At 47.5% G+C, this 57,671-nt stretch carries 50 protein-coding genes and 3 riboswitches (2 of these 53 only partly in view); of the genes, 37 read left to right on the top strand and 13 right to left on the bottom strand.

The annotated features are described in order from the left end of the window. Positions 1 to 121: the beginning of a tetratricopeptide repeat protein gene (locus MHB78_RS23530; protein ID WP_046130515.1), read on the bottom strand. Its footprint begins 983 nt before the window's first position; only the first 121 of its 1,104 coding nucleotides appear in the window; its start codon is at positions 119 to 121; the stop codon falls past the left edge of the window. A gap of 237 nt (positions 122 to 358) precedes the next feature. On the opposite strand from MHB78_RS23530, the gene MHB78_RS23525 reads away from it, so the two are divergent. The 11 genes from MHB78_RS23525 (at position 359) to MHB78_RS23475 (ending at position 13,970) form a co-directional block, all read left to right on the top strand. After that, a complete protein-coding gene (locus MHB78_RS23525) occupies positions 359 to 1,306 on the top strand; it encodes a sugar-binding transcriptional regulator (protein WP_046130514.1) in 948 nt (315 codons plus the stop codon). 108 nt (positions 1,307 to 1,414) lie between these two features. Beyond that, the gene (gene deoC / locus MHB78_RS23520) at positions 1,415 to 2,086 is read left to right on the top strand and encodes a deoxyribose-phosphate aldolase (RefSeq protein ID WP_046130513.1); all 672 of its coding nucleotides are present in this window, start codon (positions 1,415 to 1,417) and stop codon (positions 2,084 to 2,086) included. A 97-nt stretch (positions 2,087 to 2,183) separates the two neighbouring features. Then, complete coding sequence (locus MHB78_RS23515) at positions 2,184 to 3,365, top strand: NupC/NupG family nucleoside CNT transporter (RefSeq protein WP_046130512.1); 1,182 nt, start codon at positions 2,184 to 2,186, stop codon at positions 3,363 to 3,365. Positions 3,366 to 3,393: 28 nt separating this feature from the next. Beyond that, positions 3,394 to 4,695: a pyrimidine-nucleoside phosphorylase gene (locus MHB78_RS23510; protein WP_046130593.1), complete on the top strand. Its 1,302-nt coding sequence runs from the start codon at positions 3,394 to 3,396 to the stop codon at positions 4,693 to 4,695. A 167-nt stretch (positions 4,696 to 4,862) separates the two neighbouring features. Continuing rightward, the gene (locus tag MHB78_RS23505; RefSeq protein WP_128748378.1) at positions 4,863 to 5,129 is read left to right on the top strand and encodes a hypothetical protein; all 267 of its coding nucleotides are present in this window, start codon (positions 4,863 to 4,865) and stop codon (positions 5,127 to 5,129) included. Positions 5,130 to 5,594: 465 nt separating this feature from the next. Next, on the top strand, positions 5,595 to 7,037 hold the full coding sequence (locus MHB78_RS23500) for a DEAD/DEAH box helicase (RefSeq protein ID WP_046130510.1): 1,443 nt from the start codon (positions 5,595 to 5,597) through the stop codon (positions 7,035 to 7,037). 113 nt (positions 7,038 to 7,150) lie between these two features. Beyond that, entirely contained in the window at positions 7,151 to 8,569 is a 1,419-nt protein-coding gene (locus tag MHB78_RS23495; protein ID WP_046130592.1) for a glycoside hydrolase family 43 protein, read from the top strand. Positions 8,570 to 8,749: 180 nt separating this feature from the next. Further along, positions 8,750 to 9,739, top strand: a complete 990-nt coding sequence (locus tag MHB78_RS23490) for a choloylglycine hydrolase family protein (RefSeq protein ID WP_046130509.1) — start codon at positions 8,750 to 8,752, stop codon at positions 9,737 to 9,739. A gap of 18 nt (positions 9,740 to 9,757) precedes the next feature. Then, entirely contained in the window at positions 9,758 to 10,306 is a 549-nt protein-coding gene (locus MHB78_RS23485; RefSeq protein ID WP_046130508.1) for a DUF4064 domain-containing protein, read from the top strand. Between the two features lie 366 nt (positions 10,307 to 10,672). Next, a complete protein-coding gene (locus MHB78_RS23480) occupies positions 10,673 to 12,520 on the top strand; it encodes a beta-glucoside-specific PTS transporter subunit IIABC (RefSeq protein ID WP_046130507.1) in 1,848 nt (615 codons plus the stop codon). 40 nt (positions 12,521 to 12,560) lie between these two features. Next, complete coding sequence (locus MHB78_RS23475) at positions 12,561 to 13,970, top strand: glycoside hydrolase family 1 protein (RefSeq protein ID WP_065894708.1); 1,410 nt, start codon at positions 12,561 to 12,563, stop codon at positions 13,968 to 13,970. Between the two features lie 274 nt (positions 13,971 to 14,244). On the opposite strand, the gene MHB78_RS23470 is transcribed toward MHB78_RS23475, so the two are convergent. After that, entirely contained in the window at positions 14,245 to 16,341 is a 2,097-nt protein-coding gene (locus tag MHB78_RS23470) for a glycosyltransferase family 39 protein (RefSeq protein ID WP_065894775.1), read from the bottom strand. 206 nt (positions 16,342 to 16,547) lie between these two features. On the opposite strand from MHB78_RS23470, the gene yhfH reads away from it, so the two are divergent. From yhfH to aceA, 3 genes are read left to right on the top strand one after another with little or no spacing between them, the layout of a single operon-like run. Then, positions 16,548 to 16,685 (top strand): protein YhfH, encoded by a 138-nt coding sequence (yhfH, locus tag MHB78_RS23465; RefSeq protein WP_077735948.1) that lies wholly within the window; start codon positions 16,548 to 16,550, stop codon positions 16,683 to 16,685. Positions 16,686 to 16,720: 35 nt separating this feature from the next. After that, positions 16,721 to 18,310 (top strand): malate synthase A, encoded by a 1,590-nt coding sequence (aceB, locus tag MHB78_RS23460; protein WP_046130504.1) that lies wholly within the window; start codon positions 16,721 to 16,723, stop codon positions 18,308 to 18,310. A gap of 13 nt (positions 18,311 to 18,323) precedes the next feature. Continuing rightward, complete coding sequence (gene aceA, locus MHB78_RS23455; protein ID WP_046130503.1) at positions 18,324 to 19,598, top strand: isocitrate lyase; 1,275 nt, start codon at positions 18,324 to 18,326, stop codon at positions 19,596 to 19,598. A 59-nt stretch (positions 19,599 to 19,657) separates the two neighbouring features. On the opposite strand, the gene MHB78_RS23450 is transcribed toward aceA, so the two are convergent. Further along, entirely contained in the window at positions 19,658 to 19,816 is a 159-nt protein-coding gene (locus tag MHB78_RS23450; RefSeq protein ID WP_164918187.1) for a hypothetical protein, read from the bottom strand. A gap of 163 nt (positions 19,817 to 19,979) precedes the next feature. Here MHB78_RS23450 and MHB78_RS23445 point away from each other — a divergent pair, with 163 nt between their 5' ends. The 8 genes from MHB78_RS23445 to MHB78_RS23410 all read left to right on the top strand — a co-directional run bounded on the left by MHB78_RS23445 (position 19,980) and on the right by MHB78_RS23410 (position 29,475). Further along, positions 19,980 to 21,062: a hypothetical protein gene (locus MHB78_RS23445; protein ID WP_231947408.1), complete on the top strand. Its 1,083-nt coding sequence runs from the start codon at positions 19,980 to 19,982 to the stop codon at positions 21,060 to 21,062. Between the two features lie 50 nt (positions 21,063 to 21,112). Next, a riboswitch (TPP riboswitch) is annotated at positions 21,113 to 21,218 on the top strand. Positions 21,219 to 21,327: 109 nt separating this feature from the next. Continuing rightward, positions 21,328 to 22,014 carry a thiaminase II gene (gene tenA, locus MHB78_RS23440; RefSeq protein WP_046130502.1) on the top strand — a complete coding sequence of 229 codons (687 nt, stop codon included), beginning with the start codon at positions 21,328 to 21,330 and terminating at the stop codon, positions 22,012 to 22,014. Then, on the top strand, positions 22,011 to 22,610 hold the full coding sequence (locus tag MHB78_RS23435; protein WP_046130501.1) for an ECF transporter S component: 600 nt from the start codon (positions 22,011 to 22,013) through the stop codon (positions 22,608 to 22,610). Before tenA ends, MHB78_RS23435 begins: the two co-directional genes overlap by 4 nt. Further along, positions 22,585 to 24,174: an ABC transporter ATP-binding protein gene (locus MHB78_RS23430; RefSeq protein WP_046130500.1), complete on the top strand. Its 1,590-nt coding sequence runs from the start codon at positions 22,585 to 22,587 to the stop codon at positions 24,172 to 24,174. The genes MHB78_RS23435 and MHB78_RS23430 overlap by 26 nt, the downstream gene beginning before the upstream one ends. Beyond that, the gene (locus MHB78_RS23425) at positions 24,171 to 24,908 is read left to right on the top strand and encodes an energy-coupling factor transporter transmembrane component T (RefSeq protein ID WP_046130499.1); all 738 of its coding nucleotides are present in this window, start codon (positions 24,171 to 24,173) and stop codon (positions 24,906 to 24,908) included. Before MHB78_RS23430 ends, MHB78_RS23425 begins: the two co-directional genes overlap by 4 nt. A gap of 180 nt (positions 24,909 to 25,088) precedes the next feature. Further along, positions 25,089 to 25,922 carry a PRD domain-containing protein gene (locus MHB78_RS23420; RefSeq protein WP_046130498.1) on the top strand — a complete coding sequence of 278 codons (834 nt, stop codon included), beginning with the start codon at positions 25,089 to 25,091 and terminating at the stop codon, positions 25,920 to 25,922. 298 nt (positions 25,923 to 26,220) lie between these two features. Then, complete coding sequence (locus MHB78_RS23415; RefSeq protein ID WP_046130497.1) at positions 26,221 to 28,035, top strand: beta-glucoside-specific PTS transporter subunit IIABC; 1,815 nt, start codon at positions 26,221 to 26,223, stop codon at positions 28,033 to 28,035. A 21-nt stretch (positions 28,036 to 28,056) separates the two neighbouring features. Then, on the top strand, positions 28,057 to 29,475 hold the full coding sequence (locus MHB78_RS23410) for a glycoside hydrolase family 1 protein (protein WP_046130496.1): 1,419 nt from the start codon (positions 28,057 to 28,059) through the stop codon (positions 29,473 to 29,475). A gap of 43 nt (positions 29,476 to 29,518) precedes the next feature. Here MHB78_RS23410 and citH read toward each other — a convergent pair whose 3' ends face one another. Further along, positions 29,519 to 30,823: a citrate transporter CitH gene (gene citH / locus MHB78_RS23405; RefSeq protein ID WP_046130495.1), complete on the bottom strand. Its 1,305-nt coding sequence runs from the start codon at positions 30,821 to 30,823 to the stop codon at positions 29,519 to 29,521. Between the two features lie 254 nt (positions 30,824 to 31,077). Between citH and MHB78_RS23400 the strand changes: the two genes are divergently transcribed. After that, complete coding sequence (locus MHB78_RS23400; RefSeq protein WP_046130494.1) at positions 31,078 to 33,153, top strand: catalase; 2,076 nt, start codon at positions 31,078 to 31,080, stop codon at positions 33,151 to 33,153. A 42-nt stretch (positions 33,154 to 33,195) separates the two neighbouring features. On the opposite strand, the gene MHB78_RS23395 is transcribed toward MHB78_RS23400, so the two are convergent. From MHB78_RS23395 to MHB78_RS23380, 4 genes are all read right to left on the bottom strand, one after another. Further along, positions 33,196 to 34,392: a NupC/NupG family nucleoside CNT transporter gene (locus MHB78_RS23395; RefSeq protein WP_046130590.1), complete on the bottom strand. Its 1,197-nt coding sequence runs from the start codon at positions 34,390 to 34,392 to the stop codon at positions 33,196 to 33,198. 136 nt (positions 34,393 to 34,528) lie between these two features. Beyond that, a riboswitch (purine riboswitch) is annotated at positions 34,529 to 34,630 on the bottom strand. 357 nt (positions 34,631 to 34,987) lie between these two features. Next, positions 34,988 to 35,989, bottom strand: a complete 1,002-nt coding sequence (gene galE, locus MHB78_RS23390; protein WP_046130493.1) for a UDP-glucose 4-epimerase GalE — start codon at positions 35,987 to 35,989, stop codon at positions 34,988 to 34,990. 31 nt (positions 35,990 to 36,020) lie between these two features. After that, positions 36,021 to 36,998, bottom strand: coding sequence for a glycosyltransferase family 2 protein (locus MHB78_RS23385; protein WP_046130589.1), 978 nt, complete (start codon positions 36,996 to 36,998; stop codon positions 36,021 to 36,023). A gap of 19 nt (positions 36,999 to 37,017) precedes the next feature. Beyond that, complete coding sequence (locus MHB78_RS23380) at positions 37,018 to 39,246, bottom strand: glycosyltransferase family 39 protein (RefSeq protein ID WP_046130492.1); 2,229 nt, start codon at positions 39,244 to 39,246, stop codon at positions 37,018 to 37,020. 173 nt (positions 39,247 to 39,419) lie between these two features. Between MHB78_RS23380 and MHB78_RS23375 the strand changes: the two genes are divergently transcribed. After that, positions 39,420 to 40,975 (top strand): IS3 family transposase gene (locus tag MHB78_RS23375; protein WP_231947364.1). Its coding sequence is split into 2 segments (ribosomal slippage): positions 39,420 to 40,077 and positions 40,077 to 40,975, totalling 1,557 coding nucleotides; the frame shifts between segments, so codons are not numbered across the junction. 76 nt (positions 40,976 to 41,051) lie between these two features. Here MHB78_RS23375 and MHB78_RS23370 read toward each other — a convergent pair. Next, on the bottom strand, positions 41,052 to 42,182 hold the full coding sequence (locus MHB78_RS23370; protein WP_046130048.1) for a 5-methyltetrahydropteroyltriglutamate--homocysteine S-methyltransferase: 1,131 nt from the start codon (positions 42,180 to 42,182) through the stop codon (positions 41,052 to 41,054). 71 nt (positions 42,183 to 42,253) lie between these two features. After that, a riboswitch (SAM riboswitch) is annotated at positions 42,254 to 42,365 on the bottom strand. 214 nt (positions 42,366 to 42,579) lie between these two features. Here MHB78_RS23370 and MHB78_RS23365 point away from each other — a divergent pair. The 7 genes from MHB78_RS23365 (at position 42,580) to MHB78_RS23335 (ending at position 49,163) form a co-directional block, all read left to right on the top strand. After that, complete coding sequence (locus MHB78_RS23365) at positions 42,580 to 44,634, top strand: BglG family transcription antiterminator (protein WP_046130049.1); 2,055 nt, start codon at positions 42,580 to 42,582, stop codon at positions 44,632 to 44,634. Then, positions 44,627 to 45,094 (top strand): PTS sugar transporter subunit IIA, encoded by a 468-nt coding sequence (locus MHB78_RS23360; protein ID WP_046130050.1) that lies wholly within the window; start codon positions 44,627 to 44,629, stop codon positions 45,092 to 45,094. Before MHB78_RS23365 ends, MHB78_RS23360 begins: the two co-directional genes overlap by 8 nt. 5 nt (positions 45,095 to 45,099) lie before the next feature. Then, complete coding sequence (locus tag MHB78_RS23355) at positions 45,100 to 45,375, top strand: PTS sugar transporter subunit IIB (protein ID WP_046130051.1); 276 nt, start codon at positions 45,100 to 45,102, stop codon at positions 45,373 to 45,375. A gap of 15 nt (positions 45,376 to 45,390) precedes the next feature. Then, positions 45,391 to 46,740 carry a PTS transporter subunit IIC gene (locus MHB78_RS23350; RefSeq protein WP_046130052.1) on the top strand — a complete coding sequence of 450 codons (1,350 nt, stop codon included), beginning with the start codon at positions 45,391 to 45,393 and terminating at the stop codon, positions 46,738 to 46,740. 13 nt (positions 46,741 to 46,753) lie between these two features. Next, positions 46,754 to 47,701: a 1-phosphofructokinase family hexose kinase gene (locus tag MHB78_RS23345; protein ID WP_046130053.1), complete on the top strand. Its 948-nt coding sequence runs from the start codon at positions 46,754 to 46,756 to the stop codon at positions 47,699 to 47,701. Further along, positions 47,688 to 48,335 (top strand): class II aldolase/adducin family protein, encoded by a 648-nt coding sequence (locus MHB78_RS23340; protein ID WP_046130054.1) that lies wholly within the window; start codon positions 47,688 to 47,690, stop codon positions 48,333 to 48,335. Before MHB78_RS23345 ends, MHB78_RS23340 begins: the two co-directional genes overlap by 14 nt. A 144-nt stretch (positions 48,336 to 48,479) precedes the next feature. Beyond that, positions 48,480 to 49,163 carry a DUF3298 and DUF4163 domain-containing protein gene (locus MHB78_RS23335; protein ID WP_046130055.1) on the top strand — a complete coding sequence of 228 codons (684 nt, stop codon included), beginning with the start codon at positions 48,480 to 48,482 and terminating at the stop codon, positions 49,161 to 49,163. Between the two features lie 325 nt (positions 49,164 to 49,488). Here MHB78_RS23335 and MHB78_RS23330 read toward each other — a convergent pair whose 3' ends face one another. The 3 genes from MHB78_RS23330 to MHB78_RS23320 form a co-directional block, all read right to left on the bottom strand. Further along, entirely contained in the window at positions 49,489 to 49,785 is a 297-nt protein-coding gene (locus tag MHB78_RS23330; RefSeq protein WP_231947407.1) for a hypothetical protein, read from the bottom strand. A 174-nt stretch (positions 49,786 to 49,959) separates the two neighbouring features. Beyond that, positions 49,960 to 50,934 (bottom strand): LacI family DNA-binding transcriptional regulator, encoded by a 975-nt coding sequence (locus MHB78_RS23325; RefSeq protein WP_046130056.1) that lies wholly within the window; start codon positions 50,932 to 50,934, stop codon positions 49,960 to 49,962. A 189-nt stretch (positions 50,935 to 51,123) separates the two neighbouring features. Further along, entirely contained in the window at positions 51,124 to 51,261 is a 138-nt protein-coding gene (locus MHB78_RS23320; RefSeq protein WP_157759349.1) for a hypothetical protein, read from the bottom strand. Positions 51,262 to 51,364: 103 nt separating this feature from the next. On the opposite strand from MHB78_RS23320, the gene MHB78_RS23315 reads away from it, so the two are divergent. From MHB78_RS23315 to MHB78_RS23305, 3 genes are read left to right on the top strand one after another with little or no spacing between them, the layout of a single operon-like run. After that, the gene (locus MHB78_RS23315) at positions 51,365 to 52,600 is read left to right on the top strand and encodes an MFS transporter (protein ID WP_046130074.1); all 1,236 of its coding nucleotides are present in this window, start codon (positions 51,365 to 51,367) and stop codon (positions 52,598 to 52,600) included. A 14-nt stretch (positions 52,601 to 52,614) separates the two neighbouring features. Continuing rightward, positions 52,615 to 54,093: a glycoside hydrolase family 32 protein gene (locus MHB78_RS23310; protein ID WP_046130057.1), complete on the top strand. Its 1,479-nt coding sequence runs from the start codon at positions 52,615 to 52,617 to the stop codon at positions 54,091 to 54,093. Beyond that, positions 54,090 to 55,076 (top strand): carbohydrate kinase, encoded by a 987-nt coding sequence (locus MHB78_RS23305; RefSeq protein WP_046130058.1) that lies wholly within the window; start codon positions 54,090 to 54,092, stop codon positions 55,074 to 55,076. The genes MHB78_RS23310 and MHB78_RS23305 overlap by 4 nt, the downstream gene beginning before the upstream one ends. A gap of 53 nt (positions 55,077 to 55,129) precedes the next feature. Here MHB78_RS23305 and pepT read toward each other — a convergent pair whose 3' ends face one another. Then, a complete protein-coding gene (gene pepT, locus MHB78_RS23300; RefSeq protein ID WP_046130059.1) occupies positions 55,130 to 56,362 on the bottom strand; it encodes a peptidase T in 1,233 nt (410 codons plus the stop codon). A gap of 139 nt (positions 56,363 to 56,501) precedes the next feature. Between pepT and MHB78_RS23295 the strand changes: the two genes are divergently transcribed. The 3 genes from MHB78_RS23295 to MHB78_RS23285 all read left to right on the top strand — a co-directional run. Beyond that, entirely contained in the window at positions 56,502 to 56,909 is a 408-nt protein-coding gene (locus tag MHB78_RS23295; protein WP_052948504.1) for a hypothetical protein, read from the top strand. 90 nt (positions 56,910 to 56,999) lie between these two features. Then, entirely contained in the window at positions 57,000 to 57,569 is a 570-nt protein-coding gene (locus tag MHB78_RS23290) for a sigma-70 family RNA polymerase sigma factor (RefSeq protein ID WP_046130060.1), read from the top strand. Further along, positions 57,539 to 57,671, top strand: partial view of a DUF4179 domain-containing protein gene (locus MHB78_RS23285; protein ID WP_046130061.1) — the start only. It continues 1,259 nt past the right edge of the window; 133 of the gene's 1,392 nt are visible here — the first part of the coding sequence; its start codon is at positions 57,539 to 57,541; the stop codon falls past the right edge of the window. Before MHB78_RS23290 ends, MHB78_RS23285 begins: the two co-directional genes overlap by 31 nt.

Genomic DNA, 57,671 nt, shown 5'->3' with positions numbered 1-57,671 from the left:
CAAGCGTCCTTTTAATTTCTTCCCTCATGGCGGCTGCCTCGGTAATGTTGTTCTGTCTGATCAGCCCGTACCATTGATTCAAGCTGTTTCCCACTGCCTCGAACGCGATTTTTGCTGCCACTCTTCACCCTCCGTTCACCGATATGGTAACCTGCCCTACATTACCCATTTTATCATAATAATGGTATATGAATAGTTATAAATAGTACAAGTTTACTATAGTCAACATGGCATACAACTTGATTTCCTGCCGGAGCATATCTGCGCCTTCCAGCCCCCCAAAGGGCTAAAGCAGGTTGAAAAAGTCCGCCGGTCTATATATGATTGTATGAAGCGATAACGATAGGGGAGGCTTGTGATGGACAGGGAAAAACAGCAATTGAGCATTGAAGCTGCCAGGCTTTACTATCAGTCCGATTACAGCCAGCGGCAGATCGCCGAACAGCTTCAAATTTCAAGGCCGACGGTATCCAGGCTGCTCCAATTTGCAAAAGAAAAGGGGTATGTCCAGATCCGCATCGTCGATCCGTTTGAGGACATGGGCGCACTCGGGGCGATGCTGGAGGAGAAATACGGGCTCCTTGAGGCGCATGTCGTCTTTTCTCCGACTGAGGATGATTCGACCATCACGCACTACCTCAGCCGCTATGGTGCGGAATATATGCACGATACCGTTAATGACGGCGACATCGTCGGGGTCAGCTGGGGAATGACGATGTACCAAATTGCGCAGCACCTTGAAGCCAAACAAGTGAAAGGCGTAGAGGTCGTCCAGCTGAAAGGCGGTATCAGCCACTCACAAGTCAATACATATTCGGCAGAAACGATTCAGCTGTTTGCCGAGGCCTTTCAAACCATGCCGAGGTATCTCCCGCTCCCGGTAGTGTTTGATAACGCAGAGGTCAAACAGATGGTGGAGCAGGACCGCCATATCAAACGCATTATTGAGATGGGCAAACAGGCAAACATCGCGCTCTTTACGGTTGGAACGGTTCGCGACGAAGCGCTGCTGTTCAGGCTGGGCTATTTCAGCGAGAAGGAAATAAAGCTGCTCCAAACGCAGGGGGTCGGCGATATTTGCTCCCGCTTTTTTGACGCCGACGGGAACATTTGCAGCGAAGCCATCGACTCCCGGACGATCGGCGTGGAACTGGCTGATCTAAGGCAAAAAGAAAAATCAATCCTCGTCGCCGGCGGCATTAGAAAAACGGCTGCCATTCACGGAGCGCTCAAAGGAAAGTATGCCAATGTGCTGATTATCGATCAGCATACGGCAAAGGAACTGCTAAAAGAGGAGGAAGATTAAACCTTTTTCTGGGCTATTTCCCATTGAACAAAATTTCATATCGTAATTTACATTTGTTCAAAAATCAGTTATGCTGAAACTATCATAGAACAAAGGAAGTGCTCGTATATGACGATTGCAAAACAAATTGATCATACAGCATTGAAACCGCATACAACAAAATCAGACATCAAAAAATTAATAGAGGAAGCAAAAACATACCAATTCGCTTCAGTCTGCGTCAATCCGACATGGGTCGAATTTGCCGCTAAAGAATTGGCCGGTACCGGCATTGACGTTTGTACCGTCATCGGCTTTCCGCTCGGAGCCAACACAACTGAAACGAAGGCATTTGAGACGAAAGACGCCATCGCAAAAGGCGCGACAGAGGTTGACATGGTCATCAACATCGCCGCTCTAAAAGACGGCGACGACGAATTGGTCGAAGCCGATATCCGCGGTGTCGTAGAAGCGGCAGCCGGAAAAGCTCTCGTCAAAGTCATCATTGAAACATGCCTTTTGACAGATGAAGAAAAAGAGCGCGCATGCCGTTTGGCAGTTGCGGCGGGAGCAGATTTCGTAAAAACGTCAACAGGATTTTCAACAGGCGGCGCAACGGCGGAAGACATCGCTTTAATGCGTAAAACCGTCGGACCTGACATCGGTGTAAAAGCATCCGGGGGCATCAGAACGAAAGAGGATGTTGAAAAAATGATCGAAGCGGGAGCAAGCCGCATCGGCGCAAGCGCAGGGGTTTCAATTGTCGGCGGTGAAGCCGGGAAAAATGAAGATAATTATTGATATGATATGAGAGCGGGGAGCTTTTAAGCTTCCCGCAGAATATTGAAGATATATTTGTACAAAATTGTAAGCGAATACAATTTCAGGAGGACGCAACATGAAGTTTTTAATTGGGATCGCAGGATTAATCGTATTCTTGGCCCTTGCATGGGTGGTATCTAGCGCGAAAAACCGGGTGAAGTACCGCCCTGTCATCGTCATGATTGTTCTGCAGTTTGTTTTAGGGTATGTTTTGCTGAATACGGGTGTCGGTAATTATCTTGTCGGCGGCTTTGCTCAAGGCTTTGGCTATCTCCTTCAATATGCCGGAGAAGGGGTAAACTTTGTTTTCGGCGGGCTGGTGAATGTGAATGAATCTACATTCTTCATGAATGTTCTCCTCCCTATCGTGTTTATTTCGGCTTTAATCGGAATTCTTCAATATTGGAAAATACTACCTTTTATTATTAAATATCTTGGGCTTGCGCTCAGCAAAGTAAACGGAATGGGAAAACTGGAATCATTCAATGCCGTTGCGTCAGCGATATTGGGCCAATCTGAAGTGTTTATTTCTTTGAAAAAGCAATTAGGCGGGCTTTCTAAACAGCGCCTCTACACATTGTGCGCTTCAGCAATGTCTACGGTGTCCATGTCAATCGTCGGTTCCTATATGACGATGCTGAAGCCTGAATACGTTGTAACCGCCCTTGTCTTGAACTTATTCGGCGGATTTATCATTGCTTCCATTATTAACCCTTATGAGGTGACAGAGGAAGATGATGTCGCAGAGACGGTAGAAGGAGAAAAACAGTCCTTCTTCGAAATGCTCGGCGAATACATCATGGACGGCTTTAAAGTTGCGGTCGTCGTGGCAGCTATGCTGATCGGATTCGTTGCCATTATCGCTATGATTAACGGTATTTTCAATGCGGTTTTAGGAATATCCTTCCAACAACTGCTCGGGTACGTATTTGCTCCATTTGCTTTCTTAATGGGCATTCCATGGAACGAAGCAGTTAATGCAGGAAGCATCATGGCAACGAAAATGGTGTCGAACGAATTTGTCGCTATGCAGTCGCTTGCACAAGGCCATTTCGGTTTCAGCGGCCGCACGGAAGCAATTGTCTCCGTCTTCCTTGTCTCTTTCGCCAACTTCTCATCAATCGGCATCATTGCCGGCGCGGTGAAAGGCTTGAATGAAAAACAGGGGAATGTCGTCGCACGTTTCGGATTAAAATTATTGTACGGTGCAACACTCGTTAGTTTCTTGTCAGCGACAGTCGTCGGTTTGATTTACTGAACATTATAGAAAAGGATCGGTGATGATCATGAGAATGGTCGATATCATTACGAAAAAGCAGAGCGGTCAAGAGCTGTCTACGGAAGAAATCAACTTCTTCGTCAACGGCTATACGGACGGCAGCATTCCCGACTACCAAGCCAGCGCGCTGGCTATGGCGATCTATTTTCAAGATATGACAGACAGAGAGCGCGCTGATTTAACGATGGCGATGGTCAACTCGGGGGAGACGATTGACCTCTCCGCCATCAAAGGCATCAAAGTCGACAAGCACTCGACCGGAGGCGTCGGCGACACGACGACGCTCGTCCTCGCGCCGCTAGTCGCCGCTCTTGATGTGCCGGTTGCCAAAATGTCAGGCCGCGGGCTCGGACATACGGGAGGAACGATTGACAAGCTGGAAGCGATTGAAGGGTTCCACGTGGAACTTTCGAAAGACGAATTCATAGAGCTTGTGAACCGCGACAAGGTCGCCGTCATCGGGCAAAGCGGTAACTTGACTCCTGCCGATAAAAAGCTGTACGCCCTTCGCGATGTCACGGGAACGGTTAATTCTATCCCGCTGATCGCGAGCTCGATCATGAGCAAAAAAATCGCCGCCGGGGCGGACGCCATTGTCCTTGACGTAAAAACGGGTGCAGGCGCCTTCATGAAAACGGAAGAAGACGCCGTCAACCTTGCAAAAGCGATGGTTCACATCGGCAACAATGTCGGCCGTCAAACGATGGCTGTCATCTCCGACATGTCCCAGCCGCTTGGGTTTGCAATCGGAAATGCCCTTGAGGTGAAAGAAGCGATCGACACATTAAAAGGCGAAGGTCCTGAAGACCTGCATGAGCTCGTCTTAACGCTTGGCAGTCAAATGGTCGTCCTCGCCAAAAAAGCGGACACACTCGATGAAGCCAGAGAAAAATTAATCGAGGTCATGAAAAACGGCAAAGCGCTGCAAAAATTCAAAGACTTCCTGCAAAACCAAGGCGGCGACAGCTCTGTAGCAGATGACCCGTCAAAACTGCCGCAGGCCGCTTACAAAATCGACGTACCTGCAAAAGAAGCAGGCGTCGTCTCAGAGATTGTCGCCGATCAAATCGGAGTCGCAGCCATGCTGTTAGGCGCCGGACGCGCAACAAAAGAAGACATAATTGATCTTGCTGTCGGCATTATGCTCCGCAAAAAAGTCGGCGACCGTGTTGAAAAAGGCGAACCGCTTGTCACGCTTCACGCCAACCGCGAGAATGTCGATGATGTCATTGCCAAAGTGTATGAAAATATCCGGATCGCAGAAAAGGCGGAAGCGCCGAAGCTGGTGCATACGGTGATTACGGAATAGAGAAATGGGAAACAGCACATACCCTGTGGGTGTGTGCTGTTTTTATATCAAGTGGGCCTTTTTTCTTATTTACCTATTTTAATCTTTCTTGTAGCATGAAACAGGTCTTAGGTGTCATCTTTTTACATGGACGGAAAGATATAGATAAATAGGAGGTTTTTTAAAACGTGGCCAAACGCATTCTGGTATCTTCTGGAATCAGTGTTTTAATCTTTATCATTGTTGGTATATTCTCGCTTATTCTATATGCTGTACTGTCGTTTTTTTTCATGCAATCTTTTGCGACGGGAGAACCATCCCAGGATGAAGCGCTGGGATGGGGGTATTTGGGTTTCTTGTTTATTTCAATTATATTGGCAATTTTGACAGGTATAATTGGCGGAGTCATTTCCTTTTGTATATGCTTCAAAAAATTCAGGAAATGGAGCAGTTAAAGAGGAACTGCCGGAAAATCCGGCGGTTTTTTTAAACGAATATTTTGAGAAAATCGTGGATGAATTTTTTGATTTATAGAAGAAAGGGTTCCTGTCTATGTGCTCTTTCAGAAAAAGCTTCTTTTTTTGGCTTAGAAGCAACGCAGTTCTTTTGTTGATTGTATTGCTTCTGCTGACGTTTTCCATGCTGGAATCCGGCATTAAAACAAGGAGGCACGACTGTCAACAGGGCCAAATGAATGGATGAACGATTTTCAAGGTAAAATCATTTATCCCGCCTTCTTTTGGTGCTGCAGGGTCTCTTGGACGTTATGTTCATGTACGTGCTTACGACAGTACAGTTTTAAGGGCTGTGTTTATACAGCCTCTTTTTCATGTCTTTTTGAAATCAAGGATCATTAGCGTATAATCACATTCATAACACCATCATTCACTGGAAATCATATGACCAAAAGGAGTCCGTTCATGAGCAAAGCCAGTTTTAGAGACTATGCATTAAGCGGTGATATTACGAAAGCGCTCGATCATTTAGGGTATAAGCAGCCGACTGTTGTGCAGAGCAAAGTGATTCCCGAGGCGCTTAAGAAGCGGGATGTTGTGGTGAAATCGCGGACGGGGAGCGGGAAGACGGCCGCGTTCGGAATTCCGCTTTGCGAACTGGCCGAATGGGAAGAGAACAAACCGCAAGCCTTGATTTTGACACCGACGCGCGAGCTTGCCGCTCAGGTTAAAGAGGATTTGACCAATATCGGCCGATATAAAAGAATAAAAGCGGCGGCTGTTTACGGGAGGTCGTCCTTTGAACGGCAAAAAACGGAGCTCAAGCAAAAATGCCATATCGTTGTCGGGACGCCGGGACGCGTATTGGATCACATTGAAAAAGGAACCCTTCCATTAGAAAAACTGAAATGCCTTGTCATCGATGAGGCCGATGAAATGCTGAACATGGGATTTATCGATCAAGTGGGGGAGATCATCCGCCATTTGCCAGGAGAAAGGATGACGATGCTGTTTTCAGCGACCTTTCCTGAGGATGTGGAGCATCTTTCCCTTCAATATATGAAAACCCCTTTGAAAATCGAGATCAAAGCAAGCGGTATGACAACCGCAGACATCGAGCATCAACTGATCATTGTAAATGAAAATGATCCATTTTCGCTTTTAGTGGATCTGTTAATTGTTGAAAACCCGGACAGCTGCATCGTTTTTTGCCGTACACAGGAGCGTGTGAATGAGCTGCATCGGCGCTTAGCCGGTTTGGGTTATCCGTGCGCGAAAATTCACGGCGGCATGCCTCAGGAGGACCGTTTTACCGTGATGAACCGCTTCAGACGGGGAGCGTTTCGCTATTTAATCGCGACAGATGTGGCGGCAAGAGGCATCGACATTGAGAACATCACACATGTGATCAACTATGAACTGCCATTAGATAAAGAAAGCTATGTGCATCGTACCGGAAGAACAGGCCGGGCCGGCAGGCGGGGAAAAGCGATTACCTTTGCCAGTCCGCGTGAAAAAAGGATGGTCGCTGACATTGAAGAATATATCGGTTTTTCCATTCCTGTCATTCAGGCGCCGTCAAAAGAAGAAATTGCGCGGGCAAAAGCGACCTTTCTTAAGAAAATCAATAGGAAGCCGGAGCCCAAAAAGGATAGGAGTGAACCGTTAAATAAGGAAATCATGAGGCTCTATTTCAACGGGGGAAAAAAGAAGAAGCTGAGAGCCGTTGATTTCGTTGGAACGATTGTGAATATTGACGGCGTCTCTGCTGAGGATATCGGGATTATCACGATACAAGAGCAAGGTTCATTCGTTGAAATTTTAAACGGCAAAGGTCAGTTAGTCTTAGACGCGATGAAAAAGACGACTGTGAAAGGGAAATTGCTGAAAGTGCATAAAGCAAGGTAATAAACTTAGGCTGCCGACTTTGTCGGGAGCTTTTTTGCTCGTAATAAACCTTGGATAAGCAGCATATGATGGATTGTCAAAAAATGAAAGCGCTTCAAAAGAGAGGAGAACAAATGAAGATGAGAAAGTGGTTCATCCAAGTCCTTGCATTGCTTTTCATCATTGCTGCATGTTTTGCGCTTAGCCAAGCCTCTGCACAAACTCAAAAACCTGGTTTTTCAGAAGTGACGGTTCATGATCCATCTATTATTAAAGCGAATGGCGCATACTATGTCTTCGGCTCCCATTTAGCTTCGGCCAAATCGACGGACCTTATGAATTGGACGCAAATTTCCTCGAGTGTCCACGACGGCAATCCCCTGATTCCGAACGTATATGAAGAATTAAAAGAAACCTTTGAATGGGCTGAATCTGATACGTTGTGGGCGCCTGATGTCACCCAGCTTGAGGACGGCAAGTTTTATATGTATTACAACGCCTGCCGCGGGGATTCTCCGAGATCTGCCCTCGGGCTTGCTGTCGCAGACGACATTGAAGGTCCATACAAAAATAAGGGCATTTTTCTGAAGTCGGGAATGGATGGGATCAGCAATGACGGCACCCCGTATGACGCGACAAAGCATCCGAATGTCGTCGACCCGCATACATTCTTCGATAAAGACGGCAAGCTGTGGATGGTCTACGGCTCCTATTCGGGCGGTATTTTTATTTTGGAAATGGATCGGAAAACCGGGTTCCCTCTTCCGAATCAGGGGTACGGAAAAAAGCTGATCGGCGGCAACCACAGCCGGATTGAAGGCGCATACATTCTATACTATCCTGAAACACAGTATTACTACCTGTATATGTCCTTCGGCGGACTCGCCGCTGACGGCGGGTACAACATCCGCGTCGCACGCTCCAAAAACCCTGACGGCCCATACTATGACGCTGAAGGCCATCCGATGATCAACGTGCGCGGCAAAGAAGGAACTCTTTTCGATGACCGCTCAATCGAACCGTACGGCGTCAAGCTCATGGGGAATTTTCTGTTTAAAAATAAAGGCGGATCAGACGCCGGCTACGTCTCACCGGGCCATAACTCAGCCTATTACGATGAAAAAAGCGGCAGGTCTTATCTGATTTTCCACACGCGTTTTCCGGGAAGGGGAGAGGAGCACGAAGTCCGCGTCCATCAGATGTTCATGAACAAAAACGGCTGGCCCGTTGTCGCGCCTCATCGCTATGCTGGAGAGAAGCTCATGAAGGTAAAAAAATCGAAGGTGATCGGGAACTACAAATTGGTGCGGCACGGAAAAGACATCTCTGCGGAGATCAAAGAGTCAGAAGAGATCCGATTAAATCGCAATGGCAAAGTATCCGGTTCCGGAACTTGGAAGAAGACCGGGCATAACAGGATTGAGCTGACGCTGGATGGAAAGCGGTATGACGGTGTGTTTTTAAAGCAGTGGGATACAAGGACCGGGAGGAAAGTGATGACGTTTAGCGCGTTGTCCCGTGAGGGGGATGCGGTTTGGGGGAGCGGGATGTAAGCGAGGGCGATTGTAACATATGAGGCATATACCAGGACGATAATTAAACCGCCTTTTAAAGCCGGGATAAAACATCTCGGCTTTTGCTATAACCCTTTCATTTTGACTAATCCTTTCCAATTCGTTAAGATGAACATAAATTGTTCACTAAGTGTAATAACCAAAAAGGACTGAGGCACAATGTGTACGAGTGTGACGTTGACGACTGCAGATCAGGTGCATCTATTGGCAAGAACGATGGATTTTACTTTTCAGCTTGACGGAGAGGTGCTGTTGCATCCGCGCATGTATCAATGGATGAGTGAAGCTGACGGCAGGGAACATAGGGGGCCATACGCGTTTATCGGAATGGGCAGGCGGTTTGAAAACGCTTTGTTTGCCGATGGTGTGAACGAAAAAGGCCTGTCGTGCGCTGCGCTTTATTTCCCGGGTTATGCCGTGTATGAAAAAGAACCAAAGGCTAACCATGATAACATCGCGCCGCATGAATTTGTGACATGGGTGTTGTCGAACTGCGTCAGCCTGGAGGATGTGAAGGCTGCGTTGTCTTCTCTTGCGATTGTGGAGAGAGAGGTAAAGCTGCTCGGTACGGTTACGCCGCTGCACTGGATATTGTCGGACCGTTCCGGACGGAGCATCGTTGTCGAACCGGCGGCAGACGGCATTCAGGTTCATGATAATCCTGTCGGCGTAATGACGAACAGCCCTGAATTTTCGTGGCATTTGACCAATTTGAGAAATTACATCGGGCTGCGGCCCGGGCAGTGTAAGGCTAAAAAATTAGGTGAACTGACGTTGTCGGCTTTTGGCGAAGGATCGGGTTTAGCTGGACTGCCGGGAGATTTCACCCCGCCTTCCCGCTTTGTGAGGACGGCCTATTTGAAAGAACATATGAAACCCGTCACAGGCGAAACAGAGGGAGTGTCTGCAGCTTTTCATATTCTTTCAAATATGAATATACCGAAAGGCATCGTCATTACTGAGCAGGGGGAAGATGACTATACGCAATACACGGCGGCCATGTGCAGCCATTCGGGGAGCTATTATTACCATCATTATCAAAACCGACAGATTCAGAAGGTTTGCCTGTTTCAAGAAGACCTTGACCAGAAGGAACTCAAATCGTTTCCGGCAAATGCTGAAGAGGCGATTCACTCACTTCAATCATAATTCGAAAGAAGGAACATCATGCAAAACAAAGCAGCAAACAATCTCACTTTATTAGGAATAGTGTTGCATATTGGGTACTGGTTCGGCATCTTATTCGTTTTCCTGCGCATCAAAAGCGGGTGGTTTGATTCTTACACCGTTTGGAATCCGGATGCCGTGAGCGGATATACGCAGTCTGATACTTTCGTGGATATGCTGAGAGCGATGATTTATTCGGGGACATTGTTTAATTGGGGCTGTTTTTTCCTTTTGATCATGTTAATCGTCATTTTGGCGCAGTCGCTTATTTTTATTGCCCTGGAAATCACCGCGTATATCAAAATCAGAAAAAATCCGTTTTCTGCGTGGGGTTCTTTTATTTTGGCGATGGGCATTAAAAACATCTTTACGAATACATCCGGAATTCCGTTTCTCATTGCAGGCTTTCTCCTTCATAAACAGCAAAAGGAACCGCAGGAACCTGAAACAAAGGCTGTGCGCCGCAAGAACAGAAGAAGGGCTTCCGCATTCACCAAACGAAAAGCAGCAGCGGTGAAAAAACGGAGAAAACCAGGAAGAAAGTCTTAATAGAAAAGGAGATTTTCAGAAGAAAAAAGCTGCCAAATTCCGATTTTACAAGGAATGGCGGCTTTTATTTTTTTATCCGACAATTGTAATGAAAGCGTTGACATAAAGATAGGCAGGTGCTACAGTATAGATACAAACTAATATCAGCAAGTTCTCAAGGATTGTTACTGCTTTAGCAGGCAAAACCTAAGTTACGAGAGTATCATCGGGACATTGTCCCGGGAAGCTGTCCGTAATTTAGGTTTTTTTTGTGCCTGAAATTAAGGAGGTGATGCAAAAACGAGCAGATATGTTTCCAGAAAAAAAGCCGGGTGAAGGCGGCCACCTTCAGTCCGGCATATTCCCCCAAAAGGAGGAGGTACTCATATGGATTATAATAAAGTATCAAAAGACATTTTACAACTCGTCGGCGGTGAGGAGAACGTACAGAGCGTGATTCACTGCATGACAAGACTGCGTTTCAACCTTTATGACAATGGCAAGGCTGATCGTGCGAAATTGGAAAACGTGCCCGGTGTAATGGGAACGAACATCAGCGGTGAACAGTTTCAGATCATTATCGGAAATGATGTGCCTAAGGTGTATAAGGCGATGCTCGCCAACAGCGGCCTGAGCGACGCAAAGGCCGGGCAGCCATCTTCTCAAAAGAAAAACGTGCTTGCATCCATTTTTGATGTCATTTCAGGCGTATTTACCCCGATTCTCCCGGCGATTGCCGGTGCGGGTATGATCAAGGGAATTATTGCGTTAGCCGTGACATTCGGCTGGATGAGCGAGAAGAGTCAGGCGCACACCATTCTGTCTGCAATCGGCGACGGAGCTTTCTACTTCCTGCCTTTACTGCTCGCAGTCAGTGCTGCAAGAAAATTCGGCAGCAACCCTTATGTAGCAGCGGCTATCGGAGCGGCGATTTTGCATCCGGATCTGACGGCTCTGCTTGCTTCAGGCAAAAGCATTTCCTTTATCGGGTTGCCTGTAACCGCTGCCACGTATTCGTCGACGGTCATTCCGATTTTGCTTGCCATCTGGATTGCATCTTATGTAGAAAAATGGATTGATAGAATTACGCCGACATCTTTGAAGCTCATCTTTGTACCGACTTTCACCCTGCTGATCGTCGTGCCCGTCACATTGATCACGGTCGGTCCGCTCGGTGCGATTATCGGAAACTACCTTTCCGTCGGCGTGAACTATCTGTTCCAGCATGCCGGTCTGATTGCGATGATCCTGTTGGCCGGAACGTTCTCCCTTATCATTATGACGGGGATGCACTATGCATTGGTGCCGATCATGCTCAACAATATCACTCAAAACGGATACGACTATTTGATGCCGGCTATGTTCCTGGCCAATATGGGACAGGCGGGAGCGTCATTCGCCGTCTTTTTACGATCAAAAAATGCGACGTTTAAATCGTTGTCGATGACCACAAGCATCACGGCTTTGATGGGAATTACGGAGCCGGCGATGTACGGTGTCAACATGAGGCTGAAAAAGCCGTTTGTTTCCGCGCTTCTTGGGGGAGCCGTCGGCGGTGCATTTTACGGCATCACAGGAGTTGCATCTTACATCGTTGGCGGAAACGCCGGATTGCCAGGTATTCCGACGTTCATCGGCCCTACGTTTGTTCAGGCGATGATCGGGCTCGTCATCGCGTTCTTTGCAGCGACCATTATTGCTTATCTGTTAGGATTTGAAGACATACCTTCAGACGAAGCCGATGAACAAACGGCTGCTCCATCTCCATCTGAAGCGGGAGCGGGAGAGATCATTCAAAGCCCGCTGAAAGGCGAAGTCAAAGCATTGAGTGAAGTGGATGATGCGACATTTTCTGGAGAAGTCATGGGAAAAGGCGTCGCCATTGAGCCTGAAGAAGGCAAAGTAGTGTCCCCGATATCAGGCACGATCACAACCGTTTTTCAAACGAAGCACGCCCTCGGCATTACAAGCGACAATGGGGCGGAAATTATTATCCATATCGGAATCGACACGGTGAAATTGAATGGTGAGCACTTTACCGTGCATGTCAATAAAGGCGACGCTGTAAAGCCGGGAGACCAGCTTGTCTCTTTTGATATGGATGCGATTAAGGATGCTGGCTATCAGTTGATCACGCCGGTTATCATTACAAATACGGACCGGTACCAGTCGATCAAGCCTTTGAAAACAGATGAAAGCGTTGACATTGAGGAAGCGCTGATCGCGCTGGCGTAGAGAAAGGAAAGCCTGACAAATTAGGATGAGGTGAAATGATATGACTGAACAAATGAAAAGGTTTCCTGAAGGTTTTTTATGGGGCGGAGCGGTTGCCGCAAACCAAGTGGAAGGCGCCTATAATGTCGGCGGAAAAGGACTCTCGACAGCCGATGTATCGCCGAACGGCGTCATGTATCCATTCGACGAATCGATGGAGTCATTGAACCTGTATCATGAAGGCATCGATTTTTACCACCGCTACAAAGAAGATATCGCTCTCTTCGCCGAAATGGGATTTAAAGCATTCCGGACATCGATTGCCTGGACACGGATTTTTCCTAACGGCGATGAGATTGAACCAAATGAAGAGGGTCTCCAATTTTACGATCGTCTCTTCGATGAGCTATTAAAACACGGTATTGAGCCTGTAGTGACGATTTCCCACTACGAAATGCCGCTCGGTCTGATTAAAAAATACGGCGGCTGGAAAAACCGGAAAGTGATCGATTGCTATGAACATTATGCAAAAACGGTTTTCACCCGCTATAAAGACAAAGTGAAATACTGGATGACGTTCAATGAAATCAACATGGTTCTGCATGCGCCGTTTACAGGCGGAGGCCTTGTATTTGAAGAAGGCGAAAACAAGTTAAATGCGATGTACCAAGCGGCGCATCATCTATTTGTCGCAAGCGCCCTGGCGGTCAAAGCCGGACATGAAATCATCCCGGACGCTAAAATCGGCTGCATGATCGCCGCAACGACGACATACCCGATGACGCCAAAGCCGGAAGACGTGCTCGCCGCGATGGAGAATGAGAGAAGAACGCTGTTTTTCTCGGACGTACAGTCGCGCGGAGCTTATCCGGGCTATATGAAGCGCTTCTTTAAGGAAAACGGAATTACGATTGAAATGGCTGAAGGTGATGAAGACATCTTGAAGGAAAATACCGTCGACTATATCGGTTTCAGCTACTACATGTCAATGGTCGCGAGCACGAGTCCGGAAGACTTGGCAAAAACGGAAGGCAATCTCCTCGGCGGCGTCAAAAATCCGTACTTGGAATCGTCTGAATGGGGCTGGCAGATCGACCCTAAAGGGCTGCGCATTACGTTGAATACACTGTATGACCGTTACCAGAAGCCGCTGTTCATCGTAGAAAACGGCCTTGGCGCGGTCGATGCCGTCGAAGAAGACGGCTCCATTCAGGATGATTACAGAATCAATTATTTGCGCGATCATTTAAAAGAAGCAAGGGAAGCGATCGCCGACGGCGTCGACTTAATCGGCTACACATCATGGGGACCGATCGATTTGGTGAGCGCCTCCACCGCCGAAATGAAAAAACGCTACGGCTACATTTACGTCGACCGGGACAATGACGGAAAAGGAACGCTGAAAAGAACGAGAAAGAAAAGCTTTTACTGGTATAAAAACGTGATTGAAACGAATGGTGAAAGCTTGTAATGTGAACCGGATCGGCTGCCTCTATGGAGGCAGCTTTTTAAATGCAGAGCCGGATTTTTCTGTAGAATGTAACATCATTTTGCTATACACTTGAGAAAAAACAGGTATTCGGATTAGAGGCATGGTCCTCGATGATTATGGTGATGTATTGAATACTGTTCTGTATTCTATTTTCGGCTTGTTGTCTGTTCTGTACTATAAGAAGGTCATTAAATCGGCGTTATGACATTAAGAAAAAGCCCATCGGACATCTCCGATGGGCTTTCCGCATCTCTTACAATTCAACTTTATAAAGCGTCGTCTCTCCTCCGCCGCCGGGGCCGCCTCTTGTGCCCTGCTGAATGGTGCTTGAGGAACTGCTGTATTCGTCTGACGAAATTTTCGCACCGTGTTTTTTGATCCAGGAAACCAGCTCGCTGTTGCCTGAGTTGTTGCCCGGGATCAGGAAGTACTTCACTTTTCCTTCTTTGACCAGTTTTTTCAGCTCGCTGACCGTCAGGATCGGGTCTGTGCCGTTGAAGCCGCCGAGCGCCATGACATTTTCGTCGGCATTGATGATATACGGTGCGGCGGTGACCGTCGTCAGCGTAGCGAATAGGTATTCTTCGCCTGTATTATTTTTGCGAAGGTAGGAGAGCAGCCCTGTGTCCACATCTGAACTGAACATGCCGCCGCCTGATGAGCTTTTGAGCTGCGGGCCTGCTTCTGGAAGGACGCTGCTGTTGCCGTACATGAGCGGCGTTGCCGACCAGTAGACCGGTGTGAGAAGCAGGGCGCACAAGCTGATGATCGTCAGCTGATTTCCAAATGGATGGCTGCGCTTGAGCATGAGAAGGGTGATCGTCAGGCCGACTCCCAAGGTGCCCAGAACGTATATCCAGGCGCTGCCGATTTGATTCGTATAACCGCTTAAAATATAGACCTGGAATGCAGCTGTGATGAACACGGCTGCCGGCAGCAAATAGCTTGCCCAATCTTTACGGTTTTTGTACAAGCCGTACATCGCATGCCATCCGATTCCGGATAATGCGGCGATCGGCGGTGCCAGCATAATCAAATAGTAATGATGGAAAAAGCCCGCAACGCTGAAAAAGCCTGCGACAGGGATGAGCCATGCCGCCCAGAAAAGGGTTTCTTTCATTTGCCCCGCTTTTTCGCGGCGGTCGCGGAACCAGCTGATCATCATGCCGAGCAATCCGAACAGTGCGAATGGAAGCATCCAGCTGATTTGTCCGGAAAGCGCAGATTGGAACAGTCTCAGCGGACCTGCAGTACCGGTGCCGAACATGTTCATGCCGCCGCCCCCGCCTGGGCCTCCGTTTCCTCCGCCGAATCCGCCATGGCCCCCTCCGCCAGACGGCTGCCCGCCTCCGTTTTGGCCTTGAGCATCACCGCCGGCCGGGCCGTTACCGTTCGGCGGCTGCATGCTTCCGTTTTGCGATTTGGAGCTTCCGCCAGTCGAGCCGTTTCCGCTCGGCGGCTGCATGCCTCTGTTTTGCGATTTAGAGCTTTCGCCGGCCGGGCTGTTCCCGCTCGGCGGCTGCATATCTGTGCCAAATCCGTTCATATCGCCGCGGGAATTGCCTGTCGTCTGTCCGAGCAGGCGTTCTGTACCGTTGTATCCGAAAGCCAGTTCAAGCACGGAGTTTTTCTGGCTGCTTCCGACATATGGACGGCTGTCCGCCGACGTGTAGTCGACAACGAGTGCCCACGAAAGGGAAACGCCGGTAAGGACGATAAGCGACAGTACGGCCGACGCGATTTTTTTCCTCCATTTGGCTTTTGCCGCAACCAGGTAGAATAGCAAAAAGGCCGGGATGACCATAAAGGCTTGAAGCATCTTCATATTGAATCCGATTCCGACGATTCCAAACGCGGCGAGCAGCAAGATCAGCTTTCCTTGTTTGACCGCCCTCATCAGGCACCATGTACCGAGAAGCAGCGTGAATACGAGCATGCTGTCGATATTGTTCGTCCGGCTGACGGCGACTGCGATCGGCGTCAGCGCCATAACAAGAGCGCTGATTCGCGCTGCACCTTTGCCGAATCTCGGCTTGATCATGATGTAGAGAAGGAAGACAGAACCGACTCCTGCTAGCGCCTGCGGAAGGATCACGCTCCACGTATGAACGCCGAATACGAGCGCGAAGATCGTCTGTATCCATAGGACGAGCGGCGGCTTATCAACCGATACAAATCCCGAAGGATCGAATGAAGCATAGAAGAAATTGTGGAAGCTTTTCGTCATGCTTTTAACTGCTGCCAAGTAATACTGGTTGGCCGCATCATCCTGCCAGATGTTATATGTATTCAGAATAAGTGCTGCCAGCAAAATCAAGATAAGTGCGATATCCGGTTTTTTTAATTTCATCATCTCTCACCTCTTTATGGTTACCTATTTTAGATAAAAAATATGAATAAGTTATGAATAAAAAAAGAAATATTCTTTGTTATTGCACGATGGGAAAAAATAAATAATTTTGGAAAAAGTGTGTACATTTTCGATTTCCCGCTGTATACTGTACTACAACAGAAATAAAAAAACAAAATCTGTTGTATAAAAAGGAGGGGGAAACAATGAGCATGAAAAGCCCGCTCGAATTCTTTCGAACGCTTCCAAAAAAAACGTGCCCAGAATGCGGGGAGCAGGTGGAAGAACAGGCTGAATCCTATTTCATGGAATGCGAGCGCTGCCTTGCGAAGAAGGGAGAGTAACTGTTTTATAACAAAATGCGAAAGGGGCTAGAGAGATGAAGACAGAAGAGAGAAGGCTGCAGATCAAGGGAGACATGAATCCGGAATATGAAGCAATTTTAACAAAGGAAGCGCTTCAGTTCGTCGGGCGTCTTGAACGCCACTTCGGCAAAAGAAGGCGCGATTTACTGCACTTGCGAAATATCGTTCAGGCGGAAATTGATCAAGGAAAGGACCCCGATTTTCTAAAAGAGACGCAGTACATTCGGGAAGGAAACTGGACGGCTGCGCCGGTCCCGCCGGATTTGGAAGACCGCAGGGTAGAGATTACCGGGCCGGTGGACAGAAAAATGGTGATCAACGCTCTCAATTCGGGGGCGAAGGTGTTTATGGCCGATTTTGAAGACGCCAACTCACCGACGTGGAAAAACTGTGTAGAAGGACAGATCAATTTAAGGGATGCAATCCGCGGGACGATTGATTTTACAAACGAAAACGGCAAACGGTATCAGCTCAATGAGAATCCGGCGGTCATCATGGTCAGGCCGCGGGGCTGGCATTTGGAGGAAAAGCACGTGCTGGCTGACGGAAAACCGGTTTCTGCAAGCTTGTTCGATTTTGGCCTCTATTTTTTTCATAACGCAAAAGCGCTGATCAACAAAGGGAGCGGCCCTTATTTCTACCTTCCAAAAATCGAAAATCATCTTGAAGCAAGGCTATGGAATGACGTATTTGTTTACGCCCAGAACGATTTGGGCATCCCGCAGGGCACGATAAAGGCGACCGTCTTAATCGAAACAATCCTGGCAGCTTTTGAAATGGATGAGATCTTGTATGAATTGAAGGAACATTCGGCAGGCCTCAACTGCGGCAGATGGGATTACATTTTCAGCTTCATTAAGAAATTCCGCAGCAGGGAAGACGTCATCTTTCCCGACCGTTCAGCCGTGACGATGACGGTTCCGAACATGAGAGCCTATTCCCTTTTGGTCATCAAAACGTGCCATAAGCGGAATGTCCATGCGATCGGGGGAATGGCGGCGCAGATTCCTGCAAAAGACAATCCCGATATCAACGCTGCGGCTTTCGCGAAAATACGCGAGGATAAGGAGCGCGAAGTAAAAGACGGGCATGACGGGACATGGATCGCGCATCCCGGCATGATTCAAACGGCTCTCGACGTATTTGATGAACATATGCCTGAAGCAAATCAGATTCATAGAAAGCGTGAAGACATCAAGGTTGAAGGGAAAGATTTGCTGGAAGTGCCGACAGGGCGGATCACGGAAAAGGGCGTCCGCACGAATATCAGCGCCGGCATCCGCTATATGGCTTCCTGGCTGTCCGGAAAAGGCGCTGCCCCGATTGACCATTTGATGGAGGATGCGGCAACGGCCGAAATTTCAAGAGCTCAATTATGGCAATGGATCCGCCATCCGCAAGGCATTCTGGATGACGGCCGGGAAGTGACTGCAGAAATGTTCAAGACGATGAAAGAGGAAGAAATGAAGAGGATCATCGATGACATCGGGTTGAAGCGTTATCAAGAAGGCCGCTTTGAAGAGGCCGGACGGCTCTTTGAAGCAATGATTTTGGATGATCAATTCGCTGAATTTTTGACAATACCCGCTTATGAAAAATTATAAGGAGGAATGGGAGATGAGGTCTGAACAGGCAAAACAATTGGAGGAGAGCTGGCAGGATGAACGGTGGAACGGAATCACAAGGCCGTACAAGGCTGAGGATGTGATCCGCCTGAGGGGGTCCCTTGAAATCGAATATACCATCGCAAGGCGCGGCTCTGAAAAACTTTGGCGGCTTCTCCATTCGGAAGATTTCGTTCCAGCGCTTGGAGCGTTGACGGGAAACCAGGCAATGCAGCAAGTAAAGGCCGGATTGAAAGCGATTTATTTAAGCGGCTGGCAAGTGGCGGCCGATGCAAACCTTGCGGGGAGCATGTACCCTGACCAAAGCCTGTATCCGGCAAACAGCGTTCCGGAAGTCGTCAAAAGAATCAACCGTACGCTCCAGCGCGCAGACCAGATTCATTTCATGGAAGGAAAAGAAGAGATCGATTGGTTTGCACCGATCGTAGCGGATGCTGAAGCGGGATTCGGCGGGCAGCTGAATGTCTTCGAATTGATGAAAAGCATGATTGAGGCAGGTGCCGCTGGCGTTCATTTTGAAGACCAGCTTTCATCAGAGAAAAAATGCGGACATTTGGGCGGAAAAGTGCTGCTGCCGACGCAGACGGCGGTTCGTAATTTGATCGCGGCCCGCCTCGCCGCAGATGTCATGGGCGTCCCGACGGTTCTCATCGCCCGGACGGATGCGAATGCGGCCGATCTCATCACAAGCGACATCGACCAGTATGATGCCCCGTTTTTGACGGGAGAACGCACATCAGAAGGATTTTTCAAAACGAAAGCGGGCCTTGATCAGGCGATTGCCAGAGGGCTTGCATATGCGCCTTACGCCGACTTGGTCTGGTGTGAAACATCAGAACCTAATCTTGATGAGGCGCGCCGGTTTGCAGAGGCGATTCATGAACAATTCCCGGGAAAACTGCTTGCGTACAATTGCTCGCCTTCTTTTAACTGGAAAGCCAAACTCGATGATCAAACGATTGGTGATTTTCAAAAAGATCTCAGTGAAATGGGGTATAAATTTCAATTCGTCACACTCGCTGGGTTCCACGCTTTAAATCACGGCATGTTTGAACTGGCCCGTCAATATAAAACACGCGGGATGGCCGCTTACTCTGAGCTGCAGCAGGCCGAGTTCGCCAGCGAAGCCCACGGCTATACGGCGACAAGGCACCAGCGTGAAGTCGGAACGAGCTATTTTGATGAAGTCGCACAAGTCGTTACAGGAGGGACTTCTTCGACGACGGCGCTAAAAGGCTCGACGGAAGCGGAGCAGTTTCAGCCGTAAATCGCTGTGAAAAAGCCGCCTTGCTTGACAGGCGGCTTGCTCGTTTGTATAAAAATATTTTAGCAATTGGCATCATTGGAAGGGGCAATCAAAGGATGTTCCCGAAGCACAATCACATTCTGATGAGCTTTGTTACTTCTTTTGGCCGGCCGGTTGTCTTTGCTGAATGAGTAGAACAAATACACGGTCATTGTCAAAATCAAGATAAACATCATCATATCTATCCCCTCCAATTGAAATTTGCCTTTCAATATATAAGACGGATTGCGCCCAGTATAAGTTTCAGAAAATTTGTTTATTTCTTAAAAAATATCAATCTATACCAAATGCTGTAAATATACATTATGATGAAGTAGTGATGAAGAAAAGGAGTGAAGTGAGTTGGGAAAGAGGGTTAAACGATTTTCATTCATGCTCGCCGTTTTGCTCATGATCTCGTCGGTCCCGGCGATGGCCGAAGGAGCAGAACCGCCGAAGAAGGAAAAAGAGATTGCAGACTACCAGCAAAAGCTTGAAGTCAAACGGGAAAACATTGCGATCGATCGGGCCAATATAAAAGATTCCTACAGACTCAATGAAGACGGGCAGTCTTTGAACGTAACAAAACCCAAAGCTTCCGTCAAATCAAACTATTCTTCTTCAGAACAATCCTTTCAGCACCAGGCCTCACTGACGGAAACCAACAAGGACGATCTGTGGTTTTTCAGCACGCCTTCAGACAGAACATTCATCGCGAGAATCCTATCAAACAATGCCGACTACACCGTGCAGCTTTACGTGGTTGACTGGGAAAAAGGACAAGCCATTCCGACGAATATCTCCGCGTCAGCCGGCAATTTGATCGCACTCAATGAGCTTCCAAAAGGCGACTATGCGCTCAGGGTTTTTTCGGCGGGAGATGTCGGAGATTCCTATACGATTCAAATGAACGCCAGGAACCCGGCCCATTTTACATCGGCAGTATCTGTCTCATCTTCCCTGCAGCAATTTGTCGCGGAATATGAAGACGGTTCAGTTTATGCCAACGGCACCTTTGTATATAACAAAAACGGCGGAAACAGCCACCTTGACTGGAAGAGAGTCTTTTATTTTCCGTATGGCGGCGGCTACACCCAGCGGACTCACGAGATTGCAGATGCAAAGGTCAAATCGGTTTCCGCACCTGTATCATACAAAGCAAGCTATGCCAGCTCTGAAGAAGCCATCATGGTCTATCTCGATAAAGGGACATTGTTTATGCACCACCAGTCCGCCTTTCAATCCGGCGTCGGCTATGAAGGTTCGTTTGTCGATACGCTTGGAAAGGTGACGCCGAGAAGGATCGATGACAACGATTTTGAATACGGCGATCATATTCTCATCGTCGATTTAAAAACGGGTAAGTCTATCGATTTCTTCAGTGTATTAAACTACTACTATGCAAGCGGAGTCGAAAAAATCCCGGCGATTCAATACTTGAATTAAAGCATTGACATGTAGTTTATAGATGTGTAGAGTAAAAGTTAATGAAATAGGAAGTCCACTGGGGGAGCCATAAAGCTGGCTGAGACAAGAGGTGATCTTGGACCCTTCGAACCTGATCTAGTTCGCACTAGCGTAGGGAAGTGGAGCCGGTGTCTTTATGAGTTCATCATCTTAAGCCGCTCCATTTTGGGGCGGCTTTTTTGCATAAAGAAGCCGTTTTCCCCTTGTGCCTTCCTTTATAAATGAATGTAAGGAGGCTTTCTTCATGAGTTTTTCAGCGCAACTTCGCCGCGAGGCAAATCCCATCTTTGAAGCCATTTTTCAGCATCCTTTTGTAAAGGGGCTGGCGTCGGGCGACCTAAAAAAGGAACAGCTCATCCATTATGTCAAACAGGATGTCGCGTATTTGAATTCCTTTGTACAAATCTACGGAATCGCTATTTCAAAATGCAAAAAACGGGAAGACATGACCATGTTCAACCGGCAGATTTCCTTTGTGCTGGACAGCGAGGTGCATCCCCACAACAATCTTTGCCGGGTTGCAGGCGTACAATATGAAGACCTGCACGGCTATCCTCTCGCACCGTCGGCTCATCATTATATCAGCCATATGCTGACGGCCGCGCACGAAGGCACGATCGGAGACATATTGGCCGTTATGCTGCCGTGTCCGTGGACATATTGGGAGATCGGCAAAAGATTGCTGAATGAGGTGCAGCCGGATCCGTCGCATCCGTTTTATGACTGGATTCAATTTTACGGAGACCGAACCGATTCGATTACAACGGCATTTTGCGCTCGTTTGGATGAATGGGCAAAGGATGCACGCGAGGAAGAAAAAGAGAAAATGAAAGAGCTCTTTTTGTTAAGCTGCCAGCTTGAATATCAGTTTTGGGAGATGGCCTATACCCTTGAAGATTGGCCTGTGAATATGGAGGCGGCGGGACGATGAATTGGAGGATGAAAGAAGTCGTCATGACCGTGATATTGTCAGTCGCCTGCGGTGTAATTTATTTAGGGTGGTCCACCTTGTGGATTCCGGTTTCGGCTATCGTCGGTCCAGTCGGTGCAAACTTTATGTTCGGCATATGGGTGATTGCGAGTCCGATCGTTGCCTATATCATCCGCAAACCGGGGGCGGCGCTGATTGCCGAGACGGCAGCTGCGGCGGTTGAACTGCTGACGGGAAGCCATTTTGGGTTATCTTCACTGCTCATCGGCGTTTTCCAGGGGGCTGGAGCGGAAATCGCTTTTGCGATGTTTCGTTATCAGCGCTATAACTTGTTTACCCTTATGCTGTCCGGAGCGCTTGCGGCCGTCGGCAGCATGACCTACAGCCTGATCGCAAACGGCTTTGGCTACTATACGACAGAAACGCTGGTTCTGACATTTATCATTCAGGTCATCAGCGGAATCATTCTCGGCGGCTGGCTCGCCAAAGCGGTGGTCGGGGCGCTCGCGAAAACAGGTGTGCTCGACCAATATGAGATCATGAAGGAACAGCGGAAAAAGGATGAATCAAATGAATTCGTATCTAGGATGCAATAATCTATCCGTTCGCTTTTACAACCGTTCGGAAACGGTATTGGACAGCTTGAGTCTATCGATTCAAAAAGGAGAGAAGGTGCTGATACTCGGGCCGAGCGGAAGCGGAAAATCGACATTGATTTCGGTGCTTTCCGGAATTATACCCGAACATATTGAAGCCGAAGTCAAAGGCGAGGTAGACCGCAGAAAAAGCGCCGGTGTCATGTTTCAGGACCCGGATTCGCAATTCTGCATGCTTCGGGTTGATGAAGAAATCGCCTTTAGTCTGGAAAATCGCCGTGTTCCCCCCGAAGATATGGAGCGGATGATCTCTTCTCTCATGGATCAGGTCGGGCTGAATGTTGATAAGAAAACGCCGATTGAGACTTTGTCAGGGGGCATGAAACAGCGGCTCGCGCTGGCGTGTCTTTTGGCTTTGGAACCGGAAGTGCTGTTTTTTGACGAGCCGACGGCGCAGCTTGATCCGGTCAGCCGGAACGCGATCTTCGCCCTGCTGAAAGACGTCTCTGAAAAAACGGGGCAGACGATGGTGTTTGTCGAGCATGTGTTGGACGGCTGCATCGAATGGATGGACCGCGTCATCCTTTTAAACGAAAACGGACGCATGATCGGCGACGGAAAACCCGGGGACATTCTCCGTCTCTATCAGCGGCAAATGAAGGAGGCCGGCATTTGGCTGCCCAAGCTGTATCCGGCTGTATGGGAGGAAGTCGTCCGGGACGAGACCCATCCGCTTGCCGTCAAGCTGTCTGCCGAACTGAAAAAAAAAGAACGTGAGGAAGAAAGCGGGACGCCCAAAAGCAGGACATTGATCCGCACCGAAGATGCAGCGATCGGCTATCGAAAAAAAACGGTTGCGGACGGCATCAGCGTTCAGATTCCAAAAGGCGCCTGGGTATCGGTCATCGGGGAGAACGGCAGCGGGAAAAGCACGTTTCTCAAAAGCCTGATCCGCTTGGAAGCGGTGAGAAAAGGACGCATTTATTTGGAGGATTGCGAGCTGAAAAAATGGTCTGACAAGGACTTGTATGACAAGGCCGGCTTCGTCTTTCAAAACCCGGAGCTCCAATTTATTCAGGATTCGGTCTTTGAGGAAATCGCGTACGGAGCGAGACAGAGAAACTGGTCTGGGGAAGAGATTGAGAAAAAAACGTCCGGCCTGTTACAAGAGTTCGGGCTTACATCACACCGAAAGGCCCACCCGTTCACATTGAGCCTGGGGCAAAAACGTCGTCTGAGCGTGGCGACGATGCTTTTGTTTGATCAAGATTTGCTTCTCCTTGATGAACCGACATTCGGACAGGACGAAAAAACGTCAGGAGAGCTGATTAAACGGTTAAAAGAACGGCAGGAACGGGGAACCTCAATCATCATGGTGACCCATGATATGGATATCGTCGACCGGCACTCTGATCAAGTCATCGTGTTTCACAAAGGAAAAGCGGCTTATCAGGGAACGCCTTACCGTTTATTTTCCGATCGGAGCCTCATCAGCCGGTTCTCGATCGTTCCGCCGCTTCACTATAAACTGATGCATGCCAGAGAAAAGAAGGTGCCTGTATGAAAAGCAATGATTCATACCTTTCAACATTGAATCCTGCGGGAAAGCTTTTTTTCCATCTGCTTGTCATGTGTATATTAATGACCGTTTCAAACCCGAAGCCGACTTTTTTCATATGGCTTCTCGCGGTGATGACCGGCATCGTTTTCGGAGGCTGGACGGCTGCATATTTGGCGAAGCGCCTGCTGCCTTATCTGCTTTTTTTCGTTCTCGTCTGCTGGATGATGGCCGCTTTTGGAAAAGGAGAGGAAACGCTTTGGCAATGGGCATGGTTCCATGTGACGAAGGAGAGCCTTGGAAACGGCCTGACGATCGCTTTGCGGATGCTCGGGTTTGTCACATACGGACTCCTGTTTACGTCAACGACCGATTTAACGGCGTTCATCATGAGCTTAATTCATCAATGCAGGCTGTCGCCGAAATGGGCGTATGGACTGCTGGCCGGATTTCGGTTTGTTCCGCTCTTTCAATCAGAGCTCTCGCAAATGAAAGCCGCGCATAAAATCAGGGGCTATAAACAAAAAAACAGCTGGAAAGCCTTTATCACATATTCGCTCCCATTGTTCTCCCAAGGCATCCGCAAATCGGAAAGAATTGCGGTGGCAATGGAAGCGCGGGGTTTTACGGGCACGAGAAACCGGACGTATTATCAAACGCCCCGGCTTGGCGCAAAAGATGCGCTTTACGGAATCGTTCTGCTTCTCGCCGTGCTGGGGATATTGATAGTATTTTCCTGAAAAATACATTTGTTAGAGCCGTGAAAGCGGCTCTTTTTTAATAATGAGAATAGAAAAACTCCGGAACAATTGACTTAAACATATTGACCTGGTCTAAAAAGGTTGTACAATCAATGTGTAACATGTGAAAAAAGAAATATAAATCATCCCCTTCATTCTAATAAAACGGGAGGTGCACCAGTGAAAATAGCCAAGGTGATCAACAATAATGTGGTCAGTGTTTTAGACGAACGGGATCAGGAGCTTGTGGTCATGGGCAGGGGAATCGCCTTTCAGAAAAAACCCGGTGAAATGGTTGATGAATCAAGGATAGAGAAGATTTTCAGGCTTGATAATAAAGACATCTCAGAACGATTTAAAACGCTTCTCGATGAAATACCGATCGAATTTATGGAGATGACGGAGGAAATCATCAGCCTGGCAAAAATGCGGCTCGGAAAAAAGCTGAACGACAGCATATACGTGTCGCTGACCGATCACATCCATTTTGCCATTGAAAGGCATAAAAAAGGGATGGATATTAAAAACGCTTTGCTCTGGGAAACGAAACGGCTTTATAAAGATGAATTTGCCATCGGCAAAGAGGCGCTTTTGATGATTAAAAACAAAACCGGCATTGAACTTCCTGAGGATGAAGCCGCCTTTATCGCGCTTCATATCGTAAACGCCGAGCTCAATGAAGAAATGCCGAACATCGTCAATATTACGAAGGTCATGCAGGAAATATTAAGCATTGTGAAGTACCACTTTCATGTCGATTTTGACGAAGAGTCGCTTCACTATTACCGGTTTATTACTCATTTGAAGTTTTTCGCGCAGCGGCTGTTCAGCGGGTTCTACATGGAAAGCAAAGACGATTTTTTATTTGACACCGTAAAAAATAAATACCGGGACGCTTATGGATGTACAAATAAAATCAAGCAGTATATTGAAAAAGAATACGGCTACAAGCTGACGAGCGAAGAATTGCTCTACTTAACGATCCATATTGAAAGGGTTGTTCATCAGGCGTGATCAGAAAATGAAAGCGTTGACAATAGGGGAAATGTGTGCTAATTTGAATATAAACAACACCACCACCATCTATTTTAGGATTGTTACTGGTGATGCAGGCAAAACCTAAATTGCTATGGGACAGGGGCGGAAGTCTCTTTTCATGGCGATTTAGGTTTTTTATTTTCATACGCTCACATACGGATTGTTACTGCTTACGGCAGGCAAAACCTAAATGAAGCCTTTTCACAGGCTTTGTTTAGGTTTTTTCTTTTTCATAGATACATAGGTTCCAAGTGAGATGAGGGGATGATCACAGATGGATTTTCAATCATTAGCCAAACAGATTTTGACTCATATTGGAGGTGAAACAAATGTTGCTTCTCTTGTCCATTGTGCGACAAGGCTGCGCTTTAAGCTGAAAGACCGTTCAAAGGCCGATAAGGAGGCGATTGAAAGCATCGACGGCGTCGTGACGGTTGTCGAGAGCGGGGGACAGTTTCAAGTTGTCATCGGCAATCACGTCCCTGAGGTTTACAAAGAGATCGGACTCATGTCCGGCGTTCTGGAGAATGCACAAGCAGGCGGAAGCCGGGACGAAAAAGGAAGTCTCGCCGGCAGACTGGTCGACATTATATCCAGCATCTTCATGCCGCTCCTCGGCGTCATGGCCGGGGCGGGGATTTTAAAAGGGCTGCTTTTAATATGTACGAACGCCGGATGGCTGACTGCCGAGGAGACGACATATACGATTTTATACGCGGCCGCAGACAGTTTATTTTACTTTTTGCCACTACTATTGGCCGTTACGGCAGCGAAGAAATTCGGAGCGAATATGTTTGTGGCGCTCACGATAGCCGGGGCGCTCATTTATCCGTCGATTATTGAATTGAAAAACAGCGGCGCAGATGCGGAATTTTTCGGTATTCCCGTCGTTTTGATGAATTATACGTCAACCGTTATTCCGATTATCCTTGCCGTATTCGTGATGAGCTATCTCGAAAAATTTTGTATGCGCTTCATCCATGAAAGCGTCAAAAACTTTATCACCCCTCTCATTTGCCTAGTGGTCATGGTACCGCTGACCTTAATCGTGTTCGGTCCGCTCGGGGTTTATACGGGAAACGGCATTGCCGCAGCGATTTTGTCGATTTTTGATGTCAGTCCGATTCTGGCCGGGGCGCTCATCGCGGCATTGTGGCAGATCCTTGTTATCTTCGGGATTCATTGGGGCATCGTCCCGGTCATCCTCAACAACATTGCCGTCCATGGAAAGGATTACATCAAACCGGCGACGGCGGCGGCCGTTTTTGCCCAAACAGGAGCCGCCTTCGGCGTGATGTTGAAGACGAAGAACAAAAAGCTGAAGGCTTTGGCAGGATCTGCCGCGATAACGGGAATTTTCGGCATTACCGAACCTGCCGTTTACGGGGTGACCCTGAGGCTGAAAAAGCCGTTTGTATGCGGTGTCATCAGCGCGGCGGCGGGCGGAGCCATTATCGGCTATTCCCACAGCATCGCGATCGCGTCAGGCGCCCCGGGGCTGTTGACCATTCCGATTTTTTACGGACCGGGCTTTCTCGGGTTTATTATCGGCATCTCCGTCTCGTTCATATTATCGATCGTGCTCACCTACATCGTCGGATTCGATGATCCCGCGGATGAGAAAAAGCAGCAGCATGGCGGCGAACAGATTTACAGCCCATTGCAAGGAGAAGTGCTTCCGTTAACCGAAGTATCTGATACAGTCTTTTCGTCTGAGGCGCTTGGCAAAGGCGTTGCGGTGCTCCCGGCGAAAGGAATCGTCACCGCACCGGCGGCCGGCGTTGTCTCAACGGTATTTCCGACAGGGCATGCATACGGCATCACGACGGAAAGCAAAGCCGAAATCCTCATTCATATCGGAGTGGACACCGTAAAGTTGGAAGGAAAGCATTTTTATCCGAAAGCCGTACAAGGGCAAACCGTGAAACGGGGTGATATTCTCGCAGAATTCGATTTAGAGGCGCTGAAACGGGAAGGATTTGACGTGAAAACGCCGATCGTGGTGACAAATTCAGATCGATACGGCGATGTCATCAGGACTGACCAAAAACGGATCAAACCGGATGACTGGATCATCACATTAATGTAATCTGCATAGGAGGAATAGAAGATGAAATACAGCACTTTAGCCAAGTTTCCGGAAGGTTTTTTGTGGGGGGCGTCCACTTCCGCATATCAGGTGGAAGGCGCTTGGAATGAAGACGGAAAAGGACCGTCCGTCATTGATGCGCGAGAAAGCTATCCGGAAGGAACGACCGATTTTAAAGTCGCGAGCGACCACTACCACCGCTATAAAGAGGATATCGCGCTGTTTGCCGAAATGGGATTCAAAGCGTACCGTTTTTCAATTGCCTGGACGCGCATCATTCCGGATGGGGACGGTGAGATCAATCCGAAGGGCATTGAATTTTACAGCAATCTGATCGATGAGCTTCTCAAATATAACATCGAGCCGATCGTGACAATGTACCACTTCGACCTGCCGAATGCGCTTCAGAAAAAAGGCGGCTGGTCTGACAGGAGAACGATTGACGCCTTTGAAACATACGCGAAAATCCTTTTTGAACACTACGGCGACCGCGTGAAATACTGGCTGACCATCAACGAGCAAAACATGATGATCCTGCACGGCTCCGCGCTCGGCACGCTTGATGAGAACCTGGAAAATCCGAAAAAAGAGCTGTATCAGCAAAATCACCATATGCTGGTCGCCCAGGCGAAAGCGATCAATCTGTGTCATCAGCTTCTGCCAGATGCAAAGATCGGGCCGGCTCCAAATATCGCGCTGATTTACCCCGCTTCATCGAAACCGGAGGATATTTTAGCCGCATTTAACTATAATGCCATCCGAAACTGGCTGTACTTAGACATGGCCGTGTACGGCCGCTACAATACGACAGCATGGGCATATATGAAAGAAAAAGGCTGTACGCCGGTTATTGCCGAGGGGGACACGGAGATTCTGCGCTCCGCCAAACCGGACTTTATCGCGTTCAATTACTATACGTCGCAAACGGCTGAAGCGAGTAAAAACGACGGCAGCGATACAGCTGCCCGCGGCGGAGACCAGCATTTGCAGACAGGCGAGGAAGGCGTATACAGGGGAAGCAGCAACCCTCATCTGAAGAAAAACGAATTTGGCTGGGAAATCGATCCCGTCGGCTTCCGTTCCACACTGAGGGAAATTTATGACCGTTACCAGCTTCCGCTCATCATTACCGAAAACGGCCTCGGCGCATTCGACAAGCTTGAGGACGGAGACGTCGTTAATGATGACTACCGGATCGACTATTTAAAGCAGCATATTCAGCAAATCCAATTGGCGATAACGGACGGTGTCGATGTCTTCGGCTATTCTCCGTGGTCGGCGATCGATTTAATTTCGACGCACCAAGGCTGCTCAAAGCGTTACGGATTTATATACGTGAACCGCGACGAATTCGATTTGAAAGACTTGCGCCGAATTAAAAAGAAAAGCTTTTACTGGTACAAAGAGCTGATCGCTTCAAATGGCGAGAACCTGGATTAACCCAGTTTAAAGCACCCCTTGTCACGAAGGGGTGCTTTTATCATTAAAATGAAATAATGCCGAGTATCACCGCTGCAATCGTCATCACAATGGTCGTACCGATCGCCCATTTTAATGTGAATTTTTGATGATCACCGAAGGTGACGCCGACCATTCCGACGAGAAGGTATGTTGACGGAACAAGCGGGCTGAGCAAGTGAACAGGCTGCCCTAAAAGCGAAGCTCTGCCGATTTCAGCCGCGTCGATTCCGTAGTTTGACGCCGCTTCTGCGATAATAGGAAGGACGCCGAAATAATAGGCATCGTTTGACATGAAGAACGTAAACGGCATACTTGTGATCGCCGTAATAATCGGCAAATGCGGACCCATTGAATCCGGTATTAATGAAACGAGGGAATTCGCCATGGCATCAACCATCTTCGTCCCCGACAGGATACCAGTGAAAATCCCGGCCGCAAACACCATGGAAACGACCGACAAAGCATTTCCGGCGTGAGCGGATATGCGGTCCTGCTGCTCTTTAAGCATAGGATAATTGACCATTAAAGCGATGGCAAAAGCGGTCATGAACAAAACCGGCAGCGGCAGCAGGCTGGTAACTAGCGCAACCATCAACACAACCGTCAGCAAAAAATTGAACCATAGCAAGGACGGGCGTTTGAATGACGGCGCCTCTGAGGCCGCTGACGTTTCCGATGTCGTTTTGACGGAAGATTGATATTCAATATCCACAACTCCGAGCCTTTTGCGTTCTCTTTTGCCGAGGACATAAGCAACAAAGATGACCCATAGAAGTCCCAGGATCATTGCCGGAATCAGCGGGGTAAACACTTCCGATGTATCAAGCTTGAGGGAGGTCAGCACGCGCGCGGTCGGACCGCCCCACGGAATAATGTTCATCACGCCTGAGCCGAGCATCGCGACCCCCGCCAGTATAAGCGGATTCATCCCGAGCCGCTTGTAGAGCGGAAGCATCGCCGCTATCGTAATCATGTATGTCGTGGTGCCGTCGCCGTCCAACGAAATCATCATCGTCAAAAGGGCTGTGCCGACTACGATTTTTAACGGATCTCCTTTAACAAATGTCAGGATTTTCTTAATAATCGGATCAAACAAGCCGGCGTCTATCATAATGCCAAAATAAAGAATGGCAAACAACAGCATGATTCCCGTCGGCGCTATGTCGGATATGCCTTTCAGCATCATGTCGCCGAGTCCGCCCGCAAAACCGCCGATAAGCGCAAAAACGATCGGGACAAGGATCAAAGCGGTCAAAGCGGATACACGGTTGGACATAATCAGGTACATGAACACAATAATCATCATAAATCCTAAAATCGACAGCATAAACCGTTCCCTCCAAATGATGTTTTCGTAAGGCAAGTTTTTTTTAAGCTGACCTAAGAAAGCGTTTACAAAAAAACAGTTTAATAAAATTCAGAATTATCTAAATAATTATTTCTAATTTTACACAAATATAATCTGCTGTCAATTTAATCTTTTGCCCGCATCTTCAAGTTTAAGAAGCTTCAAAACAGGGTATATCATAAAACAGCATCCTAAAAGAATCCGCATGAAACAAAAAACGGGAGGGAGCTGTCATGAATAAGAATGAGCGCCGCAAAGCCGATAAAAACAGCAAGGATGAACAGCTTGAATACTACCGGACCGACAACCGCGGCAAAAAAATGACGACAAACCAGGGCGTGCGCATATCTGAGGATGAGCATTCATTAAAGGCCGGGACGCGCGGCCCTACGCTGATGGAGGACTTCCACTTTAGGGAAAAGATCACCCACTTTGACCATGAACGGATTCCGGAACGCGTCGTTCACGCGAGGGGATTCGGAGCGCATGGCCATTTTCAGGTGTACGAACCGATGACAAAGTATACAAAAGCGAAATTTCTTCAGGACCCTTCTGTGAAAACGCCTGTCTTCGTCCGGTTTTCGACGGTTGCAGGCTCAAGGGGGTCAGGCGATACCGTCCGCGATGTCAGGGGATTTGCCGTGAAATTTTATACGGAGGAAGGAAACTATGACCTCGTCGGCAATAACATCCCCGTTTTTTTCATCCAGGACGCCATTAAGTTTCCTGATTTGGTGCATGCATTCAAACCTGAGCCCCACAATGAAATCCCGCAGGCATCCACGGCGCATGATACCTTTTGGGATTTTGTCGCCAACAATCAGGAGACGGCGCACATGATCATGTGGGCGATGTCGGACAGGGCGATTCCGCGCAGCTATCGGATGATGGAAGGTTTTGGCGTCCATACGTTCAGATTCGTGAATGATAAAGGCAAGGCCCGTTTTGTGAAGTTTCATTGGAAGCCGCTGCTGGGCGTCCATTCTCTTGTCTGGGACGAAGCCCAAAAAATAGCCGGCAAAGATCCGGATTTTCACAGGCGCGATCTGTGGGAGGCCATCGAAAGAGGAGCCGATGTAGAATACGAACTTGGCGTACAAATGATCGATGAAGAAGACGAGTTCAAGTTTGATTTTGATATCCTCGATCCGACGAAACTGTGGCCGGAGGAGATGATTCCGGTTCGGATCATCGGGAAAATGACGTTAAACCGAAATCAGGACAACGTCTTTGCGGAAACGGAACAGGCGGCGTTTCACCCGGGCAACGTTGTTCCCGGCATCGATTTTACGAACGACCCGCTCCTTCAGGGCCGGCTGTTTTCCTATACCGATACACAGCTGATCCGCTTGGGCGGCCCGAACTTTCACGAAATTCCGATCAACAGGCCGGTCTGCCCGTTTCACAACAACCAGTATGACGGCTATCACCGCATGACGATCAATACCGGGCCTGTCGCATATCATAAAAATTCGCTGCAGCAGAACGATCCTGCCCCTGCTTCTGAAGAGGAAGGCGGATATATACATTATCAGGAGAAAGTCGAAGGTCGGAAAATCCGCAGGCGCAGCGACAGCTTTAAAGATCATTTTTCTCAGGCGAAGCTTTTTTGGAACAGCATGTCTCCGGTCGAAAAAGAACATATTGTATCAGCGTTCCGATTTGAGGTCGGAAAGGTCAAAAGCAAGGACGTCCGCAAGCAGGTCGTCGAGATGTTCAACAAGGTCGACGGGGAACTGGCGAAACAAATTGCTGCGGGCGTCGGCGTAAAGCCGCCTGAAAAAGACGAAGGCTCAAAAGTGATGCTCAAATCCCCGGCACTAAGCCAGGAGAACACGAGGAAATCGCCGTTGACAAGAACGGTTGCGATTTTAGCCGAAGACGGCTTCAGCCATTCCGAAGTTATCCGGGTCATCACAGCCTTGATTAAAGCGGGGCTTGTTCCCGATGTCATCAGCTCGCATTTAGGCGCAGTCAAAGGCGACAACGGCAAAGAAATCGAAGCCGGAAATACATTGCAGACCGCCGATTCTGTGCTGTATGACGCCGTTTATATTCCAGGCGGCAAAGACAGCATTGAACGGCTGAAGAAACAAAAAGCCGCGTTGGACTTCATCAATGAAGCGTTCAGCCATTTTAAAGCGATCGGAGCCGCAAGCGAAGGAGTTGACCTTCTGGCGTCCGCGGCCGGCACCCGTGCGCTCTCAGAGTCCGGTATCGTAACGGCGGCCGGCGGCGCGCCTGATGCATTCAGTAAAAAGCTGATCGAAGCGGTCGGTCAGCATCGTCATTGGGAGAGAACGGTATAAAAAAAAGCAGGCCGTTAAAGGCCTGCTTTTTTCGTCTAGCGATTACCACACAAACAACCCGACAATCGCCGCGCTCAACAGTGAGACGGCAATTCCGCTGACAAGCAGCTTCCAGACGTTTTTACCGATAACCGCAGATTTTTCTTCTTCTTTAAATAAAGAGTTATATGTTCCGTAGATCATGCCGACGGTGCTGAAATTAGCAAAGGAGACTAAGAACGTCGTTGCGACCGCAGCTGTGTGCGGCGGAAGCGATTGTAACTGCGTTTTTAAATCCATCATCGCCACAAATTCGTTTGTGGCAAGCTTCATGCCCATCAGCTGTGCGACATACATCGTGTCATTCCATGATAAACCGAGCAAGAACGCGAACGGGCTGAAGATGTACGAAAAGATTTTTTGGATCGTCAAGCCGTGCATGATCAGACCCAAGATGCCGTTTACGCATGACGTGAGCGCGACATATCCGATGACCATCGCCAAAATGACGATTACCATGTTCATGCCGACCATCATGCTGTTGGAAATTGTTGAGAAGAAGTCCTTCTTTTCTTCTTTCGGCGGCACGTAAATGATGTCTTCGTCTTTCTTAACTTCAACCGGGTTTAAAATGCTCGCCAGGATCAACGCGTTTAAACAGTTTAAAGGAATGGCCGTAAATACATATGTGGCCGGAACCATCGCCAAATAAGAGCCGATGATCGAACCGCTGATGCTGCTCATGCTCATGATGCCGAACGTCAATAGACGGTTTGTCTTTAGCACGGACAATTGCTGACGAATGACGGCCAGCGCTTCCGTGTTGCCCAAAAACATCATTTGAATCGAAAAGAAACTTTCCAATTTAGGCAGCTTGGATACTTTTGAAATCACCCAGCCGATCTTATCGATCAGCCACGTCAGGATTCCAAAATAAGACAGAATGTCAAAGAATGTGACGACAAAAATAATCGGCAGCAAGGCGCTGAAGAAAAAGTCGACCGTCGGATTGCTCATCACGGACGGAAAAGCAAACGCGATACCGTCTTTCGCGCAGTCTATCAGCCAAGAGAAGAATGAGGCGATGACGTTAATGACGGAGCCGCCAATCTTCGTCCCGAGCATAAACCATGTTACCAACAGTTCAAGTACAAAGAGAGAAAGGATCGGTCTCCACTTTACTTTTTTCTTTTGCGGGGAACATAAAAAAACAACGGCCATGACGACAAATATACCCAAAATATTAATTAAAAAATACATGATCCCAACTCCCAAAATATTTTTTGAAAATAAAAAGGCTCTTATTTTTTCATAGATTCTGACAATACAGAAAGCATGAAAAATAAGAGCTGACGTAAAATAGATGGATTGGCGAAACCGTCCTATTTTCGTGTTCAAATCTATCAAACTTTCTTGTAGTCTAGCGATTTACGGTTGCTAGGTAGAAACAATCAGACCCTATTACTGATTATATACAAGAATGCTATTTGTTATTTTGACTGTATTTTATCCTGACAACCGTTAAAAATCAACCCGCCATTATATTTTCACAATAATAAATTATTTCCAATACTCCTGTGACATATACAAAAAAGCCGGTGTTAATGTTCTCATAGATTTACAAAAAACCAAAAAACAGCCGACTGCTTATTTAGCCGATTTGGACATTAGCGGTTTGAATCACGGCTTACTTTGAATAAATTGCAAAGCGTAAATTTTGTTGTCGGATTTTCCAAGTCTGGCTCTAAGCAGTCGATTAGCTTTTGAAGACAAGTCAAATTCACCATGAAAAAAACTGCACCCTATTGCCAGACAGCGTCTAACACTAAGGTGCAGTTCACATTTCCCGGCTTTTTCAACCCTGCCTCATCTGACGCGACCCATATCCATTCGGATTCGCAGAGTGCCAGTTCCAGGCGTCGCGGATAATTGCGATCAGGCTGTTGTGTTTGGGGATCCAGCCCAGCTCTTTCCTGGCTCTGGAGGAGGAAGCGATCAGCGTGTCGGGGGCGCTGCAGCTGCCTTCCGCATAACGCGTGCTGATCAGGCTGATGCCTGTAACATACTGGGCGGCCTGGATGACTTGTTCGGCGGAATAGCCTTCTTCGTAACCTAGGTTGAATGTCCGGCTTTCCCCGCCCTTTCTTAAATGGCTGACAGCGAGTACATGGGCTTCTGCCAGGTCCTGAACGTGGACGTAGTCGCGGATGCATGTCCCTTCTGCCGCCGTGCGGCCGTTGCATGATAAAGATACAAAAGGTTTTTGCCCAATTGCGGCGCGAAGAACGCTTGAGATGAGATGCGTATCGCTGTCATCGTCCTCGGCTTCGGCAAGAAGCGCGCCTCCCGCATTGAAAGAGCGGAGAATCACATATTTCAGTCCGTATGCTGTTTCGGCTTCCATCAGCATTTTCTCCATCGCCCATTTTGCTTTTCCGTGCGGGTGTACGGGCCGGGGTTCTGTTTCCTCTGTAATCGGTCCGTCTATTGCGTCCCCGTAGACAGATGCGCTTGAAGCAAAGACGATCCGGCCGACGCCGAATTCCTTCATGACCGCAAGCAGCGTTTCCATGCCTGTGATGTTTTCATTAAAGGAGGCAAACACGTTTCCGGATTTTGAGGAAATCGGAGTGGCGGCAAAATGCATGACGGCTTCGATGTCCTCGTTGGCGAATACCTGCTTGAGAAAATGCCGGTCCCTGATGTCCCCTTGATAAAAAACAGCTTCGGGATGGATGGCTTCCGCTTGCCCTGTTGCAAGGGAATCGACAACAACGACTTTTTCATGTTTCTCAATTAACGTGTAAACGGCGTGGGAGCCGATATAGCCGGCTCCTCCGGCAACGAGTATGCTCATCGAAATCTCTCCTTTTGTATCTCTTTATTTGTTACACGATATGCCGCTGAGGGGCGGCAGCCTGTCTCTTTTCTTCAAATCCGTATTTTCCGTCTATGATATAAAGCGGCCGGTCTTTGACTTCGTCATAAATCCGTCCGATGTATTCGCCGATCGCTCCGAGGATGATCAGGATAAATCCGCTGAACAAGCACTGCAGGATGATCATCGAAGACCAGCCGGTAATGGTGCTTGTCGTGAACAGCTTCAGGCAGACGACGATAAAGGCGTATATAAAGCCGATCGCCGAAAGCACGATTCCTGAGTAGCTCGCCAGTTTCAACGGCTGGAAGGAGAACGATGTAATTCCGTCCAGCGAAAGTTTCAGCATTTTCTTGAGCGGATACTTCGTTTCGCCGGCGAGCCGTTCGCGGCGTTCATAGTACACGGCCGTCTGGTTGAATCCGAGCCAGCTGACGAGTCCGCGTACAAACGGATTTTTCTCTTTCAGTTTGTTTAGTTCTTTGACGACTTTGCGGTCCATGAGCCTGAAGTCTCCCGTATCGACGGGGATGTCAACATCTGTGAGCTTTCTCAGGATGCGGTAAAACATGGAGGCCGTCTGTTTTTTGAAAAACGTTTCTCCTTCCCGCTTCGTCCGGACGGCATAAACGACGTCATAGCCTTCACGCCATTTCTCCGCCATTTCCAAAATCAGTTCGGGCGGGTCCTGCAAATCCGCGTCAATGACGACGATCGCTTTTCCCGCTGCGTAGTCCGTTCCTGCGGTGATCGCTATCTGGTGTCCGAAGTTTCTTGAGAAATTCAGGCATTTTACGGCCGGATCAGTGTTTGCCAGCGACTTCAGCATATGAATGCTGTCGTCGCTGGAGCCGTCATTTACAAAAATCAGCTCATAGGCTTCACCGGTTGAATCCATGACGTTTTTGAGTCTGTCATAAGTGTTGTGAAGAACCTCTGCCTCGTTGTAGACAGGGATTACGATTGAAAATGTGATTTCTTTCTGCACCTTCATCACCCTTCCTTTATCAGTCTAGCTCCACTTTATAGAGAGTCTGGTTTCCTCCCGGTCCGTTTGCTTGTGATTTGCTTGTTGAAGACGAGCCGTTCCACTTGCTCTCAGAAATCTTTTTGCCGTGTTTTTTAATCCAATTTGTAATGTCAGAGTTTTGCATTCCTTTGTCATCGCCGATCAGGAAGTATTTGACTTCACCGTTTTTGACGAGCTTTTCGAGCTTGCTCACGGTCAAAATCGGGTCGCTGCCGGAGAATCCGCCCATCGCCATCACTGCTTTGCCGGTTTTGATGATGTAAGATTGAGCAGAAGTTGCGCTTGAGACTGCAAATAAGTATTTTTCTCCGGTATTGTTCTTTTCCAGGTATGACAGGAGGGCTTCATTGACTGATTCGCCGCCGCCCATTCCGCCTGATATCATTTGCTTTTTCTGATTAGGGCTGCTGCCTAGCTGGTTTTGGCCGGAGCTGCTGCCGGCGTTGTCATTGTCCTGCCCGGTTTGGCCGGAATTCATGTTAGGCGGTGCGCCATTGCCGCTTTGACTGCTGCTGTTTGACTGGCCTTCTTGGCCGCCAAATCCCGGAGGCCCGTCACCGTTTTTCATTTGCATCTTGCCGCCGCCTCCGCCAAACGATTGCGCCGATTTAGGCCCGGCTTGCGGGATCATGCCGTTCACTCCGTCAGCGAGAGTCGCCGTCGTCCAGTAGAAAGGACCGATCAGCATGCCGAGAAGCGCTGCAAGCGAAACGTAGTAGCTGAACGACTTTCCTTTTTTGGCAAAGAAGAAGAGAAGACAGCTTGTGCCGATTCCGAAAGCACCGATGAGAATGCTCCAGCCGATTCCGATGTCACTGAGATAAGGGCTGAAGATATACAATTCAAACGCTGTTGTCAGCAAAACGCCGATTGGCAATAGCCGTTTTTTCCAGCCGTTTTCTTCCTGATAAAGTCGAACAAGTGCCGTCCAGCCCGCACCTGACAAGGCTGCAATCGGTGCTGCCAGCATGATCAGATAGTAGTGGTGGAAGAATCCGGCGATGCTGAAGAAGCCGGCGACAGGGACAAGCCACATCGTCCAGAAAATCGTTTCATTCGTTGTATCATTGAATTTTCTTTGACCGCGAAGGCCTGTGATCAGCAAGCCGATGATGCCGAACAATACAAACGGGATCAGCCAGCTTGCCTGACCTGAAAGCTCAGATTGGAACAATCTAAGAGGTCCCGGTGTCCCCGTACCGAAAGAGCCTGCACCGTTGCCCCCGCCTCCTGGACCGCCGCCGCCTTTTTGAACATCGCCCGTCTGGCCGCCCGGACCGCCTGAAGGCATTTCTCCGCCGCTTGGCGGATTCATCTGTCCGTTTGAGGAAGATGAACTGCTGCTAGATGTGCCGCTTTGCTGCTCTTGGTTCGATTTCTTTTGTGTTTGATCAGAAGCCGCTTTGCCCCCGCCTGCTCCGGACTGTCCCGTCAGACGCTGGACTCCGTTGTAGCCGAAGGCGAGCTCCATGACAGAGTTCGTCTGGCTGCTGCCGATATAAGGCCTGGAGCTTTCCGGCTGGCTGTCAACAACGACTGCCCATGATACGGAAACCGCCGCAAGAACGATGACCGATGTAATCAGAGACACAATTTTTTTGCGAGTCGTCGTCTTTGCTGCAATCAGATAAAACAGCATAAATGCAGGTAACACCATGTACGCTTGCAGCATCTTGACGTTAAAGCCGACGCCGACCATACAGAATGCGCCGAGCAGCCAGCCGATTTTTCCTGTGCGGACTGCTTTAAACAGCATCCATGTTGCAATCATCAAACAAAGGACAAGAATGCTGTCAACGTTGTTTGTATGGCTGACAGCGACGGCAATCGGTGTACAAGCCATAACGAGTGCGGAAATTCTTGCTGCCGTTTTCCCGAAAGTAGGTTTTACAATGAAGTAGAGCAGTGCTACGGAAATGACTTCCGCGATTCCCTCGGGAAGCACGACGCTCCAGCCGTGCACGCCGAACACAAGCGCGAAAAGGGTCTGTACCCATAGTGCGACCGGCGGTTTATCGACGGTTACAAAACCTCCCGGATCAAAAGAAGCGTAAAAGAAGTTGTGAAAGCTTTGCGTCATGCTCGTAACGGCTGCCGTGTAGTAGGCGTTGTCTGTATCGCTGTTCCAGATGCCGTACAGGTTGAGCGCTGCGGATAATAAGAGAATGAGAACTAGGAATATATCAATTTTCCTTTTCTTTATCATGATTCGATCACCTCACTAACAAGCATTATAGAAGCCAAATATGATCAAACTATGAACAAATCAAGAAGGATTTTTAAAAGAAGACATAAAAAAAGCCATACCTGATATGATATGCTCCCCTAAAGGTAGACAGATGAAATAAAAAAATCTGTTTGCCTTGGGGGAGTTTTTTCATGGCTGGAAAATGGTTTTCAAAAGAAGAAAAATTGAATATTCTATCAGAATGTGATCAGGGCAATAATTCGGTGAAGGAGATCGCAGAAAAATATGGCATTCATGCCGAAACGATTCGTGAATGGAGAACATCGCATGATATGGCGGGTGTGGAGAGTTTGGAACGTTCAAAGCGCCATAAGTTCTATCCCGCAGAATTAAAATACAATGCCGTGAAAGACTTCTTATCCGGACGCTACTCTCAAAGAGAAATCTCGAGAAAATATAAGATTTCCAGTAAATCCGTACTCATGAAGTGGGTTGAGCTTTATAATGGTCATAAAACGTTAAAAGACAGCGGGAGAGGAAGGAATCGTTTGATGACCAAACGGAAGAACGTTTCATTGGAAGAACGGATTGAGATTGCGAAGGATTGTCTAGCTCATGGAAAGGACTACGCCAGATCAATGGAGATTCATCAAGTCTCCTACCAACAGGTGTATCAATGGGTGAAAAAGTATCAAGAAGGCGGAGAAGAGGCCTTAAAAGACAACCGAGGGAAACGCAAAACCGAAGAAGAACTGACACCTGAAGAAAAAATTCAACGGGAAAACAAACGGCTGGAACAGGAAAATGAGCGTTTGCGCGCAGAGAATGCGTTCTTAAAAAAGTTGGAAGAGATCAAAAGGAGGCGGTTCTAAGTCAGGTTCGGTACGAAGATCGATATCTCGCCATTTTAGAGCTGAATCGAAAAGAAGGCTTTTCTGTCCAAATGTTATGTGAGATTGCCGAAGTTTCGCGCCAGGGGTATTACAAATGGAGGAGCCGAGTACCTTCAGCGAGAGAAAAACAGAATGAAAAGATTATCGCCAAAATGGCGCTACTTCACGAACAAATTGGCGGTATCTACGGATACCGCAGAATGACCTTAAACATGAACCGCCGCTTTAAAGAGCGCCTCAATCATAAGCGCATCTATCGGCTGATGAAAATTGCCAAGCTGGAGTGTGTCATTCGGCGGAAGAAAAAACGTTACGGCAAAGCGACGCCTCAACATGTGTCCGAAAATATCCTGAATCGAGAGTTTAAAGCGGACAAACCAAATCAAAAATGGGTGACTGATGTGACAGAGCTAAAATACGGCCATCGGAAAGCGTACCTCAGTGCCATTTTAGATCTTCATGAGGGAATGGTCGTGTCTTATGTGCTGGGGAAATCCAATAATAACGCCCTTGTGTTTAAAACCTTGAACCAAGCGCTTGAGGCAGCCCCAAACGCACGTCCTCTCCTTCACAGCGACAGAGGTTTTCAATACACGTCCCACCAGTTTAGAAGGATGATTGAAAACGCAAATATGACACAGAGTATGTCCCGCGTCGGCCGCTGTATTGATAACGGCCCCATTGAGTCGTTTTGGGGGAAATTAAAATGCGAGAAATACAGACGGAATTCGTACGAGACATTTGAGGCACTTCAAAGCGCAATTGATGAATATATCCACTTTTACAACCACGATCGTCTACAAGAAAAACTAAACGGCCTCAGCCCAGTGGAATACAGGGCTAAAGCCGTCTAGTGTGTTTTAGTTATTTCCACTGTCTACTTGACAGGGTGCAGATCAATATCAGGTATGGCTTGAAACATGTCCTTATTTATTTCCAAACGTCTTCGGCAATTTCGATCACGTGGCGCAGTTTTTCCCACTGCTGTTCTTCGGTCAGCAGGTTGCCTTCTTCCGTTGAAGCAAAGCCGCACTGCGGGCTTAAGCACAGCTGGTTCAGGTCGACATATCGGGACGCCTCTTCAATGCGCCGCTTAATATCATCCGGGTTTTCAAGCTCTCCGAATTTAGATGTAATTAAGCCGAGGACGATTTGCAGGTCTTTCCGTTTCACGAAGCGAAGCGGTTCAAATCCGCCGGAGCGCTCATCATCGAATTCAAGGAAGAGCCCGTCAAGGTTCAGTCCGTCGAAAATCGTTTCAGCAGCGGCGTCGTATCCGCCTTCTGCCACCCATGTTGACTGGAAGTTTCCGCGGCAAATATGCATTGTGACAGTCAAATCATCCGGACGTCCTTCGATTGCTTCGTTGATCGTATTGGCGAAGGACTGGCGCAGCTCATCAGGCTGGCGGCCGAACGCCTTGATTTGCTCATGTCCCTTTTCTGAGAAAAATACGGACCAGGCAGTGTCATCAAGCTGCAAATAGCGGCAGCCGGCATCGTAGAACGCGCGGATCGCTTTTTTGTAAGCCTGCGCCACATCGTGGTGGAATTCATCCAGATCCTCGTACGGGCTTTCTTCCAGCTTTCCTCTGAAAAACAGCATATTCGGGCTCGGGATCGTCATTTTCGGCGTATGCGTTCCCGCAATACTATGAAGAAACTTATAATCTTCCAGCATCGGATGGTTTGTAAAGTCGACTTTGTCGGTTACTTTTATGCCGCGCGGTTTCGTTACGACATTGTGAAATTGAATACCTTTGTCCGCTACATAGCCTTCAACACCGTCAAGACCTTCGAGAAAATCGAAATGCCACCATGAGCGGCGGAATTCGCCGTCTGTTACGGCTTTCAGGCCGATTTCTTTTTGTTTTTCGACAATGCGTTTGATCTCTTCGTTTTCAACTTCACGCAATTGTTCCGCGGTAATTTCCCCGTTTGCTTTTTGCAGGCGCGCTTTTTTAACAGGCTCAGACCTGAGCAGGCTGCCCACCTGGTCCGCCCTGAACGGTCCTATTTTTCTTCCTGGCGTTTGCTGCAGTACATCGGTTGATTGTGTCATGCTTCATCCCTCTTTCTTTATTAACATAAAAAAGCTCTTCCCGATAAGGAAGAGCTTGGCAGACAATCTCCTCCTTATCTTCAAGAGCACAGCCGTGCTCTTAAGGAATTAGCACCATTCTGTCAAAAAGACAGCGGTTGCCGGGCTTCACAGGGCCAGTCCCTCCACCACTCTTGATAAGGAAAACCTTTTTATGCGATTTTTATAATAATTTTAATATTAATACTTTTTGCGAAAATGTCAATGGGTTTTGATATGGTTTTCCCATTTCAAGATGAACACGGTTCATCACAACTCTCATTTGAAAGCGTTTTCTCAATTGTGTTCAATCTCCATATTTCCGGGCGATAAAAAAATATAATAAAACTAAGGACGGGATTATTAAAGGGGGGGAAAGATGAAGAGCAAATTAAAAGACGTCGTCCTTCATTTGGTGATGAATCGCTCTTCTTCGGTTGATTGGATAGAAAAAGAGATCAGCCAAAAGAAAAGCGCGATTTGCAGCCATATCCGAGAGTTGAATGACCATATCGGAAAACAAAAATTAGATTTGATCCAAATCGCCCGAGAAGACGGCTCCATTGTGATAACCGAAAGAACGAGGGCTTACCTGTATAACATGCTGAAAAAGCCGGCGTTTATTGAACTTGATTACATCCCGCCCGAATGCAGAACAAGCCTGGTCATCATTAAACTCGGCGCAAATCCGGCCTCTGATTCTTTAAAGGAATTGGCCGATTTCGCAGCTGTCAGCAAAAATACGATGCTGCATGACATCAAAACGATCAAGGAATCTTTAAAAAATGAATCTATCGATTTGACGTACTCCAGGAAAGGCGGGTATCAGCTGATAGGTTCTGAATATCATATCCGAAAGCGGCTTGTGATCGAGACAAAAAAACTGCTGATGCATGACGCCGGGGCGGCACTATTAGAGAGAAAAGGACTCGTCGATCAAAAGGAGCTGTTCTTTTTAAGAAAGCGCTTGATGAAAGCCGAAGAAAAGCTTTCGATATCGCTGACTGATGAGCAGATTGAAGATTTGCCGATCGTGCTCTTCTTGCTCATCAGGCGCATCAAGGCGTGCAAGCATGAATGGACGCTGGAGATCGAAGAGTCGGATGTCATCAATACAAGGGAATATAAGTGCCTGAAAAACATCTTTTGGGACATACCCGATTTAAGCGAAAAAGATCAATTGTATTTGTCTCTGCAGGTGCTTTCCTCAAACCGGCTCGAATCCGCCCTCGATATTTCGGGCAGCAGTGGCCTTGTCGATGCCGTCAACGAATTTCTCGATCTGCTTGAAGGTCAGCTTGCAACAGACCTAGTGAACAAAGCGGAACTGAAAAACAGGCTCCTTTTGCACCTGCGCCCGGCCGTTTACAGAACAAAGATGGGGCTGAATGTCGAAAATCCCTTGAAGGATCAGTTTATCCGCGAATTTTCGCCGATTTATTCGATCGTTGCGAAGTCTGTTTTTCCGATCGAAAGAGTCGTCAGGGTGCCGCTGTCACAGGAAGAGATTGTTTATATCGCAATGATCGTACAGGCATGGATGAATCAAACAAAAGCGGAGAAGGATTTTGTCTTTAAAGCTTTGGTCGTCTGCCGCAACGGGGTATCTGTCTCAAAGCTTCTGCTTGAAACGTTAAAAGGAATGTTTCCCCATTTTCAGTTTATCGGCGCATATGCCGAACGAAATTTTAAGAAATACGAAGAAACAGTCGATTTTATTTTTTCGACCGTGCCTTTAAATACAGGGAAGAAAACGTTTTTGGTCGACCCGATTTTAAATGAGAAAGACCGCTTTTTATTAAAAAAAGAGATCCAAATGTATATCGACCAGGACAGCGAAAAGAAGGCGCTCGAATTAATGTTTCATTTAAAGGATTATATCGATCAGAAAGACTACACGGCTGTAAGAGAAAAAATCGTTTCGTTTTTTAATCAACCGCCGCCGGCTGCAGATGAAAGAACCGATGCAAAAAGCCTTTTTCCGTTTTCAGAGGAACACATCTGCTTTACGGAAGCAGACATGACGTGGGAAGAAGCGCTTGATACGGCCATGAAGCCGATGATGGGAAGGCGTGCAATCGATGAACGCTACAAGCGGCGGGTAACGGACACGTTTGCAGGAGAAAGCTGCCGGATGATGATTGGGCCCTCCGTCTACCTCCCCCATGCAAAACCGCAAGACGGGGTCATGTTTGAAGACTTCAGCATTCTGATCTGCCGCCACAGGGTTGTCATGCCTGACGGCAATCAGGCCAAGGCGCTCGTCGTGTTGGCCCCTGAGGATGACCAGCATCATGTGCCTACACTGCTGCACTTAAACGATCTGTTTTTGAATGAAAAAGCAGCTCAGACGATATGGAAAGCGCGGTCAAAGCGGGAAGTGCTTGAGTGCATCGGCACCCTTAAAAAGAAAGGGGGTGGACGCGGTGAGTGAGGCAGACTGGTTTAAGGAAGAGCTCGTATTCACCGATCTTCATGCACAAACACCGGCGGAATTGCTGGAAACGATCGGCTTTGCTTTAAAGGAATTAGGCTATGTAGAAGACACGTTTACAGATGCAATCATTGAGAGGGAACGAAAGTACCCGACGGGCCTGGCGCTTGAAGACTGCAACATCGGCCTGCCCCATACGGATCGCGAGCATGTCAAACAGGCGTTCATCGCCGTCGTGAAAAACGGCCGCAAATTGCCGTTCATTCATATGGGAACGGAAGACAGGCAGGTGGATATTGATTGCTTTTTCGTATTGGGGGTGACAGACCCTGAAAAACAGGTTGAAATCCTGCAGACCCTTATGGAGAAATTCGATGATGCGCAGTTTGTCAGACGGCTGAACGAGCTTAATGAGAAAAAACAACTGTTCACCTTTTTAAAACATACCGTACGGGAGTGATAGGCATGAAAAAAGTGATCGTAGCATGCGGATCGGGAGTGGCAACAAGCCAGACAGTGGCGTCAAAAGTGAAAAAAATACTGGACCAGAACGGCATCCGCGCCAGCGTTGAAGCGGTCGATATTAAATCACTGGAACAATACATCGCTTCAAGCGATGTGTATATCGCGATTACGAAAGCAAAAAAAGAATATTCCATTCCGACATTAAACGGAATCGCTTTTTTGACGGGCATGGGGCTTCAGGAAGAAACGGAAAGGCTGATTGAATTATTAACATAAGCGGGGGTGATACGGATGGAGCTGTTGCAAGGCATCATTCAGTATGTATTGGATCTCGGCGCAGCCGTATTTGTGCCGCTTCTCATGTTTCTCGTCGGAATCGCTTCAAGAATGAAATGGAAGGATGCCGTCAATGCGGCGGTCATACTCGGAGTTGCATTTGTTGGGATGAACATCGTCATCGGGTTTATGCTGGATGCGCTGACGCCTGCCGCTCAAGCTCTCGTCAAAAGAACGGGCATCCAGCTCAATACGATCGACGGGGGCTGGACATCGCTTGCCACACTGGCATGGGCATGGCCGCTTGCATTTCTGATGTTTCCGCTGCAAATGCTCATTAACGCCGTCATGCTATTTTTCGATAAAACGAAGACGTTGAACGTTGATTTGTGGAATGTGTGGGGAAAGATTTTAACGGCTGTACTCGTCATAGGGGTCACCGGCAATGTATATGCCGCCTTTGTGGTCGCCGCCGTTCAAATGGTGATCGAGCTGATCCTCGCCGACGTCAACCAAAAACAGATCGAGAAGATCACCGGAATACCAGGTGTCACCGTTTCTCACAGCATGATGCTGTTTGCCGTCTTTTTGCTTCCGTTTAACTGGATCATCAGCAAAATACCGCTATTCGATAAACATGTCGACGCAGATACATTAAAAGAAAAAATGGGCGTATTTGCCGAAAATCACGTTATGGGCTTCATCATCGGCCTCCTATTGGGGATGGCGGGGGGCTATTCCGTGCCTGACATGCTGATGCTTGCCATCCAGGCCGCTGCCGCGTTAACGCTGTTTCCGATGGTTGCCAAGCTGTTCATGCAAGCGCTTTCCCCTTTGTCGGACGCCATTTCAGAGTTTATGAAAAACAAATTTAAGAACCGCCGTCTGTTCATCGGTCTCGATTGGCCGATTTTGGCGGGAAGCAGCGAAGCGTGGGTCGCGATGATTCTGATGGTTCCTGTGACATTGATTTACGCCGTTATTTTGCCCGGAAATGCTATTTTGCCGTTCGCAGGCATCATCAATATCTCTTTTGCAGTGCCGGCGCTGATTATTACAGGGGGCAACCTGCTGAGGATGCTGCTCTTAGGGATCATCTCAACGCCTGTATTCCTGTACATTGCGACCTCGTTTGCACCGACAATCACGCAGCTGGCCAAGGATACGAATGCGGTCAATATCGAGAGCGGCCAGATGCTTTCTTGGAGCACGCTGGAATATCCCGTATTCCGCTTTATTTTTGCAAAAGCGGGCGAGCATATCATCTGGCTCATTCCCGCCGCGGTCTGGCTTGGCTTCCTTGTCATATACTGCCGCATGATGAAGAAGCGGACGAAGGAGCTGGAAAAGGAAGAAACCGTTTAAGGAGGCGATCGGTTTGATCTATACGATCACGCTGAACCCGGCCATCGACAGGCTGATGAGGATAACCGGCCGTTTAACCAAGAAAAAAACGAACCGGGTGACAGAAAGCGAATTTGACTTAGGCGGGAAAGGGCTGCATGTCTCACACGCGCTGACCAAATTCGGCGTTGAAAACCTGGCGCTTGGCTTTATCGGTTCAGAAAACCGCAAATTAATGGAAGCGATTCTCGCAGAGAAAAAAGTCCGTCATCATCTGTTTGTTGAAGAGCGGGCATCAACGAGAGAATGCATGATATTTATCGATGAGGCGGATGAAGGAAGTTTGATGATAACAGGGTGCGGCTTTCGCGTATCTGAGGGCAATCACCAAAGGCTGATCCGCTTTCTCGACCGGCATGTCACATCACGGGATTATGCCGTAATTGCCGGTTCAATGCCCCCAGGCTATACGTGCGCAAAGCTTGAAGAGATTCTGTCGATTTTGAAGAAGAAAAGCTGTTTTATCGCGTGCGACCTGTCGGGCAGTGCGCTTGCTGCGGCGGTGGAGATGAAGGTCGATTTTATTAAACCTAATCAGCATGAGGCCGGCGAACTGTTTTACGGGAAAGAGATGCCATTATTGGAGATGTTGTCGCGCCTCGGCGAAAAAATCGGTTATGTCGTCATATCGCTTGGAAAGGACGGCTGCTATGCAACCCGCGGCGGCCGGATGTACCACGTCTCCGTTCCGGCCGTTCGCGAACAAAATGACACAGGCGCCGGCGACGTATTTGTAGGGGCGTTCATCTCCCAGTTGGCAAAAAAAGCGGATTTTCACGACAGTCTGCGTTATGCTGCAGCCTGTTCCGCTTCAAAAGTAACAAAGCACAATTGCACCGATTTTGATATCCAGGAAGCTGAGAGCTTTTTTTCGCAAATTACTATAACGGAATTGGGGGAGGCTCACCATGTTATACCGTAAAGAACGCGAGGATCTATGCAAAGTCGTCAAGCTCATGTTCAGCCGCTTTGAAACAAACGCTGCCGGCGGCAATGTCAGTGTCAGGATGAATGACCGGCATGTTATCATGACCCCGACGTTAATGTCCCAGCAGAAGTTTTGCGACCTCAAGCCGTTTGAAATCCTTGTGGTCGATATGAACGAACAAAAAATTGAGGGCGAAGGCGGCATCACAAGGGAAATCAATATGCATATGGCCTGCTACAGAGAAAGAAAGGACATCGGCTGCGTCCTGCATGCCCACCCTAAAGAATCGCTCGTATTCGCCTCTTTAGGCATGGATCTGCCAAACATTACGGAAGCCACGCAAAAGCTCGGCAGCATTCCGGCGCTCCCGTTTGCCCCCGCCACCTCAAAGGAACTGGCGGAAACGGTCCGGAACGAGGTTCACACAAGACTAGAACAGCCTCTGCCCCAAGCGATGCTGCTGAATAAACACGGCATTCTCGTACTTGATCAAACGCTCCATAAGGCGTACGACATGCTCGAACGGATCGAATACAACGCCTACGCCGCCGCGACAGCGCTTGTGTTTGACGCTTTAAATATAAGGAAGATGAGGGATGAACAATTCAGTTACAACCTGAAGGAATAACCATTTGCGAATTCGGTTTCATTTTTGAATGAGACCGAATTTTTTTATTGAAATGAAAACTTTTTCACGGGGCTGTCAGTCTTACATGTGTACCCGTTTTGAAAATGGGTAATATAACAATGAAACGAAAAAGGAGGCCATATGATGAACAAAAAACCGTTTTTCAAAGCAACGGCGATCATGCTCTCAGGGCTATTAATGCTGTTGGTGTACAGCGGAGCGGCGATTCCTTCGGCTCAAGCTGTGAATGGGAAAAAACCGGTGGTGACGACCCATACATACAAAAACGTGAAGGAATTGAAGTACCCGCAGGTTAAAAACGTCGGCAGCAGATCTTTGCAAAACAAAATCAACAAAGACTTTAAAAACTATATCGAACAATCCTACAAAGACTATCTGAAAAACAAAAAGGACGGCCAACAGCACGGGTATCAAACGGCATACCAAACGTCTTTTGACGTCAAATATCTGACGGGCGAAAAGATCAGCATCCTGACGAAAAACTACGTGTACTCCGGCGGGGCGCACGGCAATACAGCCGTCCGCTCGTTCAACTACGATTTAAAATCAAAAAAACGCGTCTATCTGACAGACGTATTAAACAAAAAATCAAAAATCGATAAAACGAGAACATACATTTACAAATACATTCAAAAGCATCAGGACACGTTCTTCCCGGATGTGAAGAAAAAAGACATTGTCCTTCTTAAAAACACGGCATTCTACTTTACAAAAGACGGGATTGCGATCGTTTTCCAGCAATATGACGTCGCACCTTATGTCGCCGGAAACCCGGTTGTTGCCGTTCCGAAAACGGTCTATCAGTAAATGACAGCCCCTGTTTCGCAGGGGTTTTTGTTTTGAGGTGAGAAAGAATGAGGAGATTTTAGAAGCCCTTTCATAAAACTGTAGCTGACGGGCATGATTCAGCCCGCTGTCAGTCTGCAGATTTTTTCTAAATCAAACAGTTCGGAGACGTGGAAGATGCACTGCTGTCCGCTGATGATCTGGTATCGCTTAAAAACGTATTCCCTGTCTGTTGAAACAGGCACAAGATGTGTAAAGTGTTTTCCAAGGGACTCACCGGTGCTGAAGATTTCACGCCTTGACTCCAGTTCGGAAATGATTTTGCCGATGGGGAGCCGTTCTTCTTTCAGATAACGGCTGGCGGCAATGCATTTGTTTTGACATAGACATAGTTAAATGACAAATAATCATCGCCCCGTTTTAATGAGGAGGTCCTGAATAAAATCTTATCATCAGGCTGAAACAGCTTTGCTTCCTCAGGGGATAGATGATCGTAATCGACATAGGCCTGCCGGAAAACTTCAATATCAACCTTGCCGCCTATCAGCGTTTCGATTGCCTTGGTTGTTGAACCATCCGTTTTGGTCAGCATCTCTTTCACAAGGGAAGTAAGCGATTCAGGCAGAACTTTGCTCATTTCCAATTATGGCACCTCCACACATAGATAGAATATTTTGAAAACTTGTACTATACATCATCACAGGGAGGGTGGTTTGTCTAGAAAAAAAAGTTAAAATTTATCTTATTTTTACAATAAGCAGGGAAGAGGTATAGGAGAGATGAAGGCTGCAAATCTCTCCGTAACAAGATGTGAATATTAAGTGGTTTCACCTTCCAGAACCTTAACAGGCAAGTAGGTTTCAAGCGGCAAATCGTTAAAATCACCATCGACCGCTTTTAGCAGGATATCGATTGCTTTTTGCGATATTGATTGAATAGGCTGCTGGATGGTTGTTAAAGAAGGGAGCAGCGACTGAACCGTTTCCGTTCCATCGTAACCGATCACTTTTAAGCGGCTGGGAATATCTTTGCCGCGTTTTTTGGCTTCAGTCAAGACGGCAGCAGCTATAAGGTCGTCACTGGCAAAAATGCCGTCGGCATTAGGTTGTTCATCAAAGAGCCTTGAGATACATTCTTGATAATTTTGATGAAAAGGAACTTCATATGTAACAGGCTGCCTTCCGTGTTCTTTCATGATGTCTTCATATGCTTTTCTCCTAAGATTTGCAGGTGTTTCAAGCTCGAGCGGTCCATTAATATGGACAATGTGCTTGCACCCTTTTCCGAGCAGCAATTCTGTCGCCTTTTTTCCGCCGGCATAGTTGTCTGATCCCACTACCGGGATATGATTGGATAAATAGTGATCGATTGCGACAATCGGAAGGTTTTGTTTGTGATAATCTAAAATGCCCCTGTTAAACGTTACGGCGATAACGCCGTCAACCTGATTTCGTATCAGCATTTCCAAATATTTTTCTTCTTTATCCTTGCGGTTTAAACTGTTGCAAAGAAGAAGTTTATACCCTTTTTGTGTGCAAATGCTTTCAATATGAAAGGCCAGTTCCCCGAAGAAAGGATTGCTGGAGTTCGGAATGATGAGGCCTATTAAATTTGTGCGTTTTCGGAATAAAGAGCGGGCAAGATCGTTTGGAAAATAGTTGATTTCTTCCATCGCCTTGTACACTCTTTCTTTCGTTTTTTCGCTGATATAACCGCGGTTATTCAGCACCCGTGAAACGGTGGTTGATGAAACACCTGCTATTTTTGCAACATCGTGAATGTTAGGCTTCATGCATTTGCCCCCTGTGTTATTGAAATGGCTTACAATTCTCATCACGCACTTATTTTAGAGAATTGAACCGCTGTGTGCAAGGATTTTCCATGAATCTCCGCGAGGGTCTTTTTTGTCGCCTTTGTAAAAATGTATGTCAACCGGTTGACATATGAAACCGGTTGACATAAAATTCATTTGAAAGCGCTTTTAAATTTTGTTGGAATGGTGGTTTAAGGTGAAAAAAGCGTCTGGCATGGAAACGTCCATGTGAAAAACGGCTTCAAAAGAAAACGTTTTCACGAGATGGTGTCCAAACGATTCAAAGCCGGCAGAGGCAAATGTCATGTTAAACATCCGTCTTTTCGTGTAAAGAGAGGCGCCCGGAATGCGGAATGACGGCACAAATGCAGTTAAGCAATTTCAAATAATGGTCAAGGGAGCAGTGAAAATGAAAGGCTCAAAAATTCTGTATTGGAAACTAAGCGCTTATTTTTTCTTTTTCTTTTTTACTTGGTCTTCCAGCTATTCTTTATTTGCGATTTGGTTAGGGCAAGAAATCAATTTGACCGGGTCTGCGACGGGCATTATCTTTTCTGTAAACGCTATCTTTACTTTGTGCATGCAGCCTTTGTACGGTTTTATCTCCGATAAGCTCGGGCTGAAGAAAACCATATTATTTATGATCAGTTTGCTTCTCGTATTTACGGGTCCCTTTTATATTTTCGTCTACGGACCGCTTTTGCAATACAATGTCTTTCTTGGGGCTATCGTCGGGGGAGTTTATTTGGGAACTGCTTTTCTCGCCGGAATCGGTGCGATTGAAACCTTCATTGAAAAGGTCAGCCGAAAATATCAATTTGAATATGGAAGAACAAGGATGTGGGGTTCCCTCGGCTGGGCTGCGGCGACATTTTTTGCAGGTCAGCTGTTCAACATCGATCCGAATATCAACTTCTGGGTTGCGTCCGTTTCAGCAGTCATATTGGTGGCCATTATTGTTTCTGTAAAAATTGAGATGACAGATGATGAAAAGGAAAGGGCAGACTCGGTCAGGTTAAAAGACGTCGGAGGGCTTTTTCTCTTAAAAGACTTCTGGTTTTTGATGTTGTACGTGATCGGCGTAACATGCGTGTACGGCGTCTATGACCAGCAGTTCCCGCTTTACTACGCTTCCTTGTTTCCGACTCCGGCCTTGGGGAACCAAGTATTTGGATACCTTAACTCATTCCAAGTATTCATTGAAGCGGGCATGATGTTTCTTGCACCTTTCATCGTCAATAAGCTCGGCCCTAAAAAAAGTTTGATTTTAGCGGGGCTTTTAATGGCTTTCCGTATTATCGGTTCCGGACTTGTCAGCGGACCGGTCGGAATTTCGTCGATGAAACTCATTCATGCTTTAGAATTGCCGATTATGCTGATTGCGATGTTTAAATATTTGGCGACTAATTTTGATACTCGTCTTTCATCCGTTCTTTATCTTGTCGGCTTTCAATTCGCATCCCAAGTAGGCACGTCGATTTTTTCGCCGCTTGCGGGAGGTTTATACGACAGCATCGGATTTCGGCAGACTTATCTCATCATGGGAGCAATGGTTCTTTGTTTCACCATTATTTCGATTTTCACTTTGCTAGACTCAAAGAAAGACATTGAATTGGCTCAAAGTCTACAAAGAAAACATATATAGAGAGGATGTCACAGATGAATAGAATTCAGCAGGCGGAAGAAGCATTGAAGAAAGCCGGGAAAAAAGTGAAACACCGCTACCGAATGGGCTATCACATGATGCCCCGTGCAAACTGGATAAATGATCCAAATGGTCTTATTCAATATAAGGGGGAGTACCATGTCTTTTATCAGCATCATCCGTATGATGAGAATTGGGGACCGATGCATTGGGGCCACTTGAAGAGCAGGGATCTCATTCACTGGGAGCACTTGCCGATCGCTTTAGCACCAGGAGACGAATTTGATGAGAGCGGCTGCTTCTCAGGAAGCGCAGTCGAATATAACGGCGAACTCGCTTTAATCTATACAGGGCATAATATGATAGATGAAGAGAAAGACGATTTCTATCAAAATCAGAATATAGCTGTCAGCAAAGACGGTATCGTCTTTGAAAAACTGAAAGAAAACCCTGTCATTGCAGAGCCGCCGGAAGACAGCGCACGCCACTTTCGCGATCCGAAAGTATGGAAGCATCATGAGACCTGGTATATGGTGGTCGGAAACTCCTCAAAAGAGAACGTTGGACGGGTCATTTTATACCGCTCGCCTAACTTTGTAGATTGGGAATATGTAGGCATCCTCGCCCAAAGCGACGGAAATCTCGGCTTTATGTGGGAATGTCCGGATTTCTTTGAATTAGACGGCAAACACGTTTTGCTGATTTCCCCTCAGGGTATAGAGGCGGATGGTGATTCATATCAAAATCTGTATCAAACAGGCTATTTGATTGGAGACTATGATGAAGAAACGAATGAGTTTGTACATGGCTCCTTTAAAGAGCTGGACCATGGCCACGACTTTTATGCCGTGCAAACTTTGTTGGATGACAAAGGGCGCAGAATTGCGATTGGCTGGATGGATATGTGGGAGTCAGAGATGCCGACGAAAGCGGACGGATGGTGCGGGGCTTTAACTTTGCCGCGTGAATTGACGTTGAAGGATGATCACAAAATTTTAATGAATCCCGTCGAGGAGACTAAATTACTTCGTGAATCGGAACATCATGAATGTGCCAATCAATCGATTTCCAGCAGCTATTTTATAAAGACAGCCGAAAAGCTTCTTGAAGTGATGGCCGTTTTTGATTTGACAATTTGCAGTGCCGAAACGGTTGGCTTAAAGATTCGGGGGATTGAACAGGAAGAGACAATCATCCAGTACAGCTTGGTTGATCAGAAGCTGACGCTCGACTGTTCAAAGTCCGGCAAAACGCGGGACGGTGTGAGAAGCGTACGGCTTGAGGCGGAGGAGAAGCTCACCTTGCATCTGTTTCTTGACAGATCGTCTATTGAAGTATTTGCGAACCATGGTGAAGCGACAATGACCAGCCGCATATATCCCAATGAAGGAAGAGCCGGGATTGAGCTGTTTTCTGAGAAAGGCAATGTACGGGTTGAAGAGTTCAATTACTGGACGTTGAGAGATATTTGGAAAGGCGATGAAGCCAAATGAGCAGAATATTTTGCATCGGTGAGACGTTAATCGACTTTATACCGATCCAAAAAGAAACCCCCTTGCAACATGTCACGGGCTTTGAGCGCGTAGCCGGAGGAGCGCCTATGAATGCCGCGATTGCCGCTGCTAAATACGGCGCCCGTGCGGCATTGCTGACGAAGGTTGCCAACGATGATTTTGGCGATTACTTAATCAGCGTTCTTGAAGAAAATGGAGTTGACACTTCCTATATCGTTCGAAGCGACGAAGGTGAAACCGGATTGGCATTTGTATCCGTAGACAAGTCCGGCGAAAGAAGCTTTCATTTTTATCGGAAGAATGCAGCCGATTTGCTGCTTTCGGCAGATGAGGTTAAATCTGAATGGTTTCATAAAGGGGATCTTCTTCATTTCTGTTCAATTGATTTAGTTGAAAGTCCAATGAAACAGGCGCATATGAAGGTGATCAATGACTTCCGGGAAGTCGGCGGAATTGTTAGTTTTGATCCAAATGTCAGGCTCCCGTTATGGCCTGATGAAACAAGCTGCCGTCATACGATCAAGCAGTTTTTACCGCTGGCGGATATTGTAAAAGTATCACTTGAGGAATTGCCGTTTATCACAAATATTGATGATGAGAAGGAAGCGATTGCTTCGCTTTTTACCGGCAATGTTAAAATCGTTGTGTTGACAAAAGGGGGAAACGGTGCGTCGATTTATTTGAAATCCGGCGAAACCTACGAAGATAAAGGATTTAAAGTCGCTGTTTCAGATACAACCGGCGCGGGCGACGCCTTTATCGGAGGCTTTTTATCAGAGTTGGCACTACTCGATGTATCGAACGAGACGCTGTGTGAACGAGTACGCAAGCACCATCGAAGATTGTTGGAGTTTGCCAATGCAAGCGGCGCCTTAACTGCTTCTGTGAAAGGAGCGATACACGGTGCACCGGGCAGACAGCATGTGATGAATCTAATTTCAACAAGTGCAGATAGAGATTAATCTGAGAAAAAGCGGCTGCAGTGTCTTGCAGCCGCTTCCCGCTTTATTCGGTATTACGCTCTTTCCTCAAACAGCTTCGCAATCTCAACGACAACGTTCACAGCTTTCACCATATGATCCGCGGAAATGTATTCGTATTTGCCGTGGAAGTTTTCCCCGCCTGTAAAGATATTCGGACAAGGCAGTCCCATGTAAGAGAGCTGTGAGCCGTCGGTTCCGCCGCGAATCGGTTTGACGACCGGCTCGATGTCCAGGTTTTTCATCGCCTGGTAGGCGATATCGACGATTTCCTTCACCGGCTCGATTTTTTCTCTCATGTTGTAATATTGGTCATTCATGACAACGCTGATGCTGTCTTTTCCGTATTGCGCCCTCAGGTCGTCTGCGATTTTTTCCACTGCTGCTTTCCGCTCGTTAAAACGGTCTTTGTCAAAATCCCTTATGATGTAGTGCAGCTTCGTTTCTGAGACATCACCATTGATCGAAAGCAGATGATAAAAGCCTTCATAACCTTCTGTACATTCAGGAGCTTCTGCTTCCGGAAGCCCCGCGTGGAATTTCATTGCGATTTTGGCGGCGTTGACCATTTTACCTTTTGCCGTACCCGGGTGAACGTTTGTTCCTTTGCACGTAATTTTCGCGGCTGCGGCATTGAAGCTTTCGTATTGCAGTTCCCCGAGCGGACCGCCGTCAACCGTATACGCGTATGAGGCGTTGAATGCCGTCACATCGAATTTATGAGGGCCTCTTCCGATTTCTTCATCAGGCGTAAACGCCACTCTGATCTTGCCGTGTTTGATTTCGGGATGGCTGATCAAATATTCCATCGCCGTCATGATTTCAGCGATGCCGGCTTTGTTGTCGGCTCCGAGCAGCGTCGTCCCGTCCGTCGTGATCAATGTTTGGCCTTTGTAACCGGCAAGCTCGGGAAATTCCTTCGGAGATAACACCACGCCGAGCGGTTCGTTGAGCACGATGTCTTTTCCGTCATACTGTTCAACGATTTGCGGATTGACATTCTTTCCGGTAAAATCGGTCGCCGTATCGACATGAGCCAAAAAACCGATCGTCGGCACCTGCTTCTCTGTATTGGCCGGAAGCGTTGCCATGACATAGCCGTTTTCATCGATCGTGACATCCTCCATGCCGATCTGCTTTAATTCTTCAACGAGCATATTTGCGAGCGTCAGCTGGCCCGGTGTAGAAGGGCACGTCTCACTGTTTTCGTTTGACTGCGTATCGACCTTTGCATATGTAATCAGCCGTTCAATCAATTTGTTCTTCATGCTTCCCTCATCTCCATTTGTTGGTTTTATGTTTATCTTATCATTCATGGCGGGCGAATCGAAAACTTTTATTCGTGTATAGAAAAATTTAGTATAATATAGTTCTAAAGGATCATCACAATTGTAAGGGAGTATCCAAATGGCTAAAGGTTATACAAATGAAGGAACGAAATGGGAGTTTGCACATTCATTCTGGCTTGTGTTCACATGGGTTCCTTTTGGATTTTTAAGCTGGTTTGCATTTATTTATATCGCAGCGCGAACTAAACAAAGAAAATGGTTATTTGCCGGGATCGGATATGCAGCGGCTGTTTTATTCGCTGCTTTTACAGCCAGAACGTTCTTCTTCGATTTGGCAATGAAAGCATTACTCGTCGTTTGGATCATCTCGATCATTCATGCTTTCAAAACAAGGGCAGAATATTTGGTGCGGCTTGAAGCCGTATATCGGATCAAACGGGCAGATATGAATGAGCTGAGGGAGGAGCTTAAACATGAACAGGCGCCGCACGGCTTAACCGGAACAACGCTTACAAAGAATAAATAAAATCCGCTATATCCGTTGAAATAGCGGATTTTTTCATGCAGAGAAAAAATTCCTCATTTTTGAAACTTTTCTCATCGATTCTCCTCTCTAATGTTTGAAGGAGGCGCAGCAGTGAACCAAATCAGATTAGTAAAGAAAGCTGTAGCAGGAAATGCCAAAGCGTTTGAAACGCTTTTTCAAAAGCACAGTGATCGGCTTTACAGGACAGCTTACTTATATGTACGCAATAAGGAAGACGCATTGGATATCGTACAGGAGACGGCATACAAGGCATATTTATCGATTTCCCAGCAGAGGAATCCCGAATATTTTCTGACATGGCTGACGAAAATCCTCATTCATCATGCGTATGCCTTATTGGATAAGAAAAAGAAAGTGGTTTTAATGGATAGGCCGCTTCAGGACGAAGGACGGGTGCGTGACATGCCTGCGGACGACAGAATAGGGCTGCTAGAAGCCGTTCAGCGATTGCGGAAGGAATATCAAACAGCCATTATTCTATTTTATTATCACGACCTGCCGATTCATCATATCGCCGAGGCAATGAATGCTCCGGAAGGAACCGTTAAGACATATTTGAAAAGGGCGAAGCTTGAATTAAAACAATTGCTGACAGGAGGAGAAGACGCATGGACAAACAATGGTTCGAACATGAAGTAGATAAGATTGATGTTCCTCAAAAAGAAATCCGCGAATCGATTGATAAAGGCATCAAGCGGGCCAAACGGGAAAAAACGTTTCAACCGAAGCGCGCTGTGAAAA

The organism is Bacillus sp. FSL K6-0138 (assembly GCF_037982765.1).
GTDB lineage: Bacteria > Bacillota > Bacilli > Bacillales > Bacillaceae > Bacillus > Bacillus glycinifermentans.
This window is presented reverse-complemented; position numbering and strand designations above follow the sequence as displayed.

What these genes read in the sequence shown, in the direction of transcription:
- MHB78_RS23525 (WP_046130514.1), top strand. Translation starts at nt 359, where the DNA reads ATGGACAGGGAAAAACAGCAATTGAGCATTGAAGCTGCCAGGCTTTAC.
- deoC (WP_046130513.1), top strand. Translation starts at nt 1,415, where the DNA reads ATGACGATTGCAAAACAAATTGATCATACAGCATTGAAACCGCATACA.
- MHB78_RS23515 (WP_046130512.1), top strand. Translation starts at nt 2,184, where the DNA reads ATGAAGTTTTTAATTGGGATCGCAGGATTAATCGTATTCTTGGCCCTT.
- MHB78_RS23510 (WP_046130593.1), top strand. Translation starts at nt 3,394, where the DNA reads ATGAGAATGGTCGATATCATTACGAAAAAGCAGAGCGGTCAAGAGCTG.
- MHB78_RS23500 (WP_046130510.1), top strand. Translation starts at nt 5,595, where the DNA reads ATGAGCAAAGCCAGTTTTAGAGACTATGCATTAAGCGGTGATATTACG.
- MHB78_RS23495 (WP_046130592.1), top strand. Translation starts at nt 7,151, where the DNA reads ATGAAGATGAGAAAGTGGTTCATCCAAGTCCTTGCATTGCTTTTCATC.
- MHB78_RS23490 (WP_046130509.1), top strand. Translation starts at nt 8,750, where the DNA reads ATGTGTACGAGTGTGACGTTGACGACTGCAGATCAGGTGCATCTATTG.
- MHB78_RS23485 (WP_046130508.1), top strand. Translation starts at nt 9,758, where the DNA reads ATGCAAAACAAAGCAGCAAACAATCTCACTTTATTAGGAATAGTGTTG.
- MHB78_RS23480 (WP_046130507.1), top strand. Translation starts at nt 10,673, where the DNA reads ATGGATTATAATAAAGTATCAAAAGACATTTTACAACTCGTCGGCGGT.
- MHB78_RS23475 (WP_065894708.1), top strand. Translation starts at nt 12,561, where the DNA reads ATGACTGAACAAATGAAAAGGTTTCCTGAAGGTTTTTTATGGGGCGGA.
- MHB78_RS23470 (WP_065894775.1), bottom strand. Translation starts at nt 16,341, where the DNA reads ATGAAATTAAAAAAACCGGATATCGCACTTATCTTGATTTTGCTGGCA.
- yhfH (WP_077735948.1), top strand. Translation starts at nt 16,548, where the DNA reads ATGAGCATGAAAAGCCCGCTCGAATTCTTTCGAACGCTTCCAAAAAAA.
- aceB (WP_046130504.1), top strand. Translation starts at nt 16,721, where the DNA reads ATGAAGACAGAAGAGAGAAGGCTGCAGATCAAGGGAGACATGAATCCG.
- aceA (WP_046130503.1), top strand. Translation starts at nt 18,324, where the DNA reads ATGAGGTCTGAACAGGCAAAACAATTGGAGGAGAGCTGGCAGGATGAA.
- MHB78_RS23450 (WP_164918187.1), bottom strand. Translation starts at nt 19,816, where the DNA reads ATGATGATGTTTATCTTGATTTTGACAATGACCGTGTATTTGTTCTAC.
- tenA (WP_046130502.1), top strand. Translation starts at nt 21,328, where the DNA reads ATGAGTTTTTCAGCGCAACTTCGCCGCGAGGCAAATCCCATCTTTGAA.
- MHB78_RS23435 (WP_046130501.1), top strand. Translation starts at nt 22,011, where the DNA reads ATGAATTGGAGGATGAAAGAAGTCGTCATGACCGTGATATTGTCAGTC.
- MHB78_RS23430 (WP_046130500.1), top strand. Translation starts at nt 22,585, where the DNA reads ATGAATTCGTATCTAGGATGCAATAATCTATCCGTTCGCTTTTACAAC.
- MHB78_RS23425 (WP_046130499.1), top strand. Translation starts at nt 24,171, where the DNA reads ATGAAAAGCAATGATTCATACCTTTCAACATTGAATCCTGCGGGAAAG.
- MHB78_RS23415 (WP_046130497.1), top strand. Translation starts at nt 26,221, where the DNA reads ATGGATTTTCAATCATTAGCCAAACAGATTTTGACTCATATTGGAGGT.
- MHB78_RS23410 (WP_046130496.1), top strand. Translation starts at nt 28,057, where the DNA reads ATGAAATACAGCACTTTAGCCAAGTTTCCGGAAGGTTTTTTGTGGGGG.
- citH (WP_046130495.1), bottom strand. Translation starts at nt 30,823, where the DNA reads ATGCTGTCGATTTTAGGATTTATGATGATTATTGTGTTCATGTACCTG.
- MHB78_RS23400 (WP_046130494.1), top strand. Translation starts at nt 31,078, where the DNA reads ATGAATAAGAATGAGCGCCGCAAAGCCGATAAAAACAGCAAGGATGAA.
- MHB78_RS23395 (WP_046130590.1), bottom strand. Translation starts at nt 34,392, where the DNA reads ATGTATTTTTTAATTAATATTTTGGGTATATTTGTCGTCATGGCCGTT.
- galE (WP_046130493.1), bottom strand. Translation starts at nt 35,989, where the DNA reads ATGAGCATACTCGTTGCCGGAGGAGCCGGCTATATCGGCTCCCACGCC.
- MHB78_RS23380 (WP_046130492.1), bottom strand. Translation starts at nt 39,246, where the DNA reads ATGATAAAGAAAAGGAAAATTGATATATTCCTAGTTCTCATTCTCTTA.
- MHB78_RS23370 (WP_046130048.1), bottom strand. Translation starts at nt 42,182, where the DNA reads ATGACACAATCAACCGATGTACTGCAGCAAACGCCAGGAAGAAAAATA.
- MHB78_RS23365 (WP_046130049.1), top strand. Translation starts at nt 42,580, where the DNA reads ATGAAGAGCAAATTAAAAGACGTCGTCCTTCATTTGGTGATGAATCGC.
- MHB78_RS23355 (WP_046130051.1), top strand. Translation starts at nt 45,100, where the DNA reads ATGAAAAAAGTGATCGTAGCATGCGGATCGGGAGTGGCAACAAGCCAG.
- MHB78_RS23350 (WP_046130052.1), top strand. Translation starts at nt 45,391, where the DNA reads ATGGAGCTGTTGCAAGGCATCATTCAGTATGTATTGGATCTCGGCGCA.
- MHB78_RS23340 (WP_046130054.1), top strand. Translation starts at nt 47,688, where the DNA reads ATGTTATACCGTAAAGAACGCGAGGATCTATGCAAAGTCGTCAAGCTC.
- MHB78_RS23335 (WP_046130055.1), top strand. Translation starts at nt 48,480, where the DNA reads ATGAACAAAAAACCGTTTTTCAAAGCAACGGCGATCATGCTCTCAGGG.
- MHB78_RS23325 (WP_046130056.1), bottom strand. Translation starts at nt 50,934, where the DNA reads ATGAAGCCTAACATTCACGATGTTGCAAAAATAGCAGGTGTTTCATCA.
- MHB78_RS23320 (WP_157759349.1), bottom strand. Translation starts at nt 51,261, where the DNA reads ATGACATTTGCCTCTGCCGGCTTTGAATCGTTTGGACACCATCTCGTG.
- MHB78_RS23315 (WP_046130074.1), top strand. Translation starts at nt 51,365, where the DNA reads ATGAAAGGCTCAAAAATTCTGTATTGGAAACTAAGCGCTTATTTTTTC.
- MHB78_RS23310 (WP_046130057.1), top strand. Translation starts at nt 52,615, where the DNA reads ATGAATAGAATTCAGCAGGCGGAAGAAGCATTGAAGAAAGCCGGGAAA.
- MHB78_RS23305 (WP_046130058.1), top strand. Translation starts at nt 54,090, where the DNA reads ATGAGCAGAATATTTTGCATCGGTGAGACGTTAATCGACTTTATACCG.
- pepT (WP_046130059.1), bottom strand. Translation starts at nt 56,362, where the DNA reads ATGAAGAACAAATTGATTGAACGGCTGATTACATATGCAAAGGTCGAT.
- MHB78_RS23295 (WP_052948504.1), top strand. Translation starts at nt 56,502, where the DNA reads ATGGCTAAAGGTTATACAAATGAAGGAACGAAATGGGAGTTTGCACAT.
- MHB78_RS23290 (WP_046130060.1), top strand. Translation starts at nt 57,000, where the DNA reads ATGTTTGAAGGAGGCGCAGCAGTGAACCAAATCAGATTAGTAAAGAAA.